General features: G+C 50.1%; 49 protein-coding genes and 3 tRNA genes (2 of these 52 cut by a window edge). 33 read left to right on the top strand and 19 right to left on the bottom strand.

What is annotated here, in order from left to right; all coding sequences use genetic code 11:
• Positions 1–81, top strand: partial view of an amino acid aminotransferase gene (locus tag ACTHUF_RS07665; protein WP_315094506.1) — the 3' portion only. 1,113 nt of this gene lie to the left of the window's left edge; only the last 81 of its 1,194 coding nucleotides appear in the window; the start codon falls outside the window, past its left edge; its stop codon occupies positions 79–81.
• A gap of 65 nt (positions 82–146) precedes the next feature.
• On the opposite strand, the gene ACTHUF_RS07660 is transcribed toward ACTHUF_RS07665, so the two are convergent.
• Positions 147–560, bottom strand: coding sequence for a DedA family protein (locus ACTHUF_RS07660; protein WP_315094508.1), 414 nt, complete (start codon positions 558–560; stop codon positions 147–149).
• Between the two features lie 274 nt (positions 561–834).
• Between ACTHUF_RS07660 and ACTHUF_RS07655 the strand changes: the two genes are divergently transcribed.
• The 4 genes from ACTHUF_RS07655 to nth all read left to right on the top strand — a co-directional run bounded on the left by ACTHUF_RS07655 (position 835) and on the right by nth (position 5,087).
• Complete coding sequence (locus ACTHUF_RS07655; protein ID WP_315094510.1) at positions 835–2,058, top strand: sugar MFS transporter; 1,224 nt, start codon at positions 835–837, stop codon at positions 2,056–2,058.
• Between the two features lie 92 nt (positions 2,059–2,150).
• Positions 2,151–2,774, top strand: a complete 624-nt coding sequence (locus ACTHUF_RS07650; protein ID WP_440407438.1) for an alpha/beta fold hydrolase — start codon at positions 2,151–2,153, stop codon at positions 2,772–2,774.
• A 180-nt stretch (positions 2,775–2,954) separates the two neighbouring features.
• Positions 2,955–4,334 carry a Na+/H+ antiporter NhaC gene (gene nhaC / locus ACTHUF_RS07645; RefSeq protein ID WP_049348810.1) on the top strand — a complete coding sequence of 460 codons (1,380 nt, stop codon included), beginning with the start codon at positions 2,955–2,957 and terminating at the stop codon, positions 4,332–4,334.
• A 123-nt stretch (positions 4,335–4,457) separates the two neighbouring features.
• Positions 4,458–5,087, top strand: a complete 630-nt coding sequence (nth, locus tag ACTHUF_RS07640) for an endonuclease III (protein WP_049323145.1) — start codon at positions 4,458–4,460, stop codon at positions 5,085–5,087.
• Between the two features lie 58 nt (positions 5,088–5,145).
• Here nth and putA read toward each other — a convergent pair whose 3' ends face one another.
• From putA to ACTHUF_RS07620, 4 genes are all read right to left on the bottom strand, one after another.
• On the bottom strand, positions 5,146–8,751 hold the full coding sequence (gene putA, locus ACTHUF_RS07635) for a bifunctional proline dehydrogenase/L-glutamate gamma-semialdehyde dehydrogenase PutA (protein ID WP_440407437.1): 3,606 nt from the start codon (positions 8,749–8,751) through the stop codon (positions 5,146–5,148).
• Positions 8,752–8,973: 222 nt separating this feature from the next.
• Complete coding sequence (gene putP, locus ACTHUF_RS07630; RefSeq protein WP_049348811.1) at positions 8,974–10,500, bottom strand: sodium/proline symporter PutP; 1,527 nt, start codon at positions 10,498–10,500, stop codon at positions 8,974–8,976.
• Positions 10,501–10,952: 452 nt separating this feature from the next.
• A complete protein-coding gene (locus ACTHUF_RS07625) occupies positions 10,953–11,747 on the bottom strand; it encodes a formate/nitrite transporter family protein (protein ID WP_036493807.1) in 795 nt (264 codons plus the stop codon).
• Between the two features lie 197 nt (positions 11,748–11,944).
• The gene (locus ACTHUF_RS07620; RefSeq protein WP_440407436.1) at positions 11,945–14,158 is read right to left on the bottom strand and encodes a RelA/SpoT family protein; all 2,214 of its coding nucleotides are present in this window, start codon (positions 14,156–14,158) and stop codon (positions 11,945–11,947) included.
• Positions 14,159–14,246: 88 nt separating this feature from the next.
• Here ACTHUF_RS07620 and grxB point away from each other — a divergent pair, with 88 nt between their 5' ends.
• Positions 14,247–14,957 (top strand): glutaredoxin 2, encoded by a 711-nt coding sequence (gene grxB / locus ACTHUF_RS07615; protein WP_315094518.1) that lies wholly within the window; start codon positions 14,247–14,249, stop codon positions 14,955–14,957.
• 55 nt (positions 14,958–15,012) lie between these two features.
• On the opposite strand, the gene ACTHUF_RS07610 is transcribed toward grxB, so the two are convergent.
• The 3 genes from ACTHUF_RS07610 to ACTHUF_RS07600 are packed head-to-tail and all read right to left on the bottom strand — an operon-like array spanning position 15,013 to position 18,499.
• Positions 15,013–15,531 carry a PqiC family protein gene (locus tag ACTHUF_RS07610; RefSeq protein ID WP_315094521.1) on the bottom strand — a complete coding sequence of 173 codons (519 nt, stop codon included), beginning with the start codon at positions 15,529–15,531 and terminating at the stop codon, positions 15,013–15,015.
• The gene (gene pqiB, locus ACTHUF_RS07605; protein WP_440407435.1) at positions 15,531–17,192 is read right to left on the bottom strand and encodes an intermembrane transport protein PqiB; all 1,662 of its coding nucleotides are present in this window, start codon (positions 17,190–17,192) and stop codon (positions 15,531–15,533) included. The genes ACTHUF_RS07610 and pqiB overlap by 1 nt, the downstream gene beginning before the upstream one ends.
• Entirely contained in the window at positions 17,189–18,499 is a 1,311-nt protein-coding gene (locus tag ACTHUF_RS07600; protein WP_083297176.1) for a paraquat-inducible protein A, read from the bottom strand. Before ACTHUF_RS07600 ends, pqiB begins: the two co-directional genes overlap by 4 nt.
• 395 nt (positions 18,500–18,894) lie before the next feature.
• Here ACTHUF_RS07600 and ACTHUF_RS07595 point away from each other — a divergent pair, with 395 nt between their 5' ends.
• Entirely contained in the window at positions 18,895–19,518 is a 624-nt protein-coding gene (locus ACTHUF_RS07595; RefSeq protein WP_036493824.1) for a biliverdin-producing heme oxygenase, read from the top strand.
• Between the two features lie 169 nt (positions 19,519–19,687).
• Positions 19,688–22,060: a TonB-dependent hemoglobin/transferrin/lactoferrin family receptor gene (locus ACTHUF_RS07590; protein ID WP_440407434.1), complete on the top strand. Its 2,373-nt coding sequence runs from the start codon at positions 19,688–19,690 to the stop codon at positions 22,058–22,060.
• A gap of 76 nt (positions 22,061–22,136) precedes the next feature.
• Here the strand turns inward: ACTHUF_RS07590 and mnmC are convergent, their stop codons facing one another.
• On the bottom strand, positions 22,137–23,747 hold the full coding sequence (gene mnmC, locus ACTHUF_RS07585) for an FAD-dependent 5-carboxymethylaminomethyl-2-thiouridine(34) oxidoreductase MnmC (protein WP_440407433.1): 1,611 nt from the start codon (positions 23,745–23,747) through the stop codon (positions 22,137–22,139).
• Between the two features lie 124 nt (positions 23,748–23,871).
• Here mnmC and ACTHUF_RS07580 point away from each other — a divergent pair, with 124 nt between their 5' ends.
• The 11 genes from ACTHUF_RS07580 to ACTHUF_RS07530 all read left to right on the top strand — a co-directional run bounded on the left by ACTHUF_RS07580 (position 23,872) and on the right by ACTHUF_RS07530 (position 32,348).
• Positions 23,872–24,462, top strand: a complete 591-nt coding sequence (locus ACTHUF_RS07580; RefSeq protein WP_440407432.1) for a tyrosine-protein phosphatase — start codon at positions 23,872–23,874, stop codon at positions 24,460–24,462.
• A gap of 503 nt (positions 24,463–24,965) precedes the next feature.
• Complete coding sequence (locus ACTHUF_RS07575) at positions 24,966–26,330, top strand: replication initiation factor domain-containing protein (RefSeq protein WP_440407431.1); 1,365 nt, start codon at positions 24,966–24,968, stop codon at positions 26,328–26,330.
• A gap of 14 nt (positions 26,331–26,344) precedes the next feature.
• Complete coding sequence (locus tag ACTHUF_RS07570; RefSeq protein WP_440407430.1) at positions 26,345–26,662, top strand: hypothetical protein; 318 nt, start codon at positions 26,345–26,347, stop codon at positions 26,660–26,662.
• A gap of 3 nt (positions 26,663–26,665) precedes the next feature.
• Positions 26,666–26,866 (top strand): hypothetical protein, encoded by a 201-nt coding sequence (locus tag ACTHUF_RS07565; protein WP_070492800.1) that lies wholly within the window; start codon positions 26,666–26,668, stop codon positions 26,864–26,866.
• Positions 26,867–27,089: 223 nt separating this feature from the next.
• A complete protein-coding gene (locus tag ACTHUF_RS07560; protein ID WP_314553323.1) occupies positions 27,090–27,332 on the top strand; it encodes a hypothetical protein in 243 nt (80 codons plus the stop codon).
• A gap of 15 nt (positions 27,333–27,347) precedes the next feature.
• Positions 27,348–27,659: a hypothetical protein gene (locus ACTHUF_RS07555; RefSeq protein WP_314553324.1), complete on the top strand. Its 312-nt coding sequence runs from the start codon at positions 27,348–27,350 to the stop codon at positions 27,657–27,659.
• 112 nt (positions 27,660–27,771) lie between these two features.
• Entirely contained in the window at positions 27,772–28,065 is a 294-nt protein-coding gene (locus ACTHUF_RS07550; RefSeq protein WP_063068744.1) for a hypothetical protein, read from the top strand.
• Positions 28,019–29,548 carry an IgG-binding virulence factor TspB family protein gene (locus tag ACTHUF_RS07545; protein ID WP_440407429.1) on the top strand — a complete coding sequence of 510 codons (1,530 nt, stop codon included), beginning with the start codon at positions 28,019–28,021 and terminating at the stop codon, positions 29,546–29,548. The genes ACTHUF_RS07550 and ACTHUF_RS07545 overlap by 47 nt, the downstream gene beginning before the upstream one ends.
• Before the next feature lie 8 nt (positions 29,549–29,556).
• Positions 29,557–29,838 (top strand): DUF2523 family protein, encoded by a 282-nt coding sequence (locus tag ACTHUF_RS07540; protein ID WP_440407428.1) that lies wholly within the window; start codon positions 29,557–29,559, stop codon positions 29,836–29,838.
• 2 nt (positions 29,839–29,840) lie between these two features.
• Complete coding sequence (locus ACTHUF_RS07535; RefSeq protein ID WP_440407427.1) at positions 29,841–31,013, top strand: zonular occludens toxin domain-containing protein; 1,173 nt, start codon at positions 29,841–29,843, stop codon at positions 31,011–31,013.
• A 375-nt stretch (positions 31,014–31,388) separates the two neighbouring features.
• Positions 31,389–32,348 (top strand): IS110 family transposase, encoded by a 960-nt coding sequence (locus ACTHUF_RS07530; RefSeq protein WP_440407426.1) that lies wholly within the window; start codon positions 31,389–31,391, stop codon positions 32,346–32,348.
• A 169-nt stretch (positions 32,349–32,517) separates the two neighbouring features.
• Here ACTHUF_RS07530 and cysE read toward each other — a convergent pair whose 3' ends face one another.
• Positions 32,518–33,336, bottom strand: a complete 819-nt coding sequence (cysE, locus tag ACTHUF_RS07525) for a serine O-acetyltransferase (protein ID WP_003747509.1) — start codon at positions 33,334–33,336, stop codon at positions 32,518–32,520.
• Between the two features lie 150 nt (positions 33,337–33,486).
• On the opposite strand from cysE, the gene grpE reads away from it, so the two are divergent.
• The 3 genes from grpE to ACTHUF_RS07510 all read left to right on the top strand — a co-directional run bounded on the left by grpE (position 33,487) and on the right by ACTHUF_RS07510 (position 36,764).
• Positions 33,487–34,047 carry a nucleotide exchange factor GrpE gene (gene grpE / locus ACTHUF_RS07520; protein WP_003747507.1) on the top strand — a complete coding sequence of 187 codons (561 nt, stop codon included), beginning with the start codon at positions 33,487–33,489 and terminating at the stop codon, positions 34,045–34,047.
• A gap of 302 nt (positions 34,048–34,349) precedes the next feature.
• Positions 34,350–36,278 carry a molecular chaperone DnaK gene (gene dnaK / locus ACTHUF_RS07515; RefSeq protein WP_440407425.1) on the top strand — a complete coding sequence of 643 codons (1,929 nt, stop codon included), beginning with the start codon at positions 34,350–34,352 and terminating at the stop codon, positions 36,276–36,278.
• A 267-nt stretch (positions 36,279–36,545) separates the two neighbouring features.
• Complete coding sequence (locus tag ACTHUF_RS07510) at positions 36,546–36,764, top strand: hypothetical protein (RefSeq protein WP_315094533.1); 219 nt, start codon at positions 36,546–36,548, stop codon at positions 36,762–36,764.
• Between the two features lie 73 nt (positions 36,765–36,837).
• Here ACTHUF_RS07510 and ACTHUF_RS07505 read toward each other — a convergent pair whose 3' ends face one another.
• The gene (locus tag ACTHUF_RS07505; protein ID WP_315094535.1) at positions 36,838–38,178 is read right to left on the bottom strand and encodes a DUF2868 domain-containing protein; all 1,341 of its coding nucleotides are present in this window, start codon (positions 38,176–38,178) and stop codon (positions 36,838–36,840) included.
• Positions 38,179–38,336: 158 nt separating this feature from the next.
• Positions 38,337–38,421: transfer RNA gene (locus tag ACTHUF_RS07500), tRNA-Leu, on the bottom strand.
• 161 nt (positions 38,422–38,582) lie between these two features.
• Between ACTHUF_RS07500 and ACTHUF_RS07495 the strand changes: the two genes are divergently transcribed.
• The 4 genes from ACTHUF_RS07495 to ACTHUF_RS07480 all read left to right on the top strand — a co-directional run bounded on the left by ACTHUF_RS07495 (position 38,583) and on the right by ACTHUF_RS07480 (position 40,145).
• A complete protein-coding gene (locus ACTHUF_RS07495; RefSeq protein ID WP_315094537.1) occupies positions 38,583–39,248 on the top strand; it encodes a hypothetical protein in 666 nt (221 codons plus the stop codon).
• Positions 39,241–39,834, top strand: coding sequence for a GTP cyclohydrolase II (gene ribA / locus ACTHUF_RS07490; RefSeq protein WP_003685106.1), 594 nt, complete (start codon positions 39,241–39,243; stop codon positions 39,832–39,834). Before ACTHUF_RS07495 ends, ribA begins: the two co-directional genes overlap by 8 nt.
• A gap of 125 nt (positions 39,835–39,959) precedes the next feature.
• Positions 39,960–40,035, top strand: a tRNA-Val gene (locus ACTHUF_RS07485).
• Between the two features lie 33 nt (positions 40,036–40,068).
• Positions 40,069–40,145, top strand: a tRNA-Asp gene (locus ACTHUF_RS07480).
• Between the two features lie 199 nt (positions 40,146–40,344).
• Here the strand turns inward: ACTHUF_RS07480 and parE are convergent.
• Positions 40,345–42,330, bottom strand: a complete 1,986-nt coding sequence (parE, locus tag ACTHUF_RS07475; protein ID WP_315094539.1) for a DNA topoisomerase IV subunit B — start codon at positions 42,328–42,330, stop codon at positions 40,345–40,347.
• Positions 42,331–42,398: 68 nt separating this feature from the next.
• The gene (locus tag ACTHUF_RS07470; protein WP_003747493.1) at positions 42,399–42,935 is read right to left on the bottom strand and encodes an RNA pyrophosphohydrolase; all 537 of its coding nucleotides are present in this window, start codon (positions 42,933–42,935) and stop codon (positions 42,399–42,401) included.
• A 328-nt stretch (positions 42,936–43,263) separates the two neighbouring features.
• Between ACTHUF_RS07470 and ACTHUF_RS07465 the strand changes: the two genes are divergently transcribed.
• The 3 genes from ACTHUF_RS07465 (at position 43,264) to ACTHUF_RS07455 (ending at position 46,154) form a co-directional block, all read left to right on the top strand.
• On the top strand, positions 43,264–44,403 hold the full coding sequence (locus tag ACTHUF_RS07465; protein ID WP_314595638.1) for a polyamine ABC transporter substrate-binding protein: 1,140 nt from the start codon (positions 43,264–43,266) through the stop codon (positions 44,401–44,403).
• A gap of 107 nt (positions 44,404–44,510) precedes the next feature.
• A complete protein-coding gene (locus ACTHUF_RS07460; protein WP_063076269.1) occupies positions 44,511–44,783 on the top strand; it encodes an ACT domain-containing protein in 273 nt (90 codons plus the stop codon).
• Positions 44,784–44,798: 15 nt separating this feature from the next.
• The gene (locus ACTHUF_RS07455) at positions 44,799–46,154 is read left to right on the top strand and encodes a PFL family protein (RefSeq protein ID WP_036493871.1); all 1,356 of its coding nucleotides are present in this window, start codon (positions 44,799–44,801) and stop codon (positions 46,152–46,154) included.
• A 68-nt stretch (positions 46,155–46,222) separates the two neighbouring features.
• On the opposite strand, the gene ACTHUF_RS07450 is transcribed toward ACTHUF_RS07455, so the two are convergent.
• A complete protein-coding gene (locus ACTHUF_RS07450; RefSeq protein WP_440407424.1) occupies positions 46,223–47,752 on the bottom strand; it encodes a helicase HerA-like domain-containing protein in 1,530 nt (509 codons plus the stop codon).
• A 241-nt stretch (positions 47,753–47,993) separates the two neighbouring features.
• On the opposite strand from ACTHUF_RS07450, the gene ACTHUF_RS07445 reads away from it, so the two are divergent.
• Together ACTHUF_RS07445 and murI are read left to right on the top strand one after the other, a co-directional pair.
• A complete protein-coding gene (locus ACTHUF_RS07445) occupies positions 47,994–49,223 on the top strand; it encodes a multidrug effflux MFS transporter (protein WP_440407423.1) in 1,230 nt (409 codons plus the stop codon).
• Positions 49,224–49,283: 60 nt separating this feature from the next.
• Complete coding sequence (gene murI, locus ACTHUF_RS07440) at positions 49,284–50,093, top strand: glutamate racemase (RefSeq protein ID WP_003747483.1); 810 nt, start codon at positions 49,284–49,286, stop codon at positions 50,091–50,093.
• 64 nt (positions 50,094–50,157) lie between these two features.
• Here murI and nadC read toward each other — a convergent pair whose 3' ends face one another.
• Together nadC and ACTHUF_RS07430 are read right to left on the bottom strand one after the other, a co-directional pair.
• A complete protein-coding gene (nadC, locus tag ACTHUF_RS07435; protein ID WP_440407422.1) occupies positions 50,158–51,039 on the bottom strand; it encodes a carboxylating nicotinate-nucleotide diphosphorylase in 882 nt (293 codons plus the stop codon).
• 73 nt (positions 51,040–51,112) lie between these two features.
• On the bottom strand, positions 51,113–52,051 hold the full coding sequence (locus ACTHUF_RS07430; RefSeq protein ID WP_440407421.1) for an NUDIX hydrolase: 939 nt from the start codon (positions 52,049–52,051) through the stop codon (positions 51,113–51,115).
• 156 nt (positions 52,052–52,207) lie between these two features.
• On the opposite strand from ACTHUF_RS07430, the gene nadA reads away from it, so the two are divergent.
• Both nadA and nadB read left to right on the top strand, forming a co-directional pair.
• Complete coding sequence (gene nadA / locus ACTHUF_RS07425; RefSeq protein WP_440407420.1) at positions 52,208–53,320, top strand: quinolinate synthase NadA; 1,113 nt, start codon at positions 52,208–52,210, stop codon at positions 53,318–53,320.
• 51 nt (positions 53,321–53,371) lie between these two features.
• Positions 53,372–54,880: an L-aspartate oxidase gene (gene nadB / locus ACTHUF_RS07420; protein WP_004520497.1), complete on the top strand. Its 1,509-nt coding sequence runs from the start codon at positions 53,372–53,374 to the stop codon at positions 54,878–54,880.
• 161 nt (positions 54,881–55,041) lie between these two features.
• Here nadB and pgmB read toward each other — a convergent pair whose 3' ends face one another.
• Positions 55,042–55,707, bottom strand: coding sequence for a beta-phosphoglucomutase (gene pgmB, locus ACTHUF_RS07415; protein ID WP_049336215.1), 666 nt, complete (start codon positions 55,705–55,707; stop codon positions 55,042–55,044).
• A gap of 12 nt (positions 55,708–55,719) precedes the next feature.
• Positions 55,720–57,416 carry the 3' portion of a glycoside hydrolase family 65 protein gene (locus tag ACTHUF_RS07410; protein ID WP_440407419.1) on the bottom strand. The gene runs 562 nt beyond the window's last position, so 1,697 of the gene's 2,259 nt are visible here — the last part of the coding sequence; the start codon falls outside the window, past its right edge; it ends in the stop codon at positions 55,720–55,722.

Below are 57,416 nucleotides of genomic sequence, written 5' to 3'. Positions count from 1 at the left end.
CGCTCCGGCCGCATCAACGTTGCCGGCATTACTGATGACAACATCGATTATTTGTGCGAGAGCATTGTGAAAGTGTTGTAATTGTCGAATTAAAGGCAAAGGCCGTCTGAATCATTCAGACGGCCTTTATTTTTGACTGTCGAAACTTATCCGGCAACTGTGTTCATTCCCCAATAAATCACCGCATAGCGCAGAAGTTTGCCTGCAATCAGAATAATGGCGCAATGCAGGGCATTGAGCCTGAGCCAGCCTGCGGCAAGGGGGAGGGCATCACCGATAATGGGCAGCCATGCGAACAATAGCGGCCAAATTCCCCATCTTTGTATACGCGCCAATACTTTTTCAGACGGCCTTTTCTTGGCCGGAAACATCCTGCCCATGTAATACGAAACCATACTGCCCAAGCCATTCGCCAACCCGGCACACAAACATGCTCCGAGGGCATGTTGCGGATATTGGTACACAAATGCGGCGTATGCCGCCTCGGATGTACCCGGAAGTAGTGTGGCAGAAGTAAAGGCAGAGGCAATTAGGGCAAGGTAAGCGTAAAGAAGGGGCATATTTTGAGTTATATCAAGGAGTATTGTAAAAAAGAAATAACAGGTTTAATAAGAGGATTATGCCTTTATTTTTTAATATATTAAAATATAAATCCAATATTATTGAATTTTTTAAAATTAAACGATTGAAGGATAATGTAGTCGGCTGTTAGAAAATAGTTTTCAAGGTGACGGATTATCAGTATGATACGGGCGGCTGTTAATGGGTGTTAAGTTTAATGAACTGATTTAAACTCATTTTTCCAGCAAATCTTAACAAAACGAAAGGCAAATCATGTCTGCGCATTCACAACAAAATCATACTCCTGCGCTGGTTGTCCTAACCACACTCTTTTTCATGATGGGTTTCATTACCTGCATGAACGATATTTTGATTCCGCATTTGAAAGATATTTTCGACCTGACTTATGTTCAGGCAATGCTGATTCAGTTCTGTTTCTTTACCGCTTATGCAATTATGTCGATTCCGATGGGTTATTTGGTCGGCAAAATCGGCTATAAAAACGGCGTGATTAGCGGCTTCGTATTGACCGCCATCGGCTGTCTGCTCTTTTATCCTGCTGCCGGCAGTCATTCTTATGCAACTTTTTTGGGTGCATTGTTTATTTTGGCTTCAGGTGTAACACTGTTGCAAGTAGCGGGTAATCCTTATGTGACCCTGTTGTCCAAACCGGGTAAAGAATCTGCAACACTGACTTTGGTTCAGGCATTTAACTCTTTGGGTACGACCATTGCTCCGCAAATCGGCGCATTCCTGATTTTGGCTGATGCAACACAAACTGTCAGCAAAGCCGAGCAAATTTCTTCCGTTCAAATTCCGTATTTAGGGTTGGCCGGTTTGCTGATTATTTTGGCTGTGTTTGTCAAAATGATTCGTTTGCCTGATGCGCGTAAAATTGCCGAAGAAGAGAGCGAACATAACCATGATGGCAAACACAGTGTTTGGCAATACCGTCATTTGGTTTTTGGTGCGGCCGGTATTTTCTGTTATGTCGGTGCGGAAGTATCCATCGGTTCTTTATTGGTCAGCGTGTTGGGCTATCTGAAAGGTTTGGACCACGCATCTGCCGCAAAATATTTGTCGTTCTACTGGGGCGGCGCGATGGTCGGCCGTTTCTTAGGCTCTGCCATCATGGCGAAAATTGCGCCTAACCGCTATTTGGCATTTAACGCTACTGCTGCTGTTGCCTTGTTGGGCGTTGCTATGTTGGCAGGTAAAGCCGGTGCGGATATTGCGATGTGGGCATTGTTGGCCATCGGCTTTTTCAACTCCATCATGTTCCCAACCATTTTCTCTTTGGCAACCAAAGGTCTGGGCCGATTCACCAGCAGCGCTTCCGGCGTGTTGTGTACTGCGATTGTCGGCGGTGCGGTTGTGCCTGTGGTACAAGGTTGGGCTGCGGATACTTACGGCTTGATGATTTCTTTCGTTGTATCAGCGATTTGTTACGTATACATCGTCTTCTTTGCTATAAAAGGCTACAAAGCTGACGAATAATTCATCATGATAACAGGCCGTCTGAAACCTTATGGGATTTCAGACGGCCTTTTGACTTTGTGGCATAATGATTTAAATGACAGGAGGAAAAAATGGCCAAAATCATTTTGCTGCATGGTCTGCACATGCATTCGTGGGTCATGAGACCGCTGGCGTATTTGCTGGAACAAGAAGGTTTTGAAGTTGCGCTGTTCGATTATTGCAGTGTGTTGCATTCGATGAACCGACATGTTGAGGACTTGGCGCGATGGATTGATGAGAACCATGCTGATGAAACGCTGCACTTTGTCGGCCACAGTTTGGGCGGCTTGGTTTTACGCAATTTTGCGGCAACATATCCGGAAAAAGTCAGCGGCCGTATCGTTACCATGGGTACGCCGCACCAAGGCAGCCGGGCTGCGCAACGTGTGCTCAATTTGGGTTTGCAAAAGCCGGTATTGGGCGGCTCTTACAAAGGGGCATTGGACGGCAGTATGCCTGAATTGCCAGAGGGTGTTGAGTTGGGCAGTATCGCCGGTAACAAACCGTATGGACTGAGCCGTGTTTTAGGTTTGCACGGCGAACATGATGGTACGGTCTTGGTCAGCGAAACGCATTGTCCGAATATGCGCGATCATATCGTTTTACCGGTCAGCCATAGCGGTATGCTGTTCAACCGCAAAACTGCCGGGCAGGTAGTAGCATTTTTGCATGATGGATATTTTAAAAAGCAATAAAACACCATTTATTCTGATTAAAAAATATTTTATTCTAAATAATTCGTTCATTTTAAAGAAAATGGCAAGGGTTTGTGAGCGTTGTTTTCGTAAAATAATCAGCAGGCCGTCTGAAACCGGTTTTTCAGACGGCCTGTTATGCTAAAATCTGTTAAATACTTATTAAAAAGGCAAAGAACAATGTTTGCTTTCAAATCCTTACTCAATATGCCGCGTTTCGAGGCCATTGCGGTGGCCTTGGCTTTGGTGGCGGCAATGGGTTATACGATTATTTCGCTTGAATGGCTGCCGCATATGTCGATTGTGACGGCGATCGTGGTCTTGCTGTTGTACGGTTTGATGCGCGGCTTGAAATATCAAGACATGCAAAACGGTATGATAGGCGCGGTCGGGCAGGGCATGGGTGCGATTTATCTGTTTTTCTTTATCGGCCTGATGGTCAGCGCGCTGATGATGAGCGGTGCGATTCCGACGCTGATGTATTACGGTTTCGGATTGATTTCACCGACTTATTTTTATTTCTCGGCGTTTGCGCTTTGCTCGGTCATCGGTATTTCCATCGGCAGTAGTTTGACGACTTGTGCAACTGTCGGCGTGGCCTTTATGGGTATGGCGGCTGCATTTCATGCCGATATGGCGATGACGGCAGGTGCGATTGTGTCGGGTGCGTTCTTCGGCGATAAAATGTCGCCGCTTTCCGATACGACCGGTATTTCCGCTTCGATTGTCGGCATTGATTTGTTCGAGCACATCAAAAACATGATGTACACCACTGTGCCTGCGTGGTTGATTAGTGCGGCCTTGATGTTGTGGCTTTTACCCAATGTGGCTGCACATGACATGAACAGCGTCGAAGCTTTCCGCGCGCAATTGGAAGCAACCGGTTTGGTGCATGCTTATTCATTGATTCCGTTTGCTTTGCTAGTTGTCCTTGCCCTGATGCGCGTCAATGCCATTGTGGCCATGCTGTTTACTGTTGTGGTGGCATTGATTGTGACTTACTTCCACAGTACGCCTGATTTGAAACAGCTGGGCGCGTGGTTTTACAGCGGATACAAACTCGAAGGCGAAGCATTCAAAGACATTGCCCGCTTGATTTCACGCGGCGGCTTGGAAAGCATGTTCTTTACGCAAACCATCGTGATACTCGGCATGAGCTTGGGCGGCCTGTTGTTCAGTATTGGTGTGATTCCGTCTTTGTTGGAAGCCATTCGTGCGTTCCTGACCAATGCCGGACGCGCTACTTTCAGCGTGGCCATGACATCGGTCGGTGTCAACTTCCTGATTGGCGAGCAATATTTGAGTATTCTGCTTTCCGGTGAAACCTTTAAGCCGGTTTATGACAAACTCGGCCTGCATTCTCGCAACCTTGCCCGTACGCTGGAAGATGCGGGTACGGTCATCAACCCGTTGGTGCCTTGGAGCGTCTGCGGCGTATTCATCAGCCATGCCTTGGGCGTGCCTGTTTGGGAATACCTGCCTTACGCCTTCTTCTGCTACTTGAGCTTGGCTCTGACGCTGGTGTTTGGCTGGACAGGGCTGACCTTGAGTAAAAAATAAACAGTAGGCTGTTTGATCATCAGGCCGTCTGAATGCATTTCAGACGGCCTTGTTTCACTTAAAGTAGCCGTATCAACATGATTTCACTATAATTGCTGCGCCAATAAAAAAATAATCCAAACAATGAACAAACAAATCCGCCAAGAAATTTTCGAGCGTTTCCGCGCTGCCAATCCGCATCCGACTACCGAGTTGAATTTCAGCTCGCCGTTTGAGCTGCTGATTGCTGTTTTATTGTCTGCACAAGCGACTGATGTCGGCGTGAACAAAGCGACTGCCAAACTCTTTCCCGTTGCCAATACGCCGCAAGCCATGTTGGATTTGGGGCTGGACGGCGTGATGGAATACACCAAAACCATAGGCCTCTACAAAACCAAATCCAAACACATCATGCAGACTTGCCGTATTTTGCTGGAAAAATACAATGGCGAAGTGCCTGCCGACCGCGAGGCTTTGGAATCTTTGCCCGGTGTTGGCCGGAAAACCGCCAACGTGGTATTGAACACTGCATTCGGGCAACCTGTTATGGCGGTCGATACCCATATTTTCCGTGTGGCCAACCGCACCAAAATCGCGCCGGGCAAGGATGTGCGTGAAGTTGAAGACAAGCTGATGCGCTTTATTCCCAAAGAATTTTTGATGGATGCCCATCATTGGTTGATTTTGCACGGTCGCTATACATGTAAGGCTTTGAAACCGCAATGCAGCAAATGTTTGATTAATGATTTGTGCGAATATCCGGCAAAAATGTAAATAAAAACAGATAAAAAAAGGCCGTCTGAATTTCAGACGGCCTTTGATTTGGCTGTGATTAGTCGGCAACTGCCATCAGGCTGGCGTTACCACCGGCAGCGGTAGTATTGATACTGCAAGAGATTTCTTCAAATACTTGCAGAATGTCCAGACCTTGTTCGGAAGGCAGGATACGGATGAGCGCACCGTCGCGGCCGGCCAACTCTTGTTTGCGCTCGCTGCTCAAAGGCTCGATAGCGGCAACATGGCTGATGCCTGCGTTTTCAGGTTTGCTGTTGACTTGCAACAAACCGTCCAAATCGGCTGAGTAGGAAGCCAACGGGCTGTTAGGCTCAACAATGGTTTGGATGCCTGCGGCTGCCAGCTCGGTCAGGGCAGAGAAGGCTTGTAGCAGATTGCCGCCATGTACCCAAACGCGTTTCGGAGAACGCCAGCTCAATGAGTTGCGTTCGCCGGTCGGGCCGACCAATACGGTTTCGGCTTTGCGCAGGGTACGGACGCGGGCGTGACCCAAAGCTGCGGCTGCGGCTTTTTTCTCTTCTGCGTTAAACGGCAGTTTGTGAACCAGGGTTTCCAAACGTTTGAGCGCGTCTTCGTCTGCTTGGCCGATGCGGCTGAGGGTTGGGGCAACCCATTCAGGAGTACGGACCAGGCGTTGCAGATAGAATGAACCGCCTGCTTTTGGACCGGTACCGGACAAGCCGTGACCGCCGAAAGGTTGTACGCCGACAACGGCACCGACGATGTTGCGGTTAACGTAGATGTTACCGGCTTCGATGCGGTCGCGGATGTGGTCGACAGTACCTTCGATACGGCTGTGTACACCGCTGGTCAGAGCATAGCCTTTGGCGTTGATTTGGTCGATGAGTTGATCCAATTCGCTGGCGCGGTAGCGGACAACGTGCAGTACAGGACCGAACACTTCGCGTTGCAACTCGTTCAGGTTGTTCAATTCAAACAGGATTGGACGAACGAAGGTAGAGTTGTTGTCATCAACGTCGGCGGCAGTTTTGATTTCGTGGTAAGCCTTTGCTACGCCTTTCATTTTGTTGATGTGGGCCAACAGGTTTTGTTGGGCTTCAGCATCGATGACAGGGCCGATGTCTGTGGTCAGTTGGATCGGTTTGCCGACAACCAGCTCATCCATTGCGCCTTTGATGATGTTGATCATTTTATCGGCAACATCTTCTTGAACGCACAAGATACGCAGGGCGGAACAACGTTGGCCTGCGCTGTCGAAGGCAGAGTTCAATACGTCGAGGCAGACTTGTTCCGGCAGGGCGGTAGAGTCCACGATCATCGCGTTTTGACCGCCGGTCTCGGCAATCAGGACAGGGCTGTCGTCGCGTTTGGACAGTGCTTTGTTGATCAGGCGCGCTACTTCGGTAGAACCGGTGAAGATCACGCCGCCGATGCGGGCATCGCCGGTCAGGGCGGAGCCGACATCGCCTGCGCCGAGTACGAGTTGCAGCGCAGAAGTCGGAATACCGGCTTGATGCATCAGGGAAACGGCGTAAGTGGCAATCAGGCTGGTTTGTTCGGCAGGTTTGGCGATAACGGTGTTACCGGCAGCCAGGGCGGAAACGACTTCGCCGGTAAAGATGGCCAATGGGAAGTTCCATGGGCTGATGGCAACGATTGCGCCGACGGCTTTGGCATCTTTAGGCAGGGTGTTCTCAGCTTCGTTGGCATAGTAGCGGCAGAAGTCAACGGCTTCGCGTACTTCGGCAACGGCGTTGTTCAGGGTTTTACCGGCTTCGCGGACGGCCAGCATCATCAATGCAGGCGTGTGTTGTTCCAACAAATCGGCAAAACGGCGCAGGCAGTCGGCGCGTTCTGAAGCAGGTTTGGCGCTCCACTCTGGCAGGGCGGCAACGGCTGCACCAATAGCTTCTTGAGCCAAGGCTGCATCGGCAAAGCTGACAGTGCCGACAACATCGTTGTGGTCTGCAGGGTTGCGGACGGGTTGCGCTTCGCCCACGTTACGCGCTTCGCCATTGACGATAGACGCGGCGTGGAAGTCTTCGGAAGAAGCTTGGTTGAGTTTTTCTTGCAGGTTTTGCAATACGTTTTCGTTGCTGAAATCGACGCCTTGGGAGTTCAGACGGCCTTTGCCATACAAATCGCGCGGCAGAGGCAAGGCCGGATGCAGGTGGATGCCTTGTTCGGCGATGGTGTCGAACGGGCTCTTAATCAAGCGGTCGATGCTGATGTTTTCGTCAACGATTTGGTTCACGAAAGAAGAGTTCGCACCGTTTTCCAGCAGACGGCGTACCAAGTAGGCAAGCAGGGTTTCGTGTGTGCCGACCGGGGCATACACGCGTACGCGGCGGCCTAAGTTTTGCGGGCCGACCACTTGGTCGTACAGGGTCTCGCCCATGCCGTGCAGACATTGGTGTTCGAAGTCTTTGCCTTTACCCATTTGGTAGATTGCGCCCAAGGTGTAGGCGTTGTGTGTGGCAAATTGTGGGAACACGGCATCTTGCGCATCCAAGAGTTTGCGTGCGCAGGCAAGGTAGGAGATGTCGGTGTGGACTTTACGGGTGTAAGTCGGATAGCCGTCCATGCCGTCTACTTGGGCCCATTTCACTTCGCTGTCCCAGTATGCGCCTTTAACCAAACGGATCATCAGTTTTTGGTTGTTGCGGCGAGCCAGGTCGATCAGGTAGTCGATAACGAACGGGCAACGTTTTTGGTAGGCTTGAACAACGAAACCGATACCTTTGTAGCCGGCCAAGTCAGGGTCGGAAACCAAAGCTTCCATCAAGTCCAAAGACAATTCGAGACGGTTGGCTTCTTCGGCGTCGATGTTGATACCGATATCGTATTTTTTACCCAAAAGGAACAATTCTTTCAGGCGCGGCAACAGTTCGCTCATCACGCGTTCGTGTTGGGCGCGTGAGTAGCGTGGGTGGATGGCGGAAAGTTTGACGGAAATACCGTTGCCTTCGTAAACGCCTTGGCCTGCGGCATCTTTACCGATGGCGTGAATGGCTTGAACGTAGTCGTTGTAGTAGCGGTTGGCATCTTCTTCGGTGTATGCGGCTTCGCCCAACATATCGAAGGAGAAGCGGTAACCCATTTTCTCGCGCTCTTTACCGTTTTGCAGCGCTTCTTCAATGGTTTGACCGGTGACGAACTGTTTGCCCAGCAGGCGCATGGCGTAGTTAACGCCTTGACGGATCAGGGGCGCGCCGCCTTTACTGATCAGACGGCTCAATGCGGAACTCATCTGTTTGTCGTTTGTCGCGGTCAGTTTGCCAGTAATCAGCAGACCCCATGCGGCCGCGTTAACGAAGAGGGAAGGGCTGTTGTTCAAGTGGCTTTTCCAGTTGCCTTCAGAGATTTTGTCGGCAATCAGGCGGTCACGGGTGGCATTGTCCGGAATACGCAGCAGGGCTTCGGCCAGACACATCAGTGCAACACCTTCTTCACTGGAGAGGGAAAACTCATGCATCAAGGCATCTACACCGCTGGCTTTGGTACGGCTGGCACGGACTTGGGTAACCAAACGACGGGCAAGCTCGGAAGCGGCGTTGCGCTCTTCGTCGGTCATCTGTGCACGTTGCAACATATCCTGTACGGCTTCGATTTCATCGCGGCGGTAGGCATCGGTTATCGCTTGGCGCAAAGGAGTTTGTGTTGGAAAAGCAAAGTTAAACATTATTTAAGTTCTCCAGAGGTTTTTTCATGATTTCAGACGGCCTGGATAGGATTGCTAAAACAGGTATTCTGAAGGATAGTAATATCGTAATAAATTTATGATGCGGATACAAGATGCATCCGCATAAATTGCTGTTTTTTCTGATAAGTATCAGATTATTTTGAGACAGTTTATGTCGTAAAAACGGCCTGCACGGAATCATGCAGGCCGTCTGAAAACACCTTATTTAGAGGCGCGGTATTCTGCGTCTGCTTTTTCAAAGCGTTCTTGCAATTCGCGTGAAGGTTTTTTGTCGATCAGGGACACCAAAACAATCACGAGTGTGCAAATGATAAAGCCAGGGACGATTTCATAGACAGTAGCGAAACCTGTTTCTTGTGCGGCCAAAGCAGGTTTTTTGATCCACTCGGCCCAAACCACTACAGTCAGTGCACCTGCAATCATGCCGGAGAGTGCGCCGTAGGCAGTAATGCGTTTCCACAGTACAGACAGGATAACAACCGGACCGAATGCGGCACCAAAACCTGCCCATGCGTAAGCCACCAAGCCCAATACTTTGCTGTTAGGATCAGAAGCAATCAGGATGGAAATCACGGCAATCGCCAAAACCATCAGACGGCCAATCCATACCAACTCGGCTTGTTGTGCTTTTTTACGCAGGAAGCCTTTGTAGAAGTCTTCGGTAATCGCGCTGGAGCAAACCAACAATTGGCAAGACAGAGTAGACATTACGGCGGCGAGAATCGCGCTCAAGATGATACCGGCAATCCAAGGGTTGAAAAGCAGGGTGGCCAAAGCGATGAAGATACGTTCGTGGTTGCCGTTCATTTCATCAACGTGGGCAGGGTTGGCGCCGAAGTAAGCGATACCGAAGTAGCCGACAGCCACGGCACCGGCCATACACAGAATCATCCAAGTCATACCGATGCGGCGTGCAGAAACCAAGGATTTGGCACTTTCGGCAGCCATGAAGCGGGCCAAGATGTGCGGTTGGCCGAAATAGCCCAAGCCCCAAGCCGCGGTGGAGATAATGCCGATGACGGTCGTACCGGCAAACAGGCTGCCGTATTCTTTACCGGTAGAAGCGGCAACTTGTTGCATAGCGGCATTCATTTGATCTGCACCACCCAAGCCCAAGTACACCATTACAGGGGTCAGGATCAATGCAAAAATCATCAAAGAAGCTTGCAGGGTATCGGTCCAGCTTACGGCCAAGAAACCACCCAAGAAGGTATAGGCGATGGTTGCGCCGGCACCCAGCCACATGGCTTGATTGTAAGACATACCGTGGAACAGGCTTTGGAACAGGGTAGCACCGGCCACGATGCCTGAAGCACAGTAAATAGTGAAGAAGAACAAGATAATCAGTGCGGAAACCACTTTCATCAAGTGACCGCCGGCACCGAAGCGGTGGAAGAAGTAGTCAGGCAGCGTCAGTGCGTTGTTGGCGTATTCGGTATGCACGCGCAGACGGCCTGCAACCAAAAGCCAGTTGAAGTATGCGCCTACAATCAGACCAATGGCAATCCAAGCTTCATTCAAACCGCTCAGGTAAATGGCACCGGGCAAACCCATCAAGAGCCAACCTGACATATCGGAAGCACCGGCAGACATCGCGGTCACGAACGGGCCCAAGCTGCGGCCGCCGAGGATGTAGTCGTCGAAGTTGCGGGTTGAAAAATAGGCGGCAAGGCCGATCAGTAGTACGGCGACCAAATAGATCGCGAAAGTGATATACATGGGATTCATGTACTTATTCCTCATCTAACTTTTAAAACGGGTTTGAAATTGCAAGCAATTCATACCCAAACTTTTTTCTAATAAAAATACAGCTTAAAAATCCTGTTTTTTGCGAGAGAGACAGGATAAATTATTTTCAAATACAATAAAATACGAAATCTTAATGCATTAAATTGTAAATAATTTAAATCAGCATACCGCAAAAAGTCGCTTTTGCAAAGCGAAGAACTCAGCCTTTATTCGAAATTGATGCCGCCTTTTGGCTAAGTCATTTAAAAACATAAAAATATATAAATTTTTACCGATGATGACGAAGGAAAGTGTGTGAAACTATCTTTCCTGATGTTTTTTGGGGATTAAAGAGAAAAAGTAATTAAACGACTTGGGCTTTCAGACGGCCCTATGCAGAAACCCCGTATCTGTGTCGGGCAGATACGGGGTTTTTAGAAAAAAAGACTACATCAAATAGAAAAATCGTCTTTTAATAAGTGTTTGTAAGCAAAGAGATAAGAGGCCGCGACAAAGGATGATCCGCCCAGGACGTTGCCTAAGAAAACGGGAATCATGTTGTAGAAAAATTGACCCCAGCTGACGTTTGCGCCCGCCCAAATGCCGGCCGGAATGATGAACATATTGGCAACAAAGTGTTGAAAGCCGATTAATACGAAGATCATAACAGGGAACCACATGGCCAAGATTCGTCCTGAAGTATGGCGTGCGCCGAAGTAAAACCAGATGCCCATACACACCATCCAGTTACATGCGATGGCGGAAACGAATGCGCGGCCGAAGTCCATATTGACTTTGGCTTCGGCAATGGCAATGGTTTTCGCTGTGGCCGGTCCTTCGGCAAGGCCGACGTAGTGGCCGAGGAAATAGGCCATGGCTACGGCGCCTGCCAGATTGCCCAAGCTGACAATCAGCCAGTTGCGCACCAGTTTGTGGGTGCTGACTCGGCCGGTCAATCTGCCCAAAGCCATAATCATCATATTGCCTGTTGCCAACTCGCCGCCGCCGATTAAGATACAAATCAGTGCGATAGGGAACACGGATGCGCCCAACAGGGCGGCCAGACCGTTCCATTCGGCAGGAATGCCGCTGATGACGCGCAGGCAGGCAAGATAGCCGAAGCCGACATAACCGCCGCCCAAGAAACTCAAAATCACCAACATCTTGATGCTGAATTCAGATTTGGCGCAACTCTTGCCGATGGCGTCCTGCAAAATTTCATGAGGGAACAGGTCTCGTGTATCCATGAAGTTTCCTTAAGGTTAATATAAGAATAAAAATATCTTTCTTTATCATGCGGATGGCGAGTTTGCCTGAGAATATGGCGGACAGGAAATAACGGCTGATTGTAAGGATAGAAGCGTAGGTTATATATTGGCAGCCGATGTGTGAAAGGCCGTCTGAAAGCAATACTTTCAGACGGCCTTTAGATGGGGGATGGGAATTATAAGCGCGTTACGCTTAAAACACCTTTGATGTCGCCCAGACTGGCCAATACGCGCGGCAGGTCGTTGACTTGGCGGACTTCAAGGGTAAAGCGCATGCTGGCTTCCAAATCGCGTGATTGGGTTTGCACCGCGGTAACGTTGAGCTTGTGCCGCGCCAGCGCATCAGATACGTCGCGCAGCAATCCGGAGCGGTCTTGGGCGCGGATTTCGACATCGACGGCAAATACTTGTCCTTCCTGCAAGGCTGCCCAGCTTGCATTCAACACTTTTTCCGGAGCCTGCTCGGCAAGGTGGCGGAAAGAAGGGCAGGTGCAGCGGTGGACGGAAATGCCGCGGTCGCGGGTAACAAAGCCCACAATATCGTCGGGCGGCGCGGGTTTGCAGCATTTGGCAAGCGTGGTCATCAGGCCGTCTTCGCCGTCAATCAGAATGCCGTTTTTGCCGCCTTTTTTGATTTTAGACTGTTTGACGATATTGGTCTCGTCAACCGGTACCGGAGCCGGTTCGATCAAAGCGCCGCAGGCCTTACTGATGGCGCGGTTGGAAATTTCGCCCTGACCGATGGCCGTATAGAGTTCGTCGGTTTTTTTGAAGCCGAGTTTTTCCGCCAATGCTTGCAGATTGGGTTTGGGGAAGATTTTTGACAACTGTTTGTCCAGCTGGGCCCGGCCTGTTTCGCGCACGGTATCCGCATTTTGCTGGCGGATGAAGGCACGGATTTTGCTGATGGCGCGGTTGGATTTGACCCAGCCTTCGTAGAGCCAGTTGACGGAAGGATTGCCTTCTTTTGCAGTAATGATTTCAACACGTTGCCCGTTTTCCAAAGGCGTGGACAGCGGCACGATTTGTCCTTCGACTTTTGCCCCGCGGCAACGGTCGCCCACGCTGCTGTGCAGGGCGTAGGCAAAGTCGATGGGGGTGGCGCCCGTAGGCAGGGAGAGGACTTTGCCGTGCGGGGTCAAAACATAAATCGTGTCGTTGAAAAGTTCGGTTTTGAAGGCGGCGGCAAGGTCTTCCTTGCCGCTTTCAGCCATGTTTTCGCGCCAGTCCAAGAGTTGGCGCAACCAGGCGATTTTCTGTTCGTAGGCGGAATCGCCCTTGCCGCCTTCTTTATAACGCCAGTGGGCGGCGACACCGAATTCGTTGAATTGGTGCATGTCGAAGGTGCGGATTTGGACTTCCACGCCTTTGTCTTCCGGGCCGACGATAACGGTGTGCAAACTTTTATAGCCGTTGCCTTTCGGGTTGGCGATGTAGTCGTCGAACTCGCCCGGAATCGGCTGCCAGAGACTGTGGACGATACCCAGCGTGGTGTAACACTCGGGAACGGTGTCGACCAAAATCCGCACGGCGCGGATGTCGAACAAACCGTCGAAAGTGAGCTTTTTCTTCACCATTTTTTTGTAAATGGAGTAGATGTGCTTCGGTCTTCCGGTGACTTCAAAATGAATATTGTATTTTTTCAGTTCCGTACGCAGGATATTGAGGAAGTTTTCGATGTATTCGAGGCGCTCGGTGCGCTTTTCGTCCAAAAGCAGGGCGATTTCGCGGTATTTTTCCGGCTCTTGATGGCGGAAGCCCAAATCTTCGAGCTGCCATTTAAGTTGCCACACGCCCAAGCGGTTGGCGAGCGGGGCAAAAATGTCGAGGGTTTCTTTGGCAACGGCGCGTTTTTCAGGATTGTCGGGAACGTTGCTTAAGAATTGCAGGGTGCGCGTGCGCATCGCCAGTTTGATCAGGACGACGCGGATGTCGGTAACCATCGCCAACAGCATTTTACGCATGGTTTCGGCTTGTTGGGCACGCTCTTCCGGCGTGGCGAGGCTGTCCACGCGTGCGAATTGGGTCAGTTTTTGTACTTCGTCTACGCCTTTGACCAGCTCGCAAACGGTGCTGTTGCAGCGTTCGGCAACCAATTCTTGCCAAGTGGGAACGTATTTGCCGATGTCGGACAAAATCGTAGCGGCCACGGCATCGGGCAAGAGGTCGAGTTCGCTGACGATTTGCATCGAACCGAGGAAATGTTCCATTAAAGGCTCGCCGTAAGTCGTTAGGGCATCGGCGGGATAATGTTCTTTAGCCAGGTCAAAGGCCGTCTGAATCAGGTTTTTATCGGGATCAGGCAGCGCGGCAACATAGCCGTCGAACCATTCGAGGAGGCCTTCCAGCGTTACGCTCGATGTTTGGGGCGTTTGGCGAATAGTGGTCATGGCGTGCGTTTTTTTCTTTTTGATAAAAACGTTGCCATTGTAACAGTTTATTGCCGGCAGCCCTAGATTTGTATGCAAAGGTGGCGCTATGTTTCAGGAAGCCTTGTTTCAGACGGCCTTGGGTGTTATGGTTAACCGTTTTGAAATTTTAAGGAGCATTTCGATGAAACTGTATATTTACGACCATTGCCCGTTTTGCGTCCGTGCGCGGATGATTTTCGGCTTGCGCGATGTGGCGGTGGAAGAGGTTGTTTTGGCGAACGACGACGAAGCTACGCCGATTGGCATGATTGGCTCAAAACAAGTGCCGATTTTGCAAAAAGAAGACGGTTCGTTTATGGGTGAGAGCCTGGATATTGTCCGCTATATCGATCAAGGCCGTCTGAAAGAAACCGTTCGTCCTGAAGTTCAGGCTTGGTTGGACAAAGTGGGCGAATACAATAACAAATTGGTACAGCCGCGCATGGTCAAAATCGGCCTGCCCGAATTTGAGACCGATGAAGCGAAACAATACTATATTGACAAAAAAGAGAAAAATATCGGCAATTTCGAGACTAATCTGAACAAAACGGCACAGTATCTGGAGCGTCTGCATCAAGACTTGGCCGAACTGGAAACGCTGGTATGCGAAGGCGAGGGTTTGGGCGGTGAAATCAGTTTGGAAGATATCCTGACTTTCCCTATTTTGCGCAACCTGACCGTTGTGCGCGGTATTCAATGGCCGCAAAAATTGATGGATTATTTGCTGGCGATGAGCGAGCGATCCGGCGTGGCTCTGTATTTTGACCGCGCATTGTGATGAATGTTTGAAACATAAAAAAGGCCGTCTGAAAATGTTCAGACGGCCTTTTTGTTTAATAGGCAATCGTATCGGCAACTTGTGACAAACCGTTTTCCAATGATTCAAGCATGGCGGTATAGCCGTCGCCTTGTTGCGGCGTGATGGCGTTAAACGGTTTGCTGCGTCCGTCCGGCCATTGTGCATAACCGCTGATGGTGGTCTGCCCCTGATAGCTGCCTTGGAAGGCTTCGATATAGACTTTCAGGGTTTGGCTGCTTTGGCTGCGTGAAGCAGGGACGAAAGTATGGCGCGGATTGAGGCGGTTGAGCTTGTTGCTGAGGTTGGCCGCCAACGCGCCATCGAGCGGTGCTGCCCAAAGGTGGTTTTTCGCCAGATTCACATGATAGGCGTCGGTTTGGTAAACGAGGCCGCCGTTGGCAAGCGGTTCGGCAAGGTTGACTTTGACCGCGATTTCGTTGCCTTGTGCAGCCGGACGGATGTATTGGCTGTCGGGCAGGATGAAATATTGTGTGCTTTGCGCGGTGCCGCAGGCGGCAAGCGTCAGGGCGGCGGCAATCGGGAAGAGGCGCATTATCGGCTTCCTTTCGGGATAGGGTCTTTGCTGCTGCTGTTGAAAATCAGCGCATTGGGTTTTTCTTTCAAAGTATTAATCACGGGTTGAACGTCTTTTAAGGTTTTGTCCAAACTTTGCAGCGTATTTTGTACGTCGCCATAGATAGGCGATTGCGGCGATACGCCTTGCAGGGTTTGACGCAACTCTTTCAGGGTTTGGTTCAGCTCGTTCGGGATGTTTTGCGTTTGCGGTTTGCCGACCAGTTTGTCGATGGAGCTTAGGGCAGCATTGGCAGATTTGAGTGTGGACTTGAGTTCGGCAAGCGAGCCGTTCAAGCCGGCAACGGTTTTATCCAATGGCAGATTGTTGAACTTGTCTAACAAGTCGGCCACTTTTGCCTGCAAATCGTCCAAACCGCCGCCTTGGGTTGCGATAACGGTATCGCCGGCATAAACAGTGTGCGGTCTCAGCTTGGGCGAGGCGGAAGGCTGATCGTTCAACTCAATCATTTTGCTGCCGGTCAGCAGGTTGTTGCTGGAGATGGTGGCAGTCAGGCCTTTGTTTAAGGCCGTCTGAAATTGTTGTTTCCAATGCTCTTTGCTTTGCTCATCAGCATTGATTTCCAAACGGGAAGGCTCGATGCGGATGCGCACGGGAATCCAGCCGTTTTCAAACAAATGCAGGCTGTCGTTGCGGTCGAAATAAGGAACATCGGAAACCACGCCGACATTCAGGCCTTTGTATTCGACGGGAGAACCGGCAGTCAGGCCGCGTACGGATTGTTTGAAGAATGCGGTGTAATACAGTGAGCGGTCATCAGGCAGATTGGCCACTTCGCTGCGGCTGTCATAAAGCGTGAAGCTGTCTTCGCTTTTGACGTTTTTACTGTTTTTGGTTTTCGGCGAATCAAACGAAATCGCGCCCGACAGCAGGGCAGGCAGAGGGGCGGAGTTGAGTTTGACGCCGCTGCCTGTGGTTTCGATATTGATGCCGTTCTCCAACCAGAAACGGCTTTCCGAATTAATCAGTTTGTCGTTGGGGCTTTGGATGAAAATGGTGTAATGCACGCTTTGGTCGGACGGGTCAAAATGCGCGCTTTCTACTTGGCCGACCATAAAGTTTTCATACAGAATCGGGCTGCTGGCATTGAGGATGCGGTCGTTTTTGCCGATCAAATTCAGGCGCAGGCCGCTTTGACCGATGGCGGCAATCGGTGGAATGTCCTGCACGACAAATACGTCTTGGGTTTCGCTGCTTTTGCCCGGCGTAAATGCGATATAGGAGCCGGAAAGCAAAGTGCCCAAGCCGGTAACGCCGCTTTGGTCGATACGCGGTTTGACCACCCAAAATTGGGTATCGCTGCGGATAAGGTCTTTGGCATCGGCGCTGAGTTGGGCGGTAACTTCCACGCCTTTTTGGTCGTCGCGCAATTTGATGCGGGTAACGTGTCCGACATCGACGTTCAACACTTTAATAATGGTGTTGTTGACTTCGATGCCTTCGGCGCTGTCCATCAACAGCGTAACGACAGGGCCTCGGTTGCGGATGTCTTTAACCAAAAGCCAGCCGCCGGCAATCAGCGCAATCAGCGGAATCAGCCACACGACAGACGTGAAGACATTGGTTTTCTTGACACGCGCCGGGGCGTGATAATTGGGTGAAGAATCGTGTTTTTTCATTGTTTTAAGGTCTGGTCAGAATCAAGGCCGTCTGAAAGCTGCTGTTGCTTGTCCCAAATCAGACGGGGATCGAAATAATAGGCTGAAAGCATGGTCAAAATAACGACCAGGCAGAAGTAAATCGCCGCATCACCCGGCACAACGCGCGCCATATTGGTGTGGAACGAACTCATCAAAATAATAATCACAAAAATATCGATCATCGACCAGCGGCCGATGGATTCGGTAATTCGATACAAAACCGACATTTTGTCCGCGCTCATCACGGGTTTGAAGTATGCGGAATAAATCAAAACCGCCATTGCGATAATCTTCAATACCGGCACCATAATACTGGCGCTGAAAATAATCACTGCAATCAACCGGTCGCCGTCGTCCCACATATAAACAATGCCGTTGAAAATCGTATTGATCTCCAAAGCCGTCGGGTTGGACGAAATCATAATCGGCAGGATGTTGGCAGGGAAATACAGGATAAACGCCGCCACTAAAAACGCCAGCGAAATGCTCAGGCTTTTCGGGCGGCGGCGGTATAAGTCCGCACCGCATACGCCGCAAGGCTGCTCGTCTTTATTGCGGAAATACAGGCAACGGCTGCAACAGATTTTGTCCTCAGAGGCCGTCTGAACCGCATGGCCGCCGGTTAAGCGGTGAATCTTATAATAAACCCAATGCTGCGGAATCGATACCGAAGTCCGAATCAGCATGACCGACAGCGGAAACATCAGATAAAACGCCGAGCCGAACTCTACCGTAGCAACGGACGAGAGCTTGATATACGCCACCAAAGTGGAAATGAAAAACACATCCACCATAATCCAATGACGCAGCCGCACCAATACACGCGTCGCAAAGCGCAGCGCAGGGTAGGCCTTTTCGCGTATCAAAGCCGTATAAACATACAGGCAGAGCAGTAAAAACAGTAAAGGTGCTCCGAAGGTAAGGATAAACATCACTTCTGCCAGAAAACCGTAATCCAGCGAAATCAAAAGCTGCATCATTTGCGGCAACGACAAAATCGATGTTACGCCGAACAAATCGACGCGGATATACACCATATTGTACGCGAACGCCATCAGAATCAAGGTTGTCAGCGCATAGGCAATCGGCGCGATATACGGATTGTTTTCCACCTCCACGATTTCATGGTTGCATACCGGACAATGCGCTTCCTGCCCCTGACGCAGGCGCGGAATATCCATACGGCAGCCGCAATCCGGGCATTCCACCGTATGTGCAGGCAGCGTCGCATCAGGAAGATAAGACTTGTAGCGCCACCAGCGATGGTAGGCAGGAATCCGTTTCATGGTTCGGCAGGGGGTAAAGAAGGTGCAAAGAGTGTCGCATTATAAAGGAAAACAGCAGGATAGCCCAAATTTAGCAGATATTTAGTTGAATGGCGGCTGCTTCATAAGAAGGCCGTCTGAAAAGGCAGCAAAGGTTTTAGAAGATGCTGGCTATGGGCCGTTAGATTTTATTAATAAGACCCAATTGAGTTTATTGCCATTGAAATAAAAATGATATATATTCTAATTATAAAAAAGATGAGACTTATTGAATTGCAAAAGGCACGCCAACACTGAGCCGGAAGCATTTAAAAAGTTACATTCTTTATTTTTAAAACGATTTTTTCAAAGAAGACGGCATTTCAACACAATAGAGGCCGTCTGAAGCCGTTTGTCCCCTATTCAAAGGAAACATCATGAGTGAAACACAAGAGCTGACTTTCGCCAAACGCTTGAAAGAGCAAACCACAGTTACGCACGACAGCGTTGATAACTTGGTTATGTTTGTTCAGCCTTTCGTCAGCAAAGAAAACTACATCAAATTTTTGAAACTCCAATCAGTTTTCCACAAAGCTGTCGACCACATCTATAAAGATGCCGAATTAAACAAAGCCATTCCCGAACTTGAATACATGGCGCGTTACGATGCTGTGACTCAAGACTTGAAAGACTTGGGCGAAGAGCCTTACAAATTCGACAAAGAATTGCCGCATGAAACAGGCAATAAAGCCATCGGCTGGCTCTATTGCGCCGAAGGTTCAAATTTGGGTGCCGCTTTCTTGTTCAAACACGCTCAAAAACTCGAATACAACGGCGAACACGGCGCACGCCACCTGGCCCCGCATCCCAACGGCCGCGGCAAACACTGGCGCGCCTTCGTCGAGCACCTGAATGCCCTGAACTTAACTCCGGAAGCAGAAGCAGAAGCCATTCAAGGCGCGCAGGAAGCATTTGCCTTCTATAAAGTGATTCTGCGTGAAACCTTCGGTTTGCCGGAAGGCACAGAAGCCCCCGAGGGCATGATGCCGCACAGACATTAAAAATAATGAAACAAACAAGGTCTCGGCATGGATGTTTGCAGAGACCTTTAATTACACGACACAGATTTATTTGTACGGGTTGCTGTCTTATTAAATATTAATGATTATCAGAAAATTTATTATGCATTAACTGATGGATGAACAATCCATTACACCTTGAGTTGATAATATGAAACCATTACACATGCTTCCTATTGCCGCGCTGGTCGGCAGTATTTTCGGCAATCCAGTTTTGGCAGCGGATGAAGCTGCAACCGAAACCACACCCGTTAAAGCAGAGATAAAAGAAGTCCGCGTTAAAGGTCAACGTAATGCGCCTGCAGCCGTGGAACGTGTCAACCTTGGCCGTATCCAACAAGAAATGGTACGTGACAACAAAGACTTGGTACGTTATTCCACCGACGTTGGCTTGAGCGACAGTGGCCGCCATCAAAAAGGCTTTGCCGTACGCGGCGTGGAAGGCAACCGTGTCGGCGTCAGCATTGACGGCGTAAACCTGCCTGATTCCGAAGAAAACTCGCTGTATGCCCGTTATGGCAACTTCAACAGCTCGCGTCTGTCTATCGACCCCGAACTCGTGCGCAACATCGAAATCGTGAAGGGTGCAGACTCTTTCAATACCGGTAGTGGTGCATTGGGTGGCGGCGTGAATTACCAAACACTGCAAGGTCATGATTTGCTGTTGCCTGAGCGTCAGTTTGGCGTGATGATGAAAAACGGTTACAGCAGCCGCAACCGTGAATGGACAAATACACTCGGTTTCGGCGTGAGCAACGACCGCGTGGATGCCGCTTTGCTGTATTCGCAACGTCGCGGTCATGAGACTGAAAGCGCGGGTGAGCGTGGTTATCCGGTAGAGGGTGCCGGCAGCGGAGCGAATATCCGTGGTTCTGCGCGCGGTATTCCTGATCCGTCCAAACATAAATACCACAGCTTCTTGGGTAAGATTGCTTACCAAATCAACGATAACCACCGTATCGGCGCATCGCTCAACGGTCAGCAGGGCCACAATTACACGACTGAAGAGTCTTACAACCTGATTGCTTCCGCATGGCGTGAAGCTGACGATGTCAACAGACGCCGCAATGCCAACGTCTTCTACGAATGGACACCGGAATCCAACTGGTTGTCTATGGTGAAAGCGGATTTTGATTATCAGAAAACCAAAGTATCTGCGGTCAACTACAAAGGTCTGTACCCAACCAATTATTCTACTTGGACAACCGACTACGATAGAAAAGAGATCGGCGAAATCTATAACCGCAGCATGGATACTACGTTCAAACGCATTACCCTGCGTATGGACAGCCAGCCGTTCCAATTCGGCGGTCAACATCGTTTGTCCCTCAAAACGTTTGCCAGCCAACGTGATTTTGAAAACTTAAACCGCGACGATTACTACTTCAGTGGTCAGATATCCCGTACCACCAGCTCGATTCAACACCCTGTGAAAACCACCAACTATGGTTTCTCGCTGTCTGACCAAATCCAATGGAACAACGTGTTCAGCAGCCGCGCAGGTATCCGTTACGACTACACCAAAATGACGCCGCAGCAACTGAATGCTGAGTGTCATGCTTGTGACAAAACACCACCTGCAGCCAACACTTATAAAGGCTGGAGCGGTTTTGTCGGCTTGGCTGCACAGCTGAGTCAGACATGGCGTTTGGGTTACGATGTAACTTCCGGTTTCCGCGTGCCGAATGCGTCTGAAGTGTATTTCACTTACAACCACGGCTCAGGTACCTGGTTGCCTAATCCGAACCTGAAAGCCGAGCGCAGCACCACCCATACCCTTTCTCTGCAAGGCCGCAGCGAAAAAGGTACTTTGGATGCCAACCTGTATCAAAGCAATTACCGCAACTTCTTGTCTGAAGAGCAGAAGCTGACCACCAGTGGCGATGTCGGCTGTACTCAGATGAATTACTACTATGGTATTTGTAGCAATCCTTATTCCGAAAAACTGGAATGGCAGATGCAAAACATCGACAAGGCTCGAATCCGTGGTCTTGAGCTGACAGGCCGTCTGAATTTAGGTCAAGTGGTTTCTTTTGTACCTGAAGGCTGGAAATTGTTTGGTTCTGTCGGTTACGCGAAGAGCAAACTGTCAGGCAACAACAGCCTGCTGTCCACTCAGCCTCTGAAAGTGATTGCCGGTGTCGATTACGAAAGCCCGAGCGAAAAATGGGGTGTGTTCTCCCGCCTGACTTATTTGGGTGCGAAAAAAGCTAAAGACGCTCAATATACCGTGTTTGAAAACACTGGTTGGGGTACGCCTTTGCAAGAAAAAGTAGTAGATTACCCATGGCTGAACAAATCGGCTTATGTGTTTGATATGTACGGCTTCTACAAACCGGCTAAAAACCTGACTTTGCGTGCCGGCGTGTACAATGTGTTCAACCGCAAATACACCACTTGGGATTCTCTGCGCGGTCTGTACAGCTACAGCACCACCAACGGCGTTGACCGCGATGGCAAAGGCTTAGACCGCTACCGCGCACCCGGCCGCAACTACGCCGTATCGCTGGAATGGAAATTCTAAGCAGTTAACAGATGGCTAAAGGCCGTCTGAAAGTTTTGATGACTTTCAGACGGCCTTTTTATTTACAGCGAAATCCTTAATCGGATAACAACGGCTGCTGCCGAACAATCGCGCGGATGATGGCGCGGTTGGGGTGTAGCGCGGTTCTCAGCCTTTGTGATAGCGGATGCGGCAAACCGAGTATTTCGGCTGCAATGGCGGCGGCGCAGATAGGGGCTGTCGCCAGGCCGCGTGTGCCGTGTGCCGTATTGATGTAGGCATGGGGCAGGTAAGGGCAGGGAATATTGTCGAGGCGGTAGTTTTTGTCCAATGCCAGTTTGGCGTAGGCGGACTGCATGGCGGCGATGTCGCCGAGTGCGCCGACAACGGGCAAGTGGTCGAGGCTGTCGCAACGCAGGGCGGCATGGCCTTGTGTGGATTGGAGCGGGGGAGTTTGCAGGCCGTCTGAAAACAGGGATTGTGCCAATGGCGGATTAAGCTGGTGCAAGGCGGCGCGGTTGTCGGCTTCTTCGTACGGATACCAAGTTTCATCGTTGCTGTTGAGGACAAATGTCGCGCCGTAGCAGTGGCTGCCTTGCCAGCTTGGGCTGATGTAGCTTTCTCCGGAAATGGCGCAACGCAGCTTTTGTGAAAACGGGCTGGCGGACACAACGCCGGTTTGGCCGCGGATTTGGCGGAAAGGCAGAGCGGAGACGTTGGTGTCGGCAGCATTCGGGCTGTGTGCGCCCATACAATAAACGATATGGCTGGCATTGAAATGTGCGTTTGGCGTGTGTGCCGTCCATTGTGCGCCGTCATGCGATACTGCGGTCAGCGGCGAGTGTTCGTGCAACTCAATCAGCGGATGGTTCAATAAGGCATGCACGACGGCGGGCGGATTCAGCCATACGCCTTGCGGCCAGTAAAGGCCGTCTGAAAATACGTCTATGCCTGCGATAGATGCAGCCTCTCCGACAGATACGCTGCGGTAAAGGTGTTTATGCTGGTGTTGCAAACCCAAGGCCTGATTGCGTTTGCGTTCGCTGTCGTCAAAGTTTAAATGTAATACGCCGTCGCCGCCCCATACGTCGGAGTCGGGCAGCAAGTCTTCCAGCAATCGGCGCGTGTAGCCGTAGCCAGTCAGCAGCAGCTCGGTTTGTTCGGTATCGTGTGGCGAGATTTTGGCGTAGAGCAAGCCTTGGCGGTTGCCGCTGCCTGCCTGCGCTGCTTTTCCGGCCTCTAAAACGGTAACGCGTACGCCGTGTTCCGCCAGTTTGCGTGCGGTCGCTGCGCCGGCAATGCCTGCGCCGATAATCAGGACGTGTTCGGGCGCGGCTTGATGTTCAGGCCGTCTGAACCAAGGTTTTAGAGGAATGGGGGCGGATTGGGGTATGGCTTCGGTTTGCCATTCGATATGAGGGAAATGTTCGTGTAAGCGGTCGGCGCGGTGTGGCGGAACCAGCCAAAGATGCACGTCAGGCAATAGGTTTTCCAAAACATTGACGCTGTTGAACTGAAGGCATTTCATGGCTTGAACGAGGCGGTTGTTCAGACGGCCTTCAAGCTCGGAGGGATGATTCGATAATGGAAAATCGGGAATATGGTTTTCAGGCAGGCAGACAATCAAATAAAGCGGCGCGGTATGTTGTTCGATGGCGCGGCAAAGGGTAGCAAGGGAAGGCGTGGTGTTCCAAGCAAGGCAGGTCATGATGAAAGGCCGTCTGAAAAAAGAGGCTTTATTGTAACGCGGTTTGCGCGGATAGAATATCCGGACGGGTTTTGATAAAATCTTTCGATATTTGTTTTCCCATTGATTTTCATACAGGAATTTTATGCGCCGTCTTTTATTGTGCCTTCTCGCTTCCGGCTTGCCCGTTGCCTGTTTATCCGCGCCGCCGGATAACGGCGGCCAAGCCTTTCAGCCCGAACGGTGGGCAACACCCATTAAACACGATGCCAACCTTTATCGCATCGATGACAAGCTTTACCGCAGCGAGCAGCCCGTTGCCGAAGATGGCGAAGCCATCGTCAAGCTGGGCATTCAGAGCGTGATCAACCTGCGCTTTTTCGACCGCAACGATGACGACCATTTGAAGGCGTATGGTTTGACCTTGTTAAACCGTCCGTTGCTGTCATGGAGCATTAAGCCGAAAGAGATTGCGGAAATCCTATACCTGATTGAAAAACAACAGCAAAACGGCGCAGTGCTTATCCATTGTTATCACGGCGCGGACCGTACCGGTTTGATTGCCGGAATGTACCGCATCATTTATCAAGGCTGGCCGGTGGAAGAGGCAAAAGCCGAAATGCAACATGGACCTTATGGTTATCACAGCATTTGGAAAAACATTGCCAAGCTGTTTACCGAAGAGAAAGTCAAGCAGGTTAAAATGCACTTGGAAGCCTTGCGCAAACGCGGTTGACGCCAAGATTCAAAACATAAAAAGGCCGTCTGAAAGATTTGTTTTTTCAGACGGCCTTATATATTACGCCCCGTGAAAGGGGCAATTAACCAAACTTAACAACCCCCTTTCATTAGCCAAGTGAAAGGGGCTTTTTTATGTCAGCAAACATTATTTTCAGTTCGTCTTACTGGCGAATATTCAAATCAAAAAATTCATGTGTTTTGTGCTTTTACCGATTCCAAGTAGGAAAAGCCCATGAACTGGAAACGAAAGAAACGTTTCCAGATTTGTTGGAAACACTGAAACAAATAGATTCGGCAGGCTCTTACTATCCTGTCATTTTAACTTCGGACGGTTCGCCGTTTATTGTTCTTTAATAGTTTGTCGGAATGAAGGGCTTTCGGTCGCAGACCGTCGGGCGCGCGCCAGCGCGGCAGACGGTCTGCGACCGAAAGCCCCCCCCTTGACTAACAGGGGGGGAGCAAAAATCAAAGCCCCGAAATTCCAAAAGAGGGGAGCAGATGAGCCAAATAGAATATTTCTCACATTTCATCACGGATGAGCGGGGGAAACTGATTGAAGTTCCGCAAAGGCGGGGCATACAGGACGGCGTTTTCATAGACTGGCTTTCTATAACATTCCATGAAGACACATTGGTAAAAATCGCCGGATGTCCGTTGGTATCAGATACTGAATACATGTACGTCTTGAGCAGGAAGTTGGAAGAAATTTTAGGTTTCGGCATTACCCGAAAATGCAAGTCCAAAGGTAACAAATTTTACGAATCCATGTACCGGCTCGGATCGGACGATGTGGATTACGGAGAAGTCCATTATGGCGGCCAGCGGGATACCGTTTTGATTGAGCTGAAAGGCGTCGGGTGCAATCTCGCGCAAGCGGGTTGGGAAGCACGAATGAAGCAGTTTTTAGACGAAGCCGTCCGACCTAGAATAACCCGTGTAGATTTGGCATTGGATTTTTTTGATGGAAGCTACACACCTGATCAGGCAATGTTAGATCACGATAACGGCTTTTTCGACAATCATAATATGCGCCCAAAGTCTGAAACAGTCGGGTCGGCATGGCGTAAGGAAGACGGCACAGGTAAGACGTTCTATGTCGGTAGGAAGAAAAATTCCCGGTTTGTCCGCGTATACGAAAAAGGACGTCAGTTGGGTGATAAGGACAGTACATGGGTCAGGTTTGAAATACAGTTTAACCACGGAGATATAGAAATACCGTTTGAGATTCTGACAGACGAAGGCGGTTACTTTTGCGGCGCATTTCCCATATGCAGCAATTTCAAAAATATGCCGCAGGAAAAACGGTTTGAGCCGAGAAGTAAAGCCCTGAATTTGACGTTCGGCCACAAACTGAAAAATGCTAAGAACGCTGTCGGCAAGCTCGTCAATTTCATGTCTGATTTAGGTTTCACGGCTGAAGAAATTGTAAGGCATCTAAAAGCAGAACAAGGTTATCCCAAAGGTCTGGAGCCTGAAAAATACGATTTGAACGAATTGAGGCAGGCAGAAAGAAGTGGGTTTATACACGAATCGGCGGAGGCGGCACTTGATTTTGAAGTCATGGCTTTAGATTTAGATTCGGTCTGTTTCAAACTGTCTGACGGCTACGACCCTCATAAACGTCTTTTTGACGTCCAGTATGAAGCAGACAGAAAACGCAAAGAAGACGAAGCGTATGAACAATTTTTGCAGCGCAAATATGAAGAAGGTTTACCGCTCGCCGAGCAGATGAAGCGAAGGACGGCGCGATGGCATGAAGAAACAGCGCGAAACCGTATTAAAAATGCTAAGTATCGGCTGTATCGTGGTGAATATAGGGCTTATACCAAAAAGCCCGTCAAATTTGATTGGTATGATTTTTAAGAAAGGAAATATCCATGTTTAACCAAACCCAGATAATCACTTATCCAGCAACATTTTTAGGTGCCAAAAAATTCAAAGGCGAAATTGACGGCTCGCAGATTGACAGTTGTTCCGTCTTGGTAGCTACACCGCTCCCGTCTCAATCGGGTAACGCCGTCGGATTCACCGCAGCTCAGATGAAGTTCGGTTCAAGCGATAACTTTGCAAAGCTGGCAAACCTCAGTTTCCCTTGCGAAGTCATGATTACCGTAGAGATGACCTCGACAGGCAAAGGCATGGTTCCCTCCCTGAAAGAGTTCCAAGTACAAACAGAGGCAAAGCCGAAAGGCTAAATCATGAAATATAAAGAACGGTTCATAGTTCAGGATTTGGAATCACATGAATTCATCTATCCCGATCCGTTTGGCGATACAGGTTTTACCCAAAATCTAAAATCTGCCGGGCATTTTGAAAGCTATGAAGACGCATTTAATGCCGGAATGGAAGAAATAGGTGGTGGATTCCAAATTTTCGCGTTTTATCTGAAAGAAGAATAAGTTCACAGGCTCGGCGGGCGGTCTGTAAAACCTTTCACAAAGCCCGCATTAAAGGACTTGGAGATGAATCAAAAAATACCTCTTTCTTTTAAATTAAGTTTAGGCGGTCTGATTTTTTTTCTTTTTATTTTATTCGTATCGGTTTATTACCTGTATGGATGAAAGACGTGGGATAGTCTTAAAAAATCCCAATTTATTTTTATTAACCTGAAAGGAAAACGCTATGAAACTCGTTAACGTAGCAAAAAAATATGGCAATAAAATCTTTGCCGCAACAGCCCTGACAACCGCTTCTGCTTTGGCCGCTGCCGATGGCGTCGATTTGTCCGGTATTGGTACTACTGCTGCCGCAGAAATTGCAAAATTTGCCGTAATGGTGTCTGCAATTGGTGCTGCTGTTTTGTCAGTTATTGTGTTGATGCAAGGCTTCCGCATGGCCTTCAGCATGGTTAAAACGGCTAAATAACTGAAAGGGTAGGACATGGGGTATCGCGTCGGATTGCAATGCTTTTCTACGATGGAAGAAGCGCATGATTATGTATTGTCTCAAGTCCTACCCACCATAACGGCGGATGGCAGATTTGTACGTCCTTACAAAAATGGTAAAGACTGGTATTTGAGCGAGCAGAAAATCAATTTGAGTTTTCCGCAATGCGACATAGCCGAACAAATACAATTCGGCGTATTGGTAGGCGCGCCGTTCATAGTCTTATTAGTGCTTGTATTCGGTATCAGAATGATAAAACGGTTGATTGAATCAGTTACGGAGCATCAAGGGGGTGGAGATGATTGACTTTTGGTTTTTATACGGATTCGGTGCGGTCTGTTTGGCATCGCTGATATTTTTTTGATATTCAAAAAGGGTATAATCCCGACTTTCTGAAACCGTTAAGAAAGTTAGGATTATGTTAGAGAAGAATGAAAAGGATTTTTTCTATATAACTGAATTTGAATTAGATGAATTATCTAAATTCTATTTAGAAAAACCTTTATCTTTTGTATTTTATTCATATTTAGAAGAAACTGGATATTTGAAAAAATTCTCTTTAGATAAATGTCAGAATTTTTTTAATAGAATAAATTTCAATAAGGCATGTTTTGAAGTTTTATTTAAAGATAATTCAGTTTTCACTATTGGAAATGGTGAAATAAATGTTACGGGTTTTGACAATAATTTTTCTATTAGGTTTGAGCTTTGAATCTTTTGCTGGTGATTTGCAAGTTAGAAACGGTAAATTAGCCTATCCTTTGACTGAAAAATTTAATGAAAATGGTTTCAGACCTTGGAAAATTATTGGTGGTGGAATTGATCAAGAGTATCAGTCTAGATTCGACAAATCACTTCATGTTCGCGAAGCATCTACCGGACTACGCTCCGCCTCAACTGTTCCCGTAACGATAGAAGCCCAAGTATCCCGAAAAGCCGTCCTATCAGGCGCATTTGGCCTGGTAAAAGCAGGCGCAAAACTTGGTCTAAAAGCTGTTCCTTATGTTGGTGCTGCTGCATATGCTTATGATGCCTATCAAGTTGTTAAATATGATCTTGAATTTGAAGGCTACAAATGGAATGAAGCTAGCGAAGAATTCCTAAAAGAATGGCCTGCGAGAAATTGTATTTGGGTTAGAGATGAAAGCGACAGAGTGCAAGATGTTGCATGTTATGGCGTTGATAGTTCGGTTTTAAATGCTTACAGAAAAGGCGGTAAAAGCCAACGCGAAGCAGAAGAACTTATGAAAGGCCAAATGGAAAAACTGGCTGGCCCTTTTTGGGAAAAACGTAAAAAGGAACTTGATAAAGATTTAGGTTCTAAATTTTGGGAATATTACCATTTAGATAAATGCCTATTCGATTTAAATGGAGGTGGTTGTTCAGTTAAAAGAGGTAGTGACGTCAGAAGTTCAGTTTCTTTTCGTTTAAAAATGCGAGATACACAAGTCCTTGATCAAGAAACATTTCTAAAAATATCAACCAATTCAATAGATAGCAACCCTACCCCCTTCGTCGAAGGCACAGGCAAACCAGAATATAACGAAAAAGTGTCAGTCCCTGCCGGTACTGTTGTAACCATTGGCCCTGTCACTCCAGAAAACGGCAAGCCGGTGCAAATTACCATAACTTTCGGCCAAGATTCAAACGGCAATACGACGGCTGAAGTTGCAACTACTCAACGTCCTGATCTTGATCCCGGTAGCCCAGAAGCACCCAATAAGAAGCCTGACGGTAATCCTGACAGTAATCCCGATGGAAAGCCCGATAAAAAACCTGATGGTAATCCTGATGGAAAGCCCGATAAAAAACCTGATGATAAACCCGACCCTGACGGCAAAGACGATCCAAAAAAGGACGAAAGGCCTAAAGAGGATGACAAGCCAAAGGAAGACGGAGGTTTGCTCTGTAAAGTTTTCCCGAACATTTTGGCATGCGACGAATTGCCCGAAAAAGAAGAACCAAATTTAGAGATTCCTCAAGAAACTATCGATTTGAACTTCACACCTGACAATACCTTTAAAGAGTATGGCGAATGCCCTGCTCCGGTAACGTTTCAGGCGTTGGGCGCGGAATACAAAATTAGTCTCGAACCGGCGTGTAATTTAGCTGCCATGATGCGCCCTTTTATTATCGCCATGGCTTGGTTGGTAGCTTCGTTTTTCGTGGCTAGAGTTGTCAGAAATAACGCATAGGGGGATTTATGAAATTTTTAGCAGCTCTTGCTCCATATTTGATAAACCATGTTATCAAATACATTCTGACTGCCTTAGGGGTGTCTATTATTACTTATGTTGGTTTTGACGCCCTTATGAGTAATCTTAAAAATCAGTTTATAAGTAGCATGGGGGCGGTTCCCGCCGGTGCGATCCAAATATTTTATATCGCAGGCGGTGGCGTTGTTTTGAACATCATGTTTGGCATGCTCGCCTTTGTCGTTACTTTTAAAACCCTGTCTAAATTAAGCTTCGGCAAGAAAGGTTAAAAATGGCCGCAATTACTCTGATTACAGGTAAACCAAGAATCGGCAAAACCGCCTTTGCTGTAGAACTGCTTATGTTTGATGATTTCTATAAAGGCAGAAAAATCTTCTCTAATATCAACGGCCTTTTGATAGACCATCATAAACCGCCGGAAGGGCATAGCTGGGAAGACATGCATGAATGGTTGAAATGGAAAGAGAATATCGGCTCTGTCGTCATCTATGACGAAGTGCAATATCTGTTTCCGACACGTTCAAGTGGCTCGAAAATGCCTGAAAACGTCGCCTTTCTAAACATTCACGGCCATTACGGTATCGACATGATACTAATCACACAATCGGCCAAGTTGCTTGACGTGAATTTGCGCGAAGTAGTTAACAAGCATATTCATATAGCTGCGAACAAAATGGGCGGTTTGACTAGGCTGGAATGGAATGAAGTAGTTTTAAATCCGACCCAACAGGCAAGAAACGCCTTGTCCAGTTCGCATAAAATTAGACAAGAGGTTTTCGAATACTACAAATCTGCCGAAGTGCATACTGCGCATTCGCACGTCAAATCTAGATGGTACTATGTCATTATCGCAATGTTGTTTATCCTGCCGTGTATCTTAGGTTTGGTCGGATTTATGGGCTATAAGATGTATCAGGGTTATAAAGATAAAGCAGGAATGACAACACAGGTTGAAGATCCAAAGGAAGCTACAGGTTTTAAAAATCCGCTTGATCCTGAAAACCAAAAGGAAATGATGCCGCAAAGTGGAATTCAGGGGCAAAACCTCAAACCTGAAGATTTTGTCCCTGTTCTTGCCGAAAAGCCCGAAAGTAAACCCATCTATAACGGCGTCCGTCAAGTCAAAACATTTGAGTACCCTGTCGGCTGTGTCGATGGCGGCAAAAGCGGATGTACCTGTTATTCATCTCAAGGTACACCGCTTAAAGAGATCACAAAAGCAATGTGCAAAGACTATGCAAGAAATGGATTGCCGTTCAACCCATACAAGGACGAACAACAGGCAGCACAACAGCAACAGACCGCACCGCAGACAGCCTATGAGCCTGAAAAAGGGCAAGTCCTTACGATGGGTGGGCAAAGTCCCCAAAATCTCATGTATGACGGTTATACAGAAGCGGGACAGCAGTTTGCACAACGTGGCGGGGTAGTTGGGTCACAATAAAAGATGCTTATTTATCTGTTAATGAAGCCAAAGGCGGAATTAATAGGTAAATAAGCATCCACGGGGTGTGGGAACTCCCACTTCTATGAGTTTCAGCAATTTTATGTCTTCCGGCGACACCTAAAAATTCAAAAACAGCCAAAAATCAGCTCAACCGGAAGCAATAAAATGCTAAAGCCAAAACCCGCAAACCGTTTTAAAAAAGACGGTTTGCGGGTTTTTGTTTAAGCGCAAAGCAAAGACCGGGGCGGTTAGGCAGATGAACGACCTAGGCAGAAAAAGCCGATAAAAAGAAATGCTGACCGTCTTCTACCATCCTTGAAATTGAATATCATCATAGCCGCGACAGGCTGAATAAATAAGGAAAATCTTATCATGAATACAATCGGATTGGACATATCGCAAAAAACGATAGACGCAACACTGCATAAGACCGACGGAAGCACATATTACACAAAGGTCGGAAACAATCGCGAAGGCTTCCAAAGCCTAAAAGACTGGATAAAGGCAAACAAGGTCAGGAAATGCGTCATCGGAATGGAAGCAACGGGCATATACTACGAAGCCGCTGCCGAAAATCTGTCCGAAACCCACACCGTTTACGTCATTAATCCCCTGAAAATCAAAGACTATGGAAAAAGCCAGTTTAATCGCACGAAGACTGACAAAGCCGATTCAAACTTGATTGCTGAATACACCAAACGGCATGCGGACAAAATCATACCGTACAGTAAACCCAAAAACCGCTACCTGCAAAAACTCATCAACCTGAAACAGCAACTTAAAGACCATCAGAAACAAATCAAAAACCGCCTGCACAGTTCAGATGACGAAATGATACAGGCGATTCATCAAGACCTTATCCAAGCCTATCAGGATAAAATCGACCAAACCCAAACCGCCATAGACGCACAAATCGGACAAGCAGAAACTGACGGCCACTATCGAAACCTGCAAACCATAGCAGGTATAGGCAAAGACACCGCCGCCATATTGTATGCCCAACTGACAGACAAAACCTTCCAAACCGCAAACCAATTCGTATCATACGCAGGACTAAGTCCTCAGACCGAACAGTCTGGGACGAGCGTCCATAAGAAAGGCAGATTGAGCCGCTACGGACATCGCCGGGTTAAACGCTCCCTGTATATGCCCGCACTGGTTGCCTATCGGACGGGTGCATTCCCTCAGCTCGTTCTCAACATGACGAATGCAGGCAAGCCCAAAATGGTCATCATCGTCGCCATCATGCGCAAACTGGCGAAGTTGGCCTATTACATTGTCAAAACGGGCAAGCCATATGACAGCACGCGACACAAAGCGGCGCAGGCGTAAACTGTAAAAACAAACTAAACAAAAAGAAAACGGTTACAGGAAATGTAACCGTGTATTGTCATACCGTCAAAAAACGTAAAACAAAATAATCATATAAAATATAAAGTTACAAATATATTCCATTTAACTTGTTGACGGGCAACATATCATCTTTTTAATGGAAGACGGTTTAAATCACAAAATCCGTAGATGATAATTGAATGCTTTGATCCATATCGGCAGAAGGGGTTTTGGAAGAGCGGCCGACCGGTTTGGCCGGTACGCCGACGACGGTAATCGAAGACGGTACGTCGGCAACCACCACGCTGCCTGCGCCAATTTTGGCATTTTTGCCGATGCGGATGTTGCCCAATATCGAAGCGTTCGCACCAATCATCACGCCATCGCCGATTTTCGGGTGGCGGTCGCCGCTTTCTTTGCCCGAGCCGCCCAGTGTTACGCCGTGGAGGATGGAAATATTGTTGCCCAAGACGGCGGTTTCACCGGCCACAAAACCGGTGGCATGGTCGAGCATCAAACCGTGACCGAAACGGGCGGCAGGGTGAATGTCAACACCGAAGACTTCCGACATGCGGTTTTGCAGGAAATACGCCAGCGTTTTGCGGCCGTTTTGATAAAGCCAGTGATTGATGCGGTGCGCCTGTACGGCGTGGAAACCTTTGAAATACAACAGCGGCAGCGAATATTCATCACAAGCCGGGTCGCGCTCGTAAATAGCTTTCAAGTCAGCCTCAACACATTTGCTGATGCGGGTGTCCGCACTTAAAGCCTGCTGATAAATTTCAAACAGCGCGCGCACGTCCATAATCGGACTGCCGAGCTTGCTGGAAAGATGGTAGGCCAATACCGAATCGAGAGACTGGTGGCGCAATACGGTTTGATGCAGGAAGCTCGCCAGCATCGGCTCGGCCGCGGCGGCGGCTTCGGTTTCTTCGCGGATGGTGTGCCACAGATTAAAATCAGTTGAATTCAAATGGTCTTTTTTCATGTTTGAGGCCGTCTGAAGAATACAATCAGATGGTTATCTTACCGTTTTCCAACGTATTTTAACAAGGCATTTGATAATCGGCATTCAAATGCTTGAAGTTTTTTCAGACGGCCTTATATATGAAACATCGAATATCAACACGCTAAAAGGATGTCAGAAATGACGGAGCATAACGAACAACATCAACACGAAGCAGAAGAAGCGGCAGCCGTAGAAACTGCCGAAACCGTTGAAACCGAACAAGCAGAACCGACTTACGAAGAACTTCAGGCGCGTGTCGCCGAGTTGGAAGGCCAGCTCAAAGACAGCGAATTGCGCGGTCTGGCAAACGAGCAAAACCTGCGCCGCCGCCATCAGCAGGAAATCGCCGACACCCATAAATTCGCCGGACAAAAATTTGCAGCAGAAATGCTGCCGGTTAAAGATTATCTCGAAATGGCGCTGCTGGACCAAAGCGGCAATTTCGATGCGCTGAAAATGGGCGTGCAAATGACTTTGAACGAGCTGCAAAAAGCATTTGATGCCACACATATTAAAGAAATCAACCCGCAGCCGGGCGACAAACTCGATCCGCACCAACATCAAGCCATGCAGGCAGTCGTCAGCGAGCAAGAGCCGAATACCATCGTCAGCGTGATGAAAAAAGGTTATACATTGGCCGACCGCGTGCTGCGTCCTGCAATGGTTGTTGTGGCGAAAAAAGAAGATTGAAGGCATCGCTTGATAAAGTTTATCAAGCATAAAATTTTCAGACGGCCTTATCCGGTTTCAAAACCCGATGTTCCGCTATTGGAAAATCATTCCGATAAACCGGAATCGGAAAATGAAAACCGGGCCGTCTGAAAAAAGAATAAACGGCTTGTGGATAAATAAATCAAGCACTTGAATTTAATCTTAAAAAAAATTCAAAATAGGCCTTGAAAAAAAATGAAGCAACCTTATTTACAAGCCATCGGAACGAAATGTTCCACAGGATTATTAATTAAGAAAAGTTTATTTAGGAGCAACATAATATGGCAAAAGTAATCGGTATTGACTTAGGTACAACCAACTCTTGTTTGGCCATTTCTGAAAACGGTCAAACTAAAGTAATCGAAAACGCAGAAGGCGCACGCACCACTCCTTCCGTTATCGCTTATTTGGACGGCGGCGAAATTCTCGTCGGCGCGCCAGCAAAACGCCAAGCGGTAACCAACGCTAAAAACACTATTTACGCGGCCAAACGTTTGATCGGCCACAAATTTGAAGACAAAGAAGTACAACGCGACATCGAGTCCATGCCTTTTGAAATCATCAAAGCCAACAACGGCGACGCATGGGTGAAAGCACAAGGCAAAGAGCTGTCTCCTCCTCAAATTTCCGCAGAAGTTTTGCGTAAAATGAAAGAAGCGGCCGAAGCTTACTTGGGCGAAAAAGTAACCGAAGCCGTGATTACCGTTCCTGCCTACTTCAACGACAGCCAACGTCAAGCGACTAAAGACGCAGGACGTATCGCGGGTTTGGAAGTAAAACGCATCATCAACGAACCGACCGCGGCCGCTTTGGCATTCGGTATGGACAAAGGCGACAGCAAAGACCGTAAAATCGCCGTGTATGACTTGGGTGGCGGTACTTTCGATATTTCCATCATCGAAATCGCCAACATCGACGGCGACAAACAATTCGAAGTATTGGCAACCAACGGCGACACCTTCTTGGGCGGTGAAGACTTCGACCAACGCTTGATCGACTACATCATTGACGAGTTCAAAAAAGAACAAGGCATTGATTTGAAACAAGACGTCATGGCTCTGCAACGCCTGAAAGAAGCTGCCGAGAAAGCCAAAATCGAATTGTCCAGCGGTCAGCAAACCGAAATCAACCTGCCGTACATTACTATGGACGCAACCGGTCCGAAACACTTGGCTATGAAAATTACCCGTGCCAAATTCGAAAGCCTGGTTGAAGATTTGATCCAACGTTCTATCGAGCCTTGCAAAATCGCATTGAAAGATGCCGGCTTGAGCACCAGCGACATCGACAACGTAATTTTGGTCGGCGGTCAAAGCCGTATGCCGAAAGTACAAGAAGCCGTTCGAGACTTCTTCGGCAAAGAGCCTCGTAAAGACGTGAACCCTGACGAAGCCGTTGCCGTAGGCGCAGCGATTCAAGGCGAAGTATTGAGCGGCGGCCGCAGCGACGTATTGCTGCTGGACGTAACCCCTCTGTCCTTGGGTATCGAAACCATGGGCGGCGTGATGACCAAGCTGATTCAAAAGAACACTACTATTCCGACTAAAGCGTCTCAAGTGTTCTCTACTGCCGAAGACAACCAAAGCGCTGTAACTATCCATGTGTTGCAAGGCGAACGCGAACGCGCTTCTGCCAACAAGTCTTTGGGTCAGTTCAACTTGACCGACATTGCACCTGCACCACGCGGTATGCCTCAAATCGAAGTAACCTTCGACATTGACGCCAACGGTATCCTGCACGTTTCTGCCAAAGACAAAGGCACCGGCAAAGCTGCCAACATCACCATCCAAGGTTCTTCCGGTTTGAGCGAAGAAGAAATCGAACGCATGGTGAAAGATGCCGAAGCCAACGCTGAAGAAGATAAAAAACTGACTGAATTGGTCGCTTCACGCAACCAAGCCGAAGCCCTGATTCACTCCGTGAAAAAATCTTTGGCCGACTACGGCGACAAACTCGACGCTGCTGAGAAAGAAAAAATCGAAGCTGCGTTGAAAGAAGCTGAAGAAGCCGTTAAAGGCGACGATAAAGCCGCTATCGATGCTAAAGCCGAAGCTTTGGGTACAGCCAGCCAAAAACTGGGCGAAATGGTTTACGCTCAAGCGCAAGCCGAAGCACAAGCAGGCGAGGGAGCACAAGCCGAGTCTTCTGCTAAGAAAGACGACGACGTTGTAGATGCCGACTTTGAAGAAGTAAAAGACGACAAAAAATAATTGATGCCGTCTGAAAAAAGCGCGAATCGAAAGGTTCGCGCTTTTTGTCGTTTGGGGAATGTGTAAAGACACTTTGTCAAAATTGGCAGTAAACTTTCAAAACCTTGCTACATCATCGCGTTGCCATACTTCTATTGCTGAATTTTGAACAGATTTCGCCGAATGCTGACAGCAGCTGACAGTCAAAGCCATTAATATTTGTCCATCGCTTGAGTGCGAATAAGTGCTTATTTTTACCTCAAATCAACCTCTTGAAAGAAGATAAATATGAAAAAACTGATTCAAATGACCTCTTTGATGGTTGCCGCTGCCGGTTTGGTCTTGGCACCAGTCGCTTCTGCGCATGGCAAGCACGACATGCATCCGAAACAAGAGCGTATGCACGAAAAAGCCAAACCGCACAAAATGAAAAAACCTGCACCTAAAGCCAAACACCACGCACCGAAGCCCAAACATCATCAAGAGCATCGCCACGAACCTCATTAAGATGAATCCTCAACAATAAATAAGGCCGTCTGAAACCCAAACATCAGGTTTCAGACGGCCTTCGGTTTATCTGTCAAATAACGCTTTGCCGTTTTTCTTGTGCCAAACGGGTCGGCTCCAGCCAGGCAATGTTTCTTTCTGCCAGCGCATCGCGCCAATAATCCAGTTTGGTATCCAAATCTTCAGAGAAACTGTCTTGATTCAAAAGTTGAATGATAACGCCGCCATCCGTGGCTTCGGCCAAGCGGCTGATTTGACGCAAAATGCCGCGATCGGGAACCGTTTGCGTGCGTACGCCGATGAGAAGTTGCGCCGGAGTTTGTTTCAATTCAGCTTCCAATTGTTCTAAATCTTTTCTGCCGGCGACTACGCCTTTGTCTATCCATTCTTGCGCCAAAACGCCGGAAAACCAAAGCAGATCAGGCCATTCCGTTTCGAGTGTAACTGCCCATTTGGGCGCATTATTCAGCGTAACTTTAGATGAAACGGGAACGATGTTTTCCTGAAAATCATCGGCATCGACAATTTTTGTTTGCCATGTACGGAGAATGTTTTGATAGTAGGGCTGATTCAAATTCAAACGTTCGCGCAGAGTTTTTAAAGTAATCTTGCAAGCCAGCCAAGCAATCAAGCGCGGCAGAATGCCATAGCAGACAATGCTGCCGATGAGTAAACCCGCCCAAGCGCGTGCATCTTCGATATGATTGTTCAGACGGCCTGCAATCACAGCCTGACTGTCAGGAACAGGAAAGCCCAAACGTTCCGGCAGCCATGACAAAGCCTCAACCGTTTTCACCAATGCCGTATTGCTTAACAGCGTACTTTCCCAGTTGAACGTATATTGACGTACCAAAAGCAGCAGCAAAACAGAAACCAACATCCCCGACAGCGTACAAAGCCACAGACTGTGTGAGGTTGCGCCAATCAGCCAACGCGTTTGCGGTTTGCGCCATTCGTCCATATAAAGCCGCAAAATAGCCTGATTGACCGGGTCTTTACCTCGGAACCAAGTTGCCGGACTGCTGATAAAGTGCACATTTTTCAAACGCAGGAATAAAGTCGCCAGCCACACCAGCAGCATGACCGTATTCATGCCTAGAATCCCGGCCAATACCAGAAAAAAGTTCAGCCCCTGATTGTCCATCAAAAGATAAGTGCTGGAAAAACCGACCGTAAACAACAACGTCGCCGCAACAATCCAAAGCCAAAACGAGCCTGTCTCCACCTGTTGCAACACATATTTCAAATGCTTGTCGCGGTCAATAATTTGAGCGCGGCGTATCAGTTTTTCCTCATTGCCGCCGTCAATATGTCGCAACGCTTCCGTCGCCTGCACAGGATCTCCCGGAAAAATATAGGCACGTTCTTCAAGGATACGGACCAATTCGACAAGTTTTTGCGATGGATTCAACATAAATGATAGGCCGTCTGAAAGATAAAATGGAAACGTCTGTTATACCCACAAATAAACCCCTTTTTTGCAAAGGTCAAAAAATTAAAAGCAGTTTTGATTTTGGGTATATAGTGGAATAGATGTAAAAAAAGCAGCCCGAAAGCTGCTTATTTTGAGTGTGGTGCGGACGGAGAGACTCGAACTCTCACACCTCGCGGCGCCAGAACCTAAATCTGGTGCGTCTACCAATTTCGCCACGTCCGCACTAATTTGAATCGTGGATTATACACAAGATTAATGGGGGCGCAAAGTCTTGTTTGCTTGAATTTGTCGGTTTATCCCTTATATAATGACTTATTCCGGCCGTCTGAAAGCAGGGTTTGTTTTCAGACGGCCTCAACTTTCCATTTGGTGAGGAAGGGCTGATGCCTGCTTTATTGATTAAAGATTTTTTGCAGACGCAAGGTTTGAAGTTGCCTGCGGATGAGATACATGTTGCTTATTTGACTGCCCAGGCTGTGATTAAAATGGGCAATGCTTCGGTTGAGCGTTCGATTTTGTGGCCGTCTGAAAATGGTTGGCAGTTGGCGGATTATGTCGATGCCGAACATGAATGGTTGCTGAAACAGATTTTTATGGCTTTGGACTCGGTTGCCGAGCGCACCGAGCATTTGAAAAGTGCAGCGGTTTATACTGCGTTTCCGAAAGATGGCGCGTTGTCGCTGGTTCGGCTGAGCAGTTGGGGTGTGCCGTTGGAAAATGTGATTCCAATCGATGAGCCGGCCGGGCAGGCTTTTTTGGCTGTGCGTACGGCGCAAAGCGGCTGGATGAATGTTTGCCAGAATGTGGCGTATTGGCAGGAAATCGGTGAATTATCAGCCGAACGCAATCATCCCGGTTTGAGTCAGATTTCTGTTCCTGTCTGTATGCCCAGCGGTGCAGTTTTAGGCGTGGTACATGCTGAATTTGATGTCAAGGACGGTGCGCCTGACGAAGTGTTGGTGGCCTGGATTGCCCTTGCATTGGCCTTGGCGGAACCTTTGAAAAACCTCTTGGGTGTGGCTGAAAACGAGGAAGCGGAAAATGAGTAACGCGTTAAAGTTTGTCGCGTCATGTCGCTTGCCTACGGAATGGGGTGAATTTACGATGCACGGCTTCGAAGAAGAGGGCGGGCAGGAACATGTCGCGTTGACGATGGGCGATGTTTCAGACGGCTTGCCTGTGTTGTCGCGTATCCATTCCGAGTGCTTAACCGGCGATGCTTTATTTTCGGTGAAATGTGATTGCGGCCCTCAGCTTCAAGCAGCGATGCAGGCTGTTCAGAAAGAAGGGCGCGGTGTTATCGTATATTTGCGCCAAGAAGGCAGAGGCATTGGTTTGATAAACAAAATCCGTGCGTATCGTTTGCAAGACCAAGGCTTGGATACGGTTGAAGCCAATGTTGCACTCGGCCTTCCTGTTGATGCGCGCGACTTTACTTTGGCCAAGCAGATTTATGATTATCTGCATATTCGTGAAGTCAGGTTGCTGACTAATAACCCTGAGAAAATTCAAACGTTGAAAGATTCCGGCATTAATGTGGTTGAACGGATTGCATTACATGTCGGCGAAAATGTGGAAAATGAGCGTTATCTGCATACCAAGGCGGATAAATTGGGGCATTTGATTTTTGATTGATAGATGGGCATAACGGTTATTTTTATTGTTAAATAAAATATTCTATATTCTTTCAATGGGATATGTTTTTATTTAAATAAAAACCTTGCGCATAATCTGATTTTTTGATTTAATGTCGGCTTATCGGGTGATTAGCTCAGTTGGTAGAGCGTCTGCCTTACAAGCAGAATGTCGGCGGTTCGACTCCGTCATCACCCACCAAGTTTCCTTTTCATTGTCTTTGACAGTGGATGCGCGGTGGTAGCTCAGTTGGTTAGAGTACCGGCCTGTCACGCCGGGGGTCGCGGGTTCGAGCCCCGTCCGCCGCGCCATTATTTAAAAAGCACTGATTATATCAGTGCTTTTTGTTTGTCTTATAAAGGCACAATTAAGCTGCGAAAATAGAAACAGGTAAATAACAGCAGTGTATAGAAATTGAAATATTATTAATCTTAATTTTCTTATGTTTTAAAAAAGGCCGTCTGAAACTTTTAACGTTTCAGACGGCCTTTATTCTATTGAAACAATGGATTAAATATCCAATTCTGCCGTATCGCCTTCTTTTTCCATCCATGCGCGGCGGGCGGCGGCTTCGCCTTTGCCCATCAGTTTGACAAAGATGTCGCGTGTTTCGTCATCCGCGCCTTCGGGGATTTGTACCTGCAACAGGCGGCGGGTGTCGGGGTGCATGGTGGTGTCTTTGAGCTGGTCGGGGTTCATCTCGCCCAAACCTTTGAAACGGCTGATGGAATAGGCGGTTTCTTTGACGCCTTCTTTTTGCAGCCGTTCTAAAATACTGTCGAGTTCGTTTTGGTCGAGGGCGTAGAATTTACGGGCGGGTTTGCTTTTGCCTTGTGCGTTGACATCGACGCGGAACAGCGGCGGCTGGGCGACATAGATGTGTCCGTCGGCAATCAGTTTCGGGAAGTGGCGGTAGAACAGGGTCAACAGCAAAACTTGAATATGCGAGCCGTCCACGTCGGCATCGGACAGGATGGCGATTTTGCCGTAACGCAGGCCGCTTAAGTCGGGATTGTCGTTGATGCCGTGCGGATCGACACCGATGGCAACGGAAATATCATGGATTTCGGCGTTACCGAAGAGTTGGTCGGGGTGGACTTCGAAGCTGTTGAGCACCTTACCGCGCAGTGGCAAGATAGCCTGTGTGGCTTTGTCGCGGGCGAGTTTAGCTGAGCCGCCTGCGGAATCGCCTTCGACGAGGAAGAGTTCGTTTTCGCGGATGTCTTCACTTTCGCAGTCGGTCAGTTTGCCGGGCAGGACGGCGACGCCGCTGCCTTTTTTCTTTTCAATCTTTTTAACCGAACGCATCCGCGCTTGTGCCTGACGGATGGCGAGTTCGGCGATTTTTTTGCCGAAGTCTACGTTTTGGTTCAGCCACAATTCCAAAGGGTCGCCCGATACGGCGGCGACGAGTTTCAACGCGTTGCGGTTGGTCAGTTTGTCTTTGGTCTGACCTTGGAATTGCGGGTCAAGGACGCGGGCGGAGAGGACGAAGGCGGTTTTGCCGAACACGTCATCACTTTGTACTTTCACGCCGCGCGGCAAGAGGTTGTGCAGATTGATAAAGTTGTTGACGGCGTTGAACACGGCTTGTTTCAAGCCTGCTTCGTGCGTGCCGCCCAGCGGAGTAGGGATGAGGTTGACGTAGCTTTCGTTGGCGCACGAGCCTTCTTCCAGCCAAGTCAGGGCAAACGCGGCGCCTTCGCCGATGCTGAAATCGCCGTTGTGGCCGTCTGAAATGTAGTTTTCACAGGAGAAGATAGGCACGGCTTCTTGTGCATCGGCAATCAGGTCGGTCAGATAGCTTTTCAGGCCGTCTGGATAGTGCCAAGTTTGGGTGTACGCTTCGTCTTCGCCTTTGACCGGACGGGTCAGGGAAACGCGCACGCCCGGCAGTAATACAGCTTTGGCGCGCAATAAGCGCTCGAGTTCGGGAATGCTGTAATTCGGGCTTTCAAAATATTTGCCGTCCGGCCACACGCGCACTTCGGTGCCGCTGTCTTTGACGGCGCATTTGCCCACTTCAGTCAAGGGCTCGATGACGTCGCCACCGGAAAAGACGATGCGGTGGATTTTGCCTTCGCGTTTGACGGTTACCTCAAGGCGGGTGGAGAGGGCGTTGGTCACGGATACGCCGACGCCGTGCAGACCGCCTGAAAAGGCATACGCGCTGCCGCCGTCTTTTTTGTTGAATTTGCCGCCTGCGTGCAGACGGGTGAACACGAGTTCGACTACGGGTACACCTTCTTCAGGGTGCAGGCCGACGGGAATGCCGCGGCCGTTGTCGCGCACGGAAAGCGAACCGTCTTCATGAATTTGCACGTCAATTTCAGTCGCGAAACCGCCCAACGCCTCATCCGCCGCGTTATCAATCACTTCCTGACAGATATGGGTCGGGCTGTCGGTACGGGTGTACATGCCGGGACGTTCTTTGACCGGCTCCAAGCCTTTGAGGACGGTAATGCTGGATTCGCTGTATTGATTGTTTTTAGCCATAGGAATAATGTAAAGGCCGTCTGAAAGGAAGAAAAACAACGCTTTCAGACGGCCTGAAAGCGTTGGGGTTATAGGTTTTCTATTGGATTGCGACGGATAAATTCTTCATAGCTTTCTATGCCGCGCAAGAAACGGGAAAGTTCGGTCAATGCGCCCAAATACACGCCGCGCTTGAAGTCGATGACTTCGTCAACCGGCGCCCAGTATTGGTGCCAACGCCAGCCGTCGAATTCAGGATGATGGCAGGCGCGGAGGTTGACGTCGCTGTCGCGGCCGACCAAACGCAAAAGATACCAAATTTGTTTTTGTCCGCGATACGAACCGCGCCATTCGCGGCGTACCCAGTGGCTGGGTACGTCATAGCGCAGCCAGTCGCGCGTGCGGCCGATAATTTTGACATGTTGCGGCAGCAGGCCGACTTCTTCGTACAACTCGCGGTACATGGCGGTCTCAGGGCTTTCGCCCGGCTTGATGCCGCCTTGCGGAAACTGCCAAGAATGTTCGCGTACGCGTTTGCCCCAAAAGACTTCGTTACGTTCGTTAATCAGGATAATACCGACATTGGGGCGATAGCCTTCTCTGTCTAACACGGGGTCGCCCTTCATTAAATTCAATCGTGCAATTTTCCCACAAATTGGGCGGTTTTGACAAATCTTGAGGCCGTCTGAATAAGTACACAGTTTTTTCTAGACGGCATGAAACCGTTTCTGAAAAAATGTTGTTTATGAATAAAACCATAGCTTCAGGCCGTCTGAAAAGGGAAAATTTTTTCTGCTTTAAGGTCTTGCATTCAAAAGCTTTTTGCCGTTTAATGCGAACCTTGCTGAATCAAGGGCAAAGGACACATGCCGGCCGCCCCCACAGTTTCCCTTTTGTAAGTGGCATCTGCCACCGCTGCAATATTTTTACCCCCCGAACAAAAGGTCTGAAACCATGAAAAAATCTTTGATGGCGGCGGCAATCGTGAGCCTCGTCTTGACTGCGTGCAGCGGCGGACAAGGAACCGCCGCAGAATCTTCCGCCTCTCAAACTTCCTCTTCCCAAACCGATAAACTCAATATCTACAACTGGTCGGATTATGTCGATCCGGCCACGCTGTCTGCATTTGAAAACAAAACGCATATCAACGTCCGCTACGATTACTACGACAGCAACGAAGCGCTGGAAGCCAAGCTGCTGACCGGCAAGTCGGGTTATGATCTGGTTGCGCCGTCTATTGCCAATGTCGGCCGCCAGATTAAAGCCGGCGCATATCAAAAAATCGACAAATCGCAAATTCCCGATTACGCCAATATCGATCCCGATTTGTTGAAAATGATGGAAACCGTCGATCCGGGCAACGAATATGCCGTCCCTTATTTCTGGGGCATCAATACGCTGGCGATTAACAAGCAGCAGGTTCAAAAAGCTTTGGGTACGGACAAGCTGCCTGAAAACGAATGGGATTTGGTGTTCAACCCTGAATACACCCGAAAACTGAAATCCTGCGGCATCAGCTATTTCGACAGCGCCATCGAGCAGATTCCTTTGGCTTTGCATTATTTGGGCAAAGACCCGAACAGCGAAAACCCTGACGACATCAAAGCCGCCGTCGATATGATGAAAAAAGTGCGTCCCGACATCAAACGCTTTACCTCGTCCGGCTATATCGACGATATGGCTGCCGGCAACCTTTGCGTATCGGTAGGCTACGGCGGCGACCTCAATATTGCCAAAACCCGTGCCAAAGAAGCCGGAAACGGCGTCGAAGTCGAAGTATTAGCGCCGAAAAATGGCGTCGGTATTTGGGTGGATTCGCTGATGATTCCGCGTGATGCGCAAAACGTGGCCAATGCACACAAATACATCAATCACACGCTCAACCCGGAAACAGCGGCCAAAAACGGCAACTATGTAACTTATGCTCCGGCCAGCCGTCCGGCGCGGGATTTGATGGATGAAAAATACACCTCTGACGAATCGATTTTCCCAAGCAAAGAATTGATGGAAAAAAGTTTCATCGTCTCTCCCAAATCAACCGATGCAAGCAAACTCAGCGTTCGCTTGTGGCAGGCTTTGAAAGCAGGGCGATAATGAACATTGAAATTTGAATACTCAGGCCGTCTGAAACAGTTTTTCAGACGGCCTGAGTGTTATAATTGTCAACACTTTTCAAATATTCTATAAGGAGAAACAGCGTTATGAGCAATTCAGTCATCACCGTCATCGGTAAAGACCGCGTGGGCATTGTGTACGACGTTTCCAAAATTTTAGCGGAAAACCAAATTAATATTCTCAACATCAGCCAACAGCTGATGGACGATTTTTTTACCATGATTATTTTGGTGGACACTTCAAAATGCACCAAATCACGTCAAGAGGTTTTGGATTTGTTTGCGGAAGAGAGCAAAAAACTCGCGCTTGATATCCGTATGCAAAACGAAGAAATTTTCCAAGCCATGCACCGTATTTAAGTCGGAGGGAGAGCCATGAGTATTCAATCCGGCGAGATTTTAGAAACCGTCAAAATGGTGGCCGACCAGAATTTTGATGTCCGTACCATTACCATCGGCATTGATCTGCACGACTGTATCAGCAGCGATATCAATGTGTTGAACCAAAATATTTACAATAAAATCACCACGGTCGGCAAAGACTTGGTGGCGACGGCAAAATATTTGTCTGCCAAATACGGCGTGCCGATTGTGAATCAGCGCATTTCCGTCACGCCGATTGCCCAAATCGCCGCGGCCACCCATGCCGATTCCTATGTCAGCGTGGCGCAAACTTTAGATAAAGCTGCCAAAGCCATCGGCGTGTCGTTTATTGGCGGCTTCTCTGCGCTGGTGCAAAAAGGCATGTCGCCTTCGGACGAAGTGCTGATCCGTTCCATTCCCGAAGCGATGAAGACTACCGATATCGTGTGTAGCTCCATCAATATCGGCAGCACGCGCGCCGGTATCAATATGGATGCGGTCAAGCTAGCAGGCGAAACCATCAAACGCACGGCTGAAATCACGCCCGAAGGTTTCGGCTGCGCCAAAATCGTCGTGTTCTGCAATGCAGTGGAAGACAACCCGTTTATGGCGGGTGCGTTTCACGGTTCGGGCGAAGCGGATGCCGTTATCAATGTCGGCGTGTCCGGCCCGGGTGTCGTAAAAGCCGCGTTGGAAAATTCAGATGCAACGACATTGACCGAAGTTGCGGAAGTAGTGAAGAAAACCGCTTTCAAAATTACCCGTGTGGGCGAACTCATCGGCCGCGAAGCCTCAAAAATGCTGAACATCCCGTTTGGTATTCTCGACTTGTCGTTGGCACCAACCCCTGCCGTCGGCGACTCGGTGGCGCGCATTCTTGAAGAAATGGGCTTGAGCGTCTGCGGTACACATGGCACGACAGCGGCTTTGGCATTGCTGAATGATGCTGTGAAAAAAGGCGGCATGATGGCTTCCAGTGCGGTCGGCGGTTTGAGCGGCGCATTTATCCCCGTTTCAGAAGACGAGGGCATGATTGCGGCTGCCGAAGCCGGTGTGCTGACGCTGGATAAACTCGAAGCCATGACTGCCGTCTGCTCCGTTGGTTTGGACATGATTGCCGTGCCCGGCGATACGCCTGCTCATACCATTTCCGGCATCATCGCCGACGAAGCCGCTATTGGTATGATCAACAGCAAAACCACTGCCGTGCGCATTATTCCGGTAACCGGCAAGACCGTCGGCGACAGCGTCGAGTTCGGCGGCTTGTTGGGCTACGCGCCTGTAATGCCGGTTAAAGAAGGCTCATGCGAAGTATTCGTCAACCGAGGCGGCAGAATCCCGGCTCCGGTTCAATCAATGAAAAACTGATTGGATTGATAAATAAAAAAGGCCGTCTGAAATTGATTTTCAGACGGCCTTTTATGTTTGCAGGCTGATTATTTGAACATATTTTTAATAATGCCCATTACGCTGCGGGAAATGGCGTTGGTTACTTGGCGGTTGATTTGGCTGCCGATGGCGTCGGCAACGTTGTAGCCCAAACCTTGGCCAGATTTTTTGCGTCCGCCGCTCAAGCCGCCGATCAGTCCACCGAGGATGCCAGGATCAGCATTGGCAGCTTCTTTTTCTGCGGCTTTTTGTGCTTTTTCCTGCTCTTTGGCGGTATTTGCGGCTTCTTTTTCAGCGGCAGCCTGGCTGTCTGCTTCGGCCAATGCTTCAAAAGCGGAGTAGTTGTCCACCATGTCTTTGTAGGTCGGATACAAATCATCGTTTTGGAACAAACGGTTGCGCTCTTCTGCGGCAAGCGGGGTCAGGGCGGATTGCGGCGGCAGAATGAGGGCGCGTTCTACCGGCTCGGGCATACCTTTTTCATCAAGGAAGGAAACGAGGGCTTCGCCGACGCCCAGTTCGGCAATCGCTTCGGCAACTTTGATGTTTGGGTTGCTGCGGAAGGTTTCGGCAGCGGCTTTGACTGCTTTTTGGTCGCGCGGCGTGAAGGCGCGCAGGGCGTGTTGTACGCGGTTACCCAGTTGGCCGAGGATGGTATCGGGCAAGTCGAGCGGGTTTTGGGTGACGAAATATACGCCCACGCCTTTGGAGCGGATCAGGCGCACGACTTGTTCGATTTGTTCGACCAGTGCATTGGCGGCATTGTCGAACATCAAATGCGCTTCGTCGAAGAACATCACGAATTTTGGTTTATCCAAATCGCCGACTTCTGGCAGGGTTTCAAACAATTCTGCCAACATCCACAGCAAAAACGCGCTGTACATACGCGGCGAGCGCATCAGTTTTTCGGAGTTGAGGATGTTGATGATGCCTTTGCCGTTGTCGGTTTGCATCCAGTCTTGCAGGTTGAGGGAAGGTTCGCCGAAGAATTTTTCTGCACCTTCGTTTTCCAAAGTCAGCAGTTGGCGTTGAATTGCACCGATACTGGCGGCGGAGACGTTGCCGTATTGTGTGCGGTATTCCGAAGCATGATCGGAAACGTGTTTCAGCATGCTGCGCAGGTCTTTCAAGTCCAGAATGTGCCAGCCTCTGTCATCGGCAACTTTGAACACGAGGTTGAGCAGGCCTTCTTGCGTGTCGTTCAGATTCATCAGACGGGCCAAAAGCATAGGGCCCATTTCTGAAACGGTTACGCGTACGGGAATACCGGTTTCGCCGTAAACATCCCAAAAGCGCACGGGGAAACTTTGCAGCCATTGCTCGCCCAATTCAAACTCGGCGATGCGTTCGCCCACTTTGCCGCTGTTGGCACCGGCTTGCGCGATGCCCGACAAATCGCCTTTGACATCGACCAAGAATACAGGGACGCCTTCGCTGCTGAAGGCTTCCGCCATGCGGCGCAGGGTAACGGTTTTACCCGTACCGGTTGCACCGGCGATCAAGCCGTGGCGGTTGGCCATTTTGCCTTGGATTTCGAGCGTTTTCCCGTCGGCACGCGCAATTTGAAATGTAGTCATGATTATTCCTTAGAATCCGTGATGTGAAACAATGTGTTGTCTTAAAAAACAAGCATTTTAACGTTTGCGGCGGGGGGATTCAACCAAACGAAGTTTCAGACGGCCTTAAGTTTTGCAAAGGTTTTTGTGCAGTGATTGGATAGGGTTGAAATCTGCTATAATTCCATCCAATCCGCAACCGTCTGACAAGGCGGTTGTTTTCTTTGTTTTTTGAATATTTGTTACGAAAGCGAAAGTCGGAATGACTGCACAACAAGCCCCTTTGGGCGAAAAAACCATGGCCGTGCTGATGGCGATGTTGGTCGCGCTGATGCCGTTTTCTGTCGATGCTTATCTGCCTGCGATTCCCGAAATGGCGAAGTCGCTGGGTTCGGACATCCACCGTATTGAGCAAAGCCTGAGCTTTTTTATGTTTGGCGTGGCGTTTGGTCAGGTGGTCGGCGGTTCGATTTCGGATATTAAAGGCCGCAAACCTGTCGCCTTGGTGGGCTTGAGCATTTACTTTGCCGCCGTTGTCGGTTTGACGATGGTGAATAATGTCGAGCAGCTGCTGAACTTGCGTGCCGTGCAGGCGTTTGGTGCGGGGATGACCGTGGTGATTTCCGGCGCGATGGTGCGCGATTATTATTCCGGACGCAAAGCCGCACAGATGTTTGCTTTAATCGGCATTATTCTGATGGTTGTGCCGCTGATGGCGCCGATGATTGGTGCGGGCTTGCAGAATTTGGGCGGCTGGCGCATGATTTTCGGTTTTCTGGCCTGCTATTCGCTGCTGCTTTGGGGATTGATGTGGTATTTCCTGCCCAAGCCGCACCAAAAAGGCAAAATCAGCATGGACGTGTTCGGCGTGGTGGCCGGCAGGTTTAAACGTGTTTTGAGGACGCGTGCCGCGATGGGCTATTTGTTTTTCCAAGCTTTCAGTTTTGGTTCGATGTTTGCCTTTTTGACCGAATCGTCGTTCGTGTACCAACAACTGTATCATGCTTCGCCAAACCAATATGCTTGGATATTTGCGCTCAATATCATTACCATGATGTCGTTTAACCGCGTTACCGCATGGCGTTTGAAAACCGGTACGCATCCGCAAAACATCCTCAAATGGGGCATTATCGTCCAATTTGTCGCCAATCTGCTGATGGCTGTTTTGGTGTTGTTGCTGTCTTTGCCGCCTTTGTGGGCTTTGGTGCTGTGCGTGATGTTTTCAGTCGGTACGCAAGGCTTGGTCGGTGCGAACACTCAAGCCTGCTTTATGGGCTATTTCAGCGAAGAGGGCGGCAGCGCAAATGCCGTTTTGGGCGTGTTCCAATCCCTCATCGGCGCATCGGTCGGCATGGCCACGACTTGGCTGCATAATGGTTCTGCCTTGGTAATGGCCGGTATGATGTTGAGTTCGACCGTGTGCGGTATCGTACTGTTGTGGGTTTGCTCGCATCAGGCTTGGATGGAAAACGATAAAAAAGAATATGTTTAACCTTCAGGCCGTCTGAAAACGGTTTCAGACGGCCTTAACTCTATATTGAAGAAATTAACCATGAGTACCAGCAAACAACGCCCCATCGGCGTATTTGATTCCGGCGTCGGCGGCTTGACCAACGTCCGCGCCTTGATGGAACGCCTGCCGATGGAAAACATCATCTATTTTGGCGATACCGCACGCGTTCCCTACGGCACCAAATCCCGCGCCACCATCGAAACCTTCGCTATGCAGATTGTCGATTTCCTGCTGGAAAACGATGTTAAAGCACTCGTCATCGCGTGCAACACCATTGCCGCCGTTGCCGGACAAAAAATCCGCCAAAAAGCAGGCAATATGCCCGTATTGGACGTCATCTCCGCCGGTGCGGAAGCCGCTTTGCAAACCACCAAAAACAACCGAATCGGCATTATCGCGACCAATACCACCGTCAACAGCAATGCCTACGCACGCGCCATCCATTCGCAAAACAACGACACGCTGGTGCGCACGCAAGCCGCGCCCCTGCTTGTGCCATTGGTGGAAGAGGGCTGGCTCGATCACGAAGTTACCCGCCTGACCGTGCGCGAATACCTGAAGCCGCTTTTGGCTGACGACATCGACACACTGGTGTTGGGTTGTACCCACTTCCCACTGCTCAAACCGCTTATCGGCCGTGAAGCACAAAACGTTACCTTGGTCGATTCCGCCATCACCACCGCCGAAGCCACCGCCAAAGCCTTGGCGCAAGCAGGTTTGCTAAACACGGAAAACGACAATCCGGATTACCGCTTCTACGTCAGTGACATCCCACTACGCTTCCGCACCATCGGCGAACGCTTCTTGGGCAGAAGTATGGAACAAATTGAAATGGTTACATTGGGTTGATGAGTAATATTAAAGGCCGTCTGAAATTTCAGACGGCCTTTGCTTTTTTATAGCCAACTCAAACTTAAGCCACGAAATCCAAGCCTATGTCCAACGAGCGGCTGCTGTGGGTCAGATAGCCGAGGGCGATGCCGTTCACGCCGGTTTGTGCTACGCGTTTCAGGCGGTCGAAGCCGATGCCGCCCGATGCTTCGCAATAGATGGTGTGGGGGTGGGCGGTTTGCGTGTGGCAGCGGTTTGCCGCTTCTTTCAGGGTTTCGTCGTCCATGTTGTCCAGCAAAATCCGTTCCGCGCCCGCTGCGATGGCTTCGTCCAGTTGTGCCAACGTGTCCACTTCGATTTCCACGCAGGTCAACGGTCCGACAGCCTGTTTTGCCTGCTGCACGGCTTGGGCGATGCTGCTGCAATAGGCGAGGTGGTTGTCTTTGATGAGCACGGCGTCGTCCAAACCCATGCGGTGGTTTGTGCCGCCGCCCGCCCTGACGGCGTATTTTTGCAGGATGCGCAGCAGGGGGATGGTTTTGCGGCTGCACACGATGTCTGTACCGTATTCGGCGACTTCGGCAACGGCACGCGCGGTGGCGGTGGCGATGCCGCTTAAGTGCGTGAGGTAGTTGAGCGCGGTGCGTTCGGCGGCGAGCAGTGCGCGGGCGTTGCCTTCGACGGCGGCCAGCATCTGACCTGCGTGGACGGCTTGTCCGTCTCGGATTTCGGCTTGGAAGCGGACGCACGGATCCATCGTCTGAAAGGCGAGGCGCGCCAAGTCCATGCCGGCGATAACGCCGTTTTCGCGGCTGACGAGGAAAAGTTTGGCAGTTTTATCGGGGGCGATGACGGCGGCGGACGTAATGTCGCCGCGCCTGCCCAAATCTTCGCTCAAGGCTTGTTCCACCATGGGGCGCAACAGGGTGTCGGGCAGGGGGAAGAGGGTGTTTTCAGACGGCATGGGGTTTCCTTTGTTGAAAAATATTGGTGTTGCGGCGAGGGTAAAACTTCATTTGAGCCCGTCTGAAAACGGGCTAACGGCTGCCCAGCGGCAGTCCGATGTCCGAAATCAGCCTGTCGGGCAGGACGTCGTCGCGGAAGCGGTAAAGCTGCGCGGGACGGCCTTTGCTGCCCGATACGCCGGTATCCGACGGCTCGATGAGGTTTTGCTGCTGAATCTGGCGGCGGAAGTTTTGTTTGTGCAGCAATCTGCCGCTGATGGCTTCGACGCTGTTTTGCAGTTGCAGCAGCGTGAATTCGGGCGGCATCAGTTCGAAAATCACGGGGCGGTATTTGATTTTGGCGCGCAGGCGGGACAGGGCGGTCGCCAGCACGCGGCGGTGGTCGTGGCGCATGGGCTGCCCCGTGAGTGCGAAATCGAAGTTTGCCTGCGGCTCGGCGGCCTCCGCTATCAGACCGCTTTCATACAGCATTTCATAGCGTTGCAAAACGTATTCTTCCGACCAGTTTTCCGGCTCGACCCCCCAGCACAAGTGAATGCGCTTGAGCCGCTTTTGGCGCACTTCCTCCGTGTCCGCCGAGTTTGCCCAAATGCGCAGGCGGCTGACGATGGCGTCGCGCTGCCCACCGTCGGTGCGCAAATCTTCCCACGGGAAATAGCCGTAGCAGTCATGCCATTTCGCATCCGGGTGCAGGATGCTGTCGGCGGCCTCGCGCACCAGCCCCAGATAGCTGACGTACAAGACAGGCAGGCCTTGCTCGTTTTGACGGCGCGTATCGACAAAGGTGTAAAGCTGTTCTACATAACCCATGGGCTGAGATGTCTGCTTGGCGACCCACATCCTGACCCCTGCCTGCAGGGAGTGGCGAAGCGGTGCAAGCAGGCCGTTGGGCAGCAGCGCTCCTTGGGCAACGGTCAAAACCCTCAAGCTGCCGTTTGTAATGGCGATCAGTATAGGAACCAGTTCGACGATACTTTGCGTATTGGCTGCTGTTTCAGGATAGGCATCCATGCGTGGCTTTCATTTAAGAGAAAACCTTATTGTAAACCAAAGCGGTTTTCAGACGACCTTGCATATTATACTCAAGTTGAGCATAATATAAAAACTATTTGAAATATAGACGGCAAACCTTTATGCCGTCTGAAAAAACAGCCATAAGGAAACATCATGCAAACCGCCGCCCGCCGCTCGTTCGACTACGATATGCCCCTTATCCAGACGCCGACTTCCGCCTGCCAAATCCGTCAGGCGTGGGCTAAGGTTGCCGACACGCCCGACCGCGAAACAGCAGGTCGTCTGAAAGATGAAATCAAGGCTTTGCTGAAAGAGAAAAACGCGGTCTTGGTGGCGCATTATTACGTTGATCCGCTGATTCAGGATTTGGCATTGGAAACGGGCGGATGCGTGGGCGATTCGCTGGAGATGGCGCGTTTCGGTGCGGAACACGAAGCCGATACATTGGTGGTGGCGGGCGTACGCTTCATGGGCGAGAGCGCGAAAATCCTCTGCCCTGAAAAAACGGTGCTGATGCCTGATTTGGAAGCGGAATGTTCTTTGGATTTGGGTTGCCCGGAAGAGGCGTTTTCAGCGTTTTGCGACCAACACCCCGACCGCACAGTCGTAGTGTACGCCAACACTTCCGCCGCCGTGAAAGCGCGTGCCGACTGGGTGGTCACGTCTTCGGTGGCGTTGGAAATCGTGTCGTATTTGAAATCGCGCGGCGAGAAGCTGATTTGGGGACCCGACCGCCACCTCGGCGACTATATCCGCCGCGAAACGGGCGCGGATATGCTGTTGTGGCAGGGTTCGTGCATCGTCCACAACGAATTCAAAGGGCAGGAATTGGCAGCGTTGAAGGCGGAACACCCCGACGCGGTGGTACTGGTTCATCCCGAATCGCCGCAAAGCGTCATCGAGCTGGGCGACGTGGTCGGCTCGACCAGCAAACTACTGAAAGCCGCCGTATCGCGCCCCGAAAAAAAATTCATCGTGGCGACCGATTTGGGCATCCTGCACGAAATGCAAAAGCAGGCGCCCAACAAAGAATTTATCGCCGCACCGACGGCGGGCAACGGCGGAAGCTGCAAAAGCTGCGCGTTCTGCCCGTGGATGGCAATGAATTCGCTGGGCGGCATCAAACACGCCCTGACGAGCGGGCACAACGAAATCCTGTTGGACAGAAAGCTGGGCGAAGCCGCCAAACTGCCTTTGCAGCGTATGCTCGACTTCGCGGCAGGGCTGAAGAAAAAAGATGTGTTCAACGGCATGGGACCCGCCTGATTTGCTGTCAATATTGCCGTTTCAGACGGCCTCTCAAACAAGGACAACACCATGCAAACCGATTGCGACGTATTGATTGCCGGAAACGGGCTGGCGGCACTGACGCTCGCCCTGTCGCTGCCTGAATCGTTCCGCATCGTCATTTTGTGCAAAAACCGGCTGGACGACACCGCCAGCCGTCATGCGCAAGGCGGGATTGCGGCGGCGTGGTCGGGAGAGGACGACATCGAAAAACACGTCGCCGATACTTTGGAAGCGGGCGCAGGTTTGTGCGACGAAGCTGCCGTCCGCACCATCCTGTCGCAAGGCAAACCGGCAATCGAATGGCTGCTGGCGCAGGGCGTGGCATTCGACCAAAATAATAATGACTTGCACCTGACGCGCGAAGGCGGGCACACCTGCCGCCGAATCGCCCACGTCGCCGACTACACGGGCGAAGCAGTCATGCAGAGCCTGATTGCCCAAATACGCCGCCGCCCGAGCATCCGCGTTTGCGAGCGGCAGATGGCGTTGGACATCCAAACCGAATCGGGTGCAGCGTGCGGACTGACCGTCCTCGACCGCCGAGCGCAAGAAACCTACAGCATCCGTGCCAGCCATACCGTACTCGCAGGCGGCGGCTTGGGACAGATTTACGCCGCCACCACCACGCCGCCCGAATGCACGGGCGACGCCATCGCCATGGCGATACGCGCAGGTTGCGCAGTCGAAAACCTCGAATTTATCCAATTCCACCCTACAGGCTTGGCAAGGTCGTCTGAAAACGGCCGTACCTTCCTGATTTCCGAAGCCGTACGCGGCGAAGGCGGCATCCTGACCAACCAAGCGGGCGAACGGTTTATGCCGCATTACGACCGCCGCGCCGAACTCGCGCCGCGTGACATCGTTGCCCGCGCCATCGCCGCCGAAATCGCCAAGCAAACGCAAGACTTCGTCTCGCTCGACATCAGCCGCCAACCCGCAGCGTTCGTCCGCCAGCATTTCCCGTCCATCCATCGGCACTGCCTGTCCCAATGCGGCTTGGACATCACGCGCCAAGCCATCCCCGTCCGCCCCGTGCAACACTATACCTGCGGCGGCATCCAAACCGACCCCAGCGGCAGAACCTCCCTGCCGCAGCTCTACGCCTTAGGTGAAACAGCCTGCACCGGCTTGCACGGAGCCAACCGCCTCGCCAGCAACTCCCTACTCGAATGCGTCGTTACCGCCAGACTTGCCGCCCAAACCATCGCGGACGGACAAGCATTCCAAGCTGTACCGTCCCAAAGGTCGTCTGAAAGCCCCTCTGTTGAAGCAGGTATCTTTTCAGACGACCTCCAAAACACCTTCAGCCGTCCCGCCCTGCAAGCGTTCAACCAACGCCATCTCGGCATCCTCCGCAACGATACCGGCCTGAGCCGCGCCATCGCCCAACTGCGGCTTTGGAAGCAAAACCAAGCCGAGCCGCACACCGCGTCTGAATACGAAAACCGCAACCTACTCGAATGCAGCCTCGCTGTCGCCCAAGCCGCATACAGGCGGAGACAGAACATAGGCGCGCATTTTAATAGTGATTGTTAAGGTTGGCAGGTCATAGAAAGTCGTTCAAATAAATTTGAATAGCATGGTTGAAAAGTTGGTATTCAGTCTTTATGGTTGCGTAAGTTGGGTTATCATTCTGTTCTAAAATCAGAAAGGCCGTCTGAAATATTTTTTAGACGGCCTTTTACTTCCTTAATATTTTATCTGTCTGATTGTTCCCATACGTTTTGCAGGTAGGCGTAGGTCAGGTCGGCAGTGTCGGATACCAGCGCGATGTCGCTGCCCAAATCTTCGGCTTTGCCCACGCCGATGGGCAATGCGCCGGCGGCTTTGATGGCGGCGACGCCGGCGGCGGCGTCTTCAATGCCAATGCATTGGCGGATGTCCGCGCCTACGCCCTCGGCTGCTGCGAGGAAGATGTCGGGGGCGGGTTTGGAATGCGCGACGGCGGCAGGGTCGGCAATGGCGTCGAAGAAGTGGGTCAGCCCCATGCGTTCCAGCAGAAACGGACCGTTTTTACTGGCGGACGCGAGGGCGATTTTTTTGCCGTTTGCTCTCAATGCTTCCAGCAGCGGCAAAATGCCGGGGTATACGTCTTCGGGTTTGACTGCCTGAATCATCTCGACGTAGTTGTCGTTTTTACGGCGGGTCAGTTCGGCAAACTCGACTTCGCTGACGGTTTTGCCGCCGTGCGCGAGGATGCGTTTGAGCGAATCGTCGCGCGATACGCCTTTGAGCTGCTCGTTAAACTTGCGGTCGATGCTGATGCCCAGTTCTTCGGCAAGCTTTTTCCATGCGCGGTAGTGGTATTCGGCGGTGTCGGTAATGACGCCGTCGAGGTCAAATAGGACTGCGGTAAAAGTCATTTTGTGCCCTCCTTATTTTTCCAACGCGACAGTGTGGCTGCCGTTGAGCGTGATGTCTTTGCCGTACACCTGCAAATCTAGCGGCTCGCCTTTGAGCAGGGTGAAGACGACGTTTTCTTTGCCGACGGCGACTTTAATCAGACGGCCTCGGTAGTTGATATGGAAGGCGTAGCCTGTCCATGCGCTCGGCAGGAACGGTGCGAAGCTGAGTTTGCCGCCCCAAGTTTTCATTTGGGCGAAACCTTGGACGATGGCGAGCCACGAGCCGGTCATAGAAGTAATGTGCAGGCCGTCTTCGGTGTCGTTGTTGTAGTTGTCCAAGTCCAGGCGGGCAGTGCGCTGGTACATTTCCACGGCTTTTTCTTCTTTGCCCAGTTCGGCGGCGAGGATGGAGTGGATACATGGAGACAACGAGCTTTCATGAACGGTCATCGGTTCGTAGAAGTCGAAGTTGCGGCGTTTTTCGTCGATATTGAAACGGTCGCCGAAGAAGTAGATGCCTTGCAATACGTCCGCCTGTTTGATGAAGGGCGAACGCAGGATTTTGTCCCACGACCATTTCTGGTTGAGCGGCAAATCGTCGGGCGAAAGCGCGGACACGGGGCGGATGTCTTTGTCGAGGAAGCCGTCGTGTTGGACGAATACGCCGAGTTCTTCGTCATGCGGACGGTACATATTCGCGCTGATGTCCGCCCATTTTTCCAGCTCGGCGGCACTCACGTTCAAATCCGGACGCGGGTATTTCGCCAAGGCTTCGTGGGTGTAATCCAATACCCATGCAGCGAGGGTGTTGGTGTACCAGTTGTTGTTGATGTTGTTTTCGTATTCGTTCGGGCCGGTTACGCCGTGAATCATGTATTTGCCGTTGCGTTTGGAAAAGTGGACGCGGTCCGCCCAGAAGCGGGACACTTCGACCAAGACTTCCAAGCCTTCTTTGGCAAGATAGCTTTCGTCGCCGGTGTAGTTGGTGTAGTTGTAGATGGCGTAAGGAATCGCGCCGTTGCGGTGGATTTCCTCGAAGGTGATTTCCCATTCGTTGTGGCACTCGATGCCCGTAAACGTCACCATCGGATAGAGTGCGCCTGCCAAGCCTTGTTCGCGCGCGTTGTGTTGCGCCTGCGGCAGTTGGTTGCGGCGGTATTGCAGCAGGTTGCGGGTAACTTCGGGTTCCGCTAGTGCGAGGTAGAGCGGCACGGCGTAGGCTTCGGTGTCCCAATAGGTCGCGCCGCCGTATTTTTCGCCGGTAAAACCTTTGGGGCCGATATTCAGGCGCGCGTCTTCGCCGTAGTAGGTGGAGAACAGTTGGAACAGGTTGAAGCGGATGCCTTGTTGCGCTTCGTCGCTGCCTTCGATGACCACGTCGGCGATTTCCCAACGGTGCAGCCAGCCTGCTTTGTGTGCGTCCAGCAAGGTTTCAAATGCAACGCCTGCGATTTTTTCCGACAAGGCGCGACCTGCGGCTTTCACTGCTTCCAAGCCCTGATAATCGCGGCTGGTAGTAACAATCACGCGTTTTTCAAAGGTTTCGGGCGTGCTGCCGACTTTAGCTTCAAAAGAATTGGAGACCTGCCAGTCGGTTTGGCTGCCGCCAAGGGCTTTGAAGCTGCCGGCGAAGGTTTGCTCGGCGTTGACGATGAATTGTTCCACGCCGAAGGGATTAGCGACGGTTTGGGTGGCAATGTAGGAGAGGCCGTCTGAAACGCCTTTGT

It is taken from the genome of Neisseria sp. P0024.S006 (assembly GCF_051956595.1).
Classification (GTDB): Bacteria; Pseudomonadota; Gammaproteobacteria; order Burkholderiales; family Neisseriaceae; genus Neisseria.
The sequence above is the reverse complement of the archived record's forward strand: the minus strand, read 5'-3'. Positions and strand labels throughout refer to the sequence as shown.

What these genes read in the sequence shown, in the direction of transcription:
- nadA (WP_440407420.1), top strand. Translation starts at nt 52,208, where the DNA reads ATGCAAACCGCCGCCCGCCGCTCGTTCGACTACGATATGCCCCTTATC.
- ACTHUF_RS07650 (WP_440407438.1), top strand. Translation starts at nt 2,151, where the DNA reads ATGGCCAAAATCATTTTGCTGCATGGTCTGCACATGCATTCGTGGGTC.
- ACTHUF_RS07565 (WP_070492800.1), top strand. Translation starts at nt 26,666, where the DNA reads ATGAAATATAAAGAACGGTTCATAGTTCAGGATTTGGAATCACATGAA.
- grpE (WP_003747507.1), top strand. Translation starts at nt 33,487, where the DNA reads ATGTCAGAAATGACGGAGCATAACGAACAACATCAACACGAAGCAGAA.
- ACTHUF_RS07560 (WP_314553323.1), top strand. Translation starts at nt 27,090, where the DNA reads ATGAAACTCGTTAACGTAGCAAAAAAATATGGCAATAAAATCTTTGCC.
- ACTHUF_RS07460 (WP_063076269.1), top strand. Translation starts at nt 44,511, where the DNA reads ATGAGCAATTCAGTCATCACCGTCATCGGTAAAGACCGCGTGGGCATT.
- ACTHUF_RS07590 (WP_440407434.1), top strand. Translation starts at nt 19,688, where the DNA reads ATGAAACCATTACACATGCTTCCTATTGCCGCGCTGGTCGGCAGTATT.
- ribA (WP_003685106.1), top strand. Translation starts at nt 39,241, where the DNA reads ATGAGTAACGCGTTAAAGTTTGTCGCGTCATGTCGCTTGCCTACGGAA.
- ACTHUF_RS07595 (WP_036493824.1), top strand. Translation starts at nt 18,895, where the DNA reads ATGAGTGAAACACAAGAGCTGACTTTCGCCAAACGCTTGAAAGAGCAA.
- nadC (WP_440407422.1), bottom strand. Translation starts at nt 51,039, where the DNA reads ATGCCGTCTGAAAACACCCTCTTCCCCCTGCCCGACACCCTGTTGCGC.
- ACTHUF_RS07540 (WP_440407428.1), top strand. Translation starts at nt 29,557, where the DNA reads ATGAAATTTTTAGCAGCTCTTGCTCCATATTTGATAAACCATGTTATC.
- ACTHUF_RS07580 (WP_440407432.1), top strand. Translation starts at nt 23,872, where the DNA reads ATGCGCCGTCTTTTATTGTGCCTTCTCGCTTCCGGCTTGCCCGTTGCC.
- murI (WP_003747483.1), top strand. Translation starts at nt 49,284, where the DNA reads ATGAGTACCAGCAAACAACGCCCCATCGGCGTATTTGATTCCGGCGTC.
- parE (WP_315094539.1), bottom strand. Translation starts at nt 42,330, where the DNA reads ATGGCTAAAAACAATCAATACAGCGAATCCAGCATTACCGTCCTCAAA.
- grxB (WP_315094518.1), top strand. Translation starts at nt 14,247, where the DNA reads ATGTTTCAGGAAGCCTTGTTTCAGACGGCCTTGGGTGTTATGGTTAAC.
- ACTHUF_RS07555 (WP_314553324.1), top strand. Translation starts at nt 27,348, where the DNA reads ATGGGGTATCGCGTCGGATTGCAATGCTTTTCTACGATGGAAGAAGCG.
- ACTHUF_RS07550 (WP_063068744.1), top strand. Translation starts at nt 27,772, where the DNA reads ATGTTAGAGAAGAATGAAAAGGATTTTTTCTATATAACTGAATTTGAA.
- dnaK (WP_440407425.1), top strand. Translation starts at nt 34,350, where the DNA reads ATGGCAAAAGTAATCGGTATTGACTTAGGTACAACCAACTCTTGTTTG.
- pqiB (WP_440407435.1), bottom strand. Translation starts at nt 17,192, where the DNA reads ATGAAAAAACACGATTCTTCACCCAATTATCACGCCCCGGCGCGTGTC.
- ACTHUF_RS07530 (WP_440407426.1), top strand. Translation starts at nt 31,389, where the DNA reads ATGAATACAATCGGATTGGACATATCGCAAAAAACGATAGACGCAACA.
- ACTHUF_RS07445 (WP_440407423.1), top strand. Translation starts at nt 47,994, where the DNA reads ATGACTGCACAACAAGCCCCTTTGGGCGAAAAAACCATGGCCGTGCTG.
- ACTHUF_RS07625 (WP_036493807.1), bottom strand. Translation starts at nt 11,747, where the DNA reads ATGGATACACGAGACCTGTTCCCTCATGAAATTTTGCAGGACGCCATC.
- ACTHUF_RS07430 (WP_440407421.1), bottom strand. Translation starts at nt 52,051, where the DNA reads ATGGATGCCTATCCTGAAACAGCAGCCAATACGCAAAGTATCGTCGAA.
- ACTHUF_RS07470 (WP_003747493.1), bottom strand. Translation starts at nt 42,935, where the DNA reads ATGAAGGGCGACCCCGTGTTAGACAGAGAAGGCTATCGCCCCAATGTC.
- mnmC (WP_440407433.1), bottom strand. Translation starts at nt 23,747, where the DNA reads ATGACCTGCCTTGCTTGGAACACCACGCCTTCCCTTGCTACCCTTTGC.
- pgmB (WP_049336215.1), bottom strand. Translation starts at nt 55,707, where the DNA reads ATGACTTTTACCGCAGTCCTATTTGACCTCGACGGCGTCATTACCGAC.
- ACTHUF_RS07575 (WP_440407431.1), top strand. Translation starts at nt 24,966, where the DNA reads ATGAGCCAAATAGAATATTTCTCACATTTCATCACGGATGAGCGGGGG.
- ACTHUF_RS07600 (WP_083297176.1), bottom strand. Translation starts at nt 18,499, where the DNA reads ATGAAACGGATTCCTGCCTACCATCGCTGGTGGCGCTACAAGTCTTAT.
- ACTHUF_RS07660 (WP_315094508.1), bottom strand. Translation starts at nt 560, where the DNA reads ATGCCCCTTCTTTACGCTTACCTTGCCCTAATTGCCTCTGCCTTTACT.
- nth (WP_049323145.1), top strand. Translation starts at nt 4,458, where the DNA reads ATGAACAAACAAATCCGCCAAGAAATTTTCGAGCGTTTCCGCGCTGCC.
- ACTHUF_RS07465 (WP_314595638.1), top strand. Translation starts at nt 43,264, where the DNA reads ATGAAAAAATCTTTGATGGCGGCGGCAATCGTGAGCCTCGTCTTGACT.
- ACTHUF_RS07610 (WP_315094521.1), bottom strand. Translation starts at nt 15,531, where the DNA reads ATGCGCCTCTTCCCGATTGCCGCCGCCCTGACGCTTGCCGCCTGCGGC.
- ACTHUF_RS07545 (WP_440407429.1), top strand. Translation starts at nt 28,019, where the DNA reads ATGTTACGGGTTTTGACAATAATTTTTCTATTAGGTTTGAGCTTTGAA.
- ACTHUF_RS07455 (WP_036493871.1), top strand. Translation starts at nt 44,799, where the DNA reads ATGAGTATTCAATCCGGCGAGATTTTAGAAACCGTCAAAATGGTGGCC.
- putA (WP_440407437.1), bottom strand. Translation starts at nt 8,751, where the DNA reads ATGTTTAACTTTGCTTTTCCAACACAAACTCCTTTGCGCCAAGCGATA.
- ACTHUF_RS07505 (WP_315094535.1), bottom strand. Translation starts at nt 38,178, where the DNA reads ATGTTGAATCCATCGCAAAAACTTGTCGAATTGGTCCGTATCCTTGAA.
- ACTHUF_RS07655 (WP_315094510.1), top strand. Translation starts at nt 835, where the DNA reads ATGTCTGCGCATTCACAACAAAATCATACTCCTGCGCTGGTTGTCCTA.
- nhaC (WP_049348810.1), top strand. Translation starts at nt 2,955, where the DNA reads ATGTTTGCTTTCAAATCCTTACTCAATATGCCGCGTTTCGAGGCCATT.
- ACTHUF_RS07495 (WP_315094537.1), top strand. Translation starts at nt 38,583, where the DNA reads ATGCCTGCTTTATTGATTAAAGATTTTTTGCAGACGCAAGGTTTGAAG.
- ACTHUF_RS07620 (WP_440407436.1), bottom strand. Translation starts at nt 14,158, where the DNA reads ATGACCACTATTCGCCAAACGCCCCAAACATCGAGCGTAACGCTGGAA.
- putP (WP_049348811.1), bottom strand. Translation starts at nt 10,500, where the DNA reads ATGAATCCCATGTATATCACTTTCGCGATCTATTTGGTCGCCGTACTA.
- ACTHUF_RS07510 (WP_315094533.1), top strand. Translation starts at nt 36,546, where the DNA reads ATGAAAAAACTGATTCAAATGACCTCTTTGATGGTTGCCGCTGCCGGT.
- ACTHUF_RS07450 (WP_440407424.1), bottom strand. Translation starts at nt 47,752, where the DNA reads ATGACTACATTTCAAATTGCGCGTGCCGACGGGAAAACGCTCGAAATC.
- ACTHUF_RS07570 (WP_440407430.1), top strand. Translation starts at nt 26,345, where the DNA reads ATGTTTAACCAAACCCAGATAATCACTTATCCAGCAACATTTTTAGGT.
- ACTHUF_RS07535 (WP_440407427.1), top strand. Translation starts at nt 29,841, where the DNA reads ATGGCCGCAATTACTCTGATTACAGGTAAACCAAGAATCGGCAAAACC.
- nadB (WP_004520497.1), top strand. Translation starts at nt 53,372, where the DNA reads ATGCAAACCGATTGCGACGTATTGATTGCCGGAAACGGGCTGGCGGCA.
- cysE (WP_003747509.1), bottom strand. Translation starts at nt 33,336, where the DNA reads ATGAAAAAAGACCATTTGAATTCAACTGATTTTAATCTGTGGCACACC.